A 55,213-nucleotide genomic window follows, 5' to 3' on the forward strand; every position below is an offset into this window, starting at 1 on the left:
CCCGGTCCTGGTCGGTCCGGGCCGAGCATCGCCGAGCGGGATACACGGGACGTACAAATGCGGCTTGACCTCACTCCAGCCACTCGGTGACGAACCGGTCGTTCTCGTGGATGTGCACGGCCTCGTACGGCTCGGGCCCGAGCGAAACGAACTTGTGCGGCGTGTCCGGCGGGGCGATGAGCACGTCCCCGGCGACGCCTTCGCGCTGCTCGGCGCCGATGGTGAACAACGCGCGGCCGCGCTGGATGACGAAGGTTTCGCGGTAGGGATGCCGGTGGAGGCGCGGTCCGGTGCCGGGCTCGGTGGCGTACTCGCGGATGACGGAGACGCTGGAGCCGACTTCGTAGCCCTCGACGTCCCGGGTTGCGGGTTCAGTCATGTCCGTGAACGTTAGCCGCAGGAGCGGTGGCTGGGGCGAAATCGGCGGGGTCCCGGTCAGGCGATGGTGCCGTTGGCTCGGGCGCGCCAGAGTGCCGTTCGCGCCTCGCGGGTGTCGAGTCGCGTCAGCCCGGCGACTGCCCAGTCGCGGAGCATTTCATCCTGGCTGTTGAGCTGGGCGGCGAGTACCGGCAGCGCTTCGGCGGATTCAGCCAGTCCGATCAGTTCGAGCAGCCAGCTGCGCAGTCCGCGGTCGGCTTGCTCGTTCTCGAACTCCTCGATCAACGCGGGCAGGTACTCGGCGGCTCGGTCGCGCAGCAAGCCGAAGCCGTCCTCGGCGCGTTGCGGATCTCGGCTGCGCATCATGCGCATCGCTGCTTCGAAGCCGTTCGCCATGGCGTCGAGCCTATCGAGAAATCGGAGGTGTCAGAGTTTCAAACCGAGCCACGCGGCGTAGCTCGTCAGCGTCTCCGATTGCCGCCGTGCGGAACGGACGAGCGACGAGACTGTTTCGCGGGTCATCGGGTGCCTCCGGGCTTGACCCGGCGCGACCATGCGTGCGCGTTGCAGCTGTTTCAGCGCTTTCTCCGGTTGATTCAACCAACGGTACGAGCGGGCCATGTCCAGATGGTGATGCCCGATCCGGGTGGGAAGCCAGCCGGTCGGGATCCGCAGCGCCCGGCCGGCTTCGACAGCCAGGCTGTGCTCCCCGAGGGCGCCGAAGGTCACCACGCGGTGGACTTGAACGTTTGCGGGTCCGAAGCCGAACCAGAAGGTTTCCGGCTCTTCCCCCGTCAGCGCGGCGATCCGGGCTGCTTCCTCGAGGTGACCCGTCATGGCGTCGCGGTCCCCGGTGCGAGCTGAGATCACCGACGCGCCGAGACGCAGCTGTCCTCGAGCCACCAGCGCTCCCGGAGCGTCCTCCGCGCCGTCCAGGAGCGCTGCGCCTGCGTTGTTCAACCGCCAACACGCCGCATAGTCCTCGTCGCGCAGGTATGCGGTCACCCGCAGGTATTCCCGGGCAGCGCGGAGGCCGGGCGCGCGACCTCCGGCCTGCCGCGCGGCCCAATCCATTTTGCCGAGCGCGTTCACGGACAGTGTGTTGTCTCCGACGGCGATCCCCGCCGAATGGCCGCAGCGAGTCGTCAGTGCGAGGAGCGCCCATGCGTCATGCCGGTCTTGCCCGGCACAGCTCTCGGCGGCGATGTGCAACTCGGCGACGAGGGAGGGCAGCAGCGCGATCATCGGCTCGTACTGCGCGGCCTGCGCGAGCCGGTTGAGATACCGGACATCGGCCTGAAGCACAGCGAGCGGGCGCGGCGCGATAGCCGAGTCCGGCTGGAGATCGAGCAGGTCCAACGCGGCACGGACAGGCGACAGCCGGGTGGCGAGTTCGTCGTCCTCGTGCCGCCACTCGAATCTGTTCCAGGCCAGCCTCTCGACGCGGACTCCGAGGGAGTCGGCGACCCGTCCGAGGAACTCGGGTGCGGGGATTTCCTCCCCGCGTTCCACCTTCGAGAGCATGCTCGTGCTGTAGCTGATCCTGCGTGCCAGAGCATGCTGCGTCAGGCCGGCCAGCTTCCGGGCCGCAGCGATCCGCCCACCGATTCCAGGGTCCACGAGAGCATCGTTCCGCAATTTCCCGATTCCTGGCGAGTGCTCTATTCGGGTTGTCATTTTATTGTCACTTCCCGGAGCGGGCGTGTCGTAACGTCGCGGCCGAGTGCAGGAAAGACGTCAGGGGCGATGACCTTGTGCCGTCTTGAAGCAGAGGGGAAGCAACATGACTGTCGCAGTAGGCGAACTCACCGGCAAGGGTCTTGTCACGGAAGCACTGTTCGCTCGTCTCGTCGCCCGGATCGCGAAAGAGAACACCTGGCCGTGCGAATATGCAGCGCGCGTCATGGATCAGGCGCTGGCTTTCCTCGCAGCCTGCGCGCGGACTTCCCGGCCGTTGGCTCCGAGCGAAATTGTCGATATCGGGTGGCACGCGTTCGTCCTTTATACCCGTGAATACGCGGATTTCTGCGAGCGGATCTCGGGAGGATTCATCCATCACGTACCTGATGACGAGGCCGAGGGCGGAGATGCGGCCCTCGCCGAGAAGGCGGATCGCACGACGTCCGCGATTCAGGCGGCAGGTTTCGCCGTGGATCCTGAGCTGTGGTTTACTTCGGCTGCCAAGTGCGCGAAGTGCTCACAGTGCAAGAACGGGTGCACCGACGATCCGCCGCCGTCGGCGTCGTGCTGACGCGAAGGGAAGGCAATGTCCAGCCGAGCCTGGGAGGACATTCCTGCCCCGGTGCGGCGGGCGGTCGAGAAGGAAACGGGAAAGGTTTCAAGCTCCGTTTCCCCGTCCGACGGACGGAACTCGGACTTCCTGGCGACGCTTCACTCCGAGCGGGGACGCTTCTTCGTCAAGGGGGTCCTGGCGGGTTCCCGCCGGGAGCGGATGCAGCGGATCGAGGCCAAGTCGAACCCGGTCCTGCCGCATTCTGTCGCTCCGCGCCTGCTCTGGGAAGCCGAGGCGGACGGATGGTCCTTGCTGGGCTTCGAACACGTCGCGGGACGGCATGCGAACCTCGAGCCGGGCTCGCCCGATCTCCCGCTGGTCGCGGACACCGCGGTGACGATGGCGCCAGCGCTGGCGCACTGTTCGCTCGACCTCCCGTCCGCCGCCGAGCAGTGGGCTTGGTCGAGCCCGTGGCGCCGGCTGTCGAAGCAGCCCGACGGCAAACTGGGCCTTTGGGATCGGCGGCATCTGGACGAACTCGTGGAGCGGGAGCGCCAAGGGATCGACTGGGTGCGCGGCGACAGCCTTGTGCACGGCGACCTTCATCCGCTGAACATCCTGGTAGCCGACCGGGCTCGGGTCGTCGACTGGGCCTGGTCGAGCCTCGGCGCGCCTTGGCTCGACGCGACGTCGCTGGTCCTGCGGCTCGTCGCGGACGGTCACACTCCGGAGCAGGCCGAGGAGTGGGCTCGGCGGATTCCGGCCTACCGCGACGCCCCGGACCGGGGAATCACCGCCTTCTCCGTCCTCGTCCTGGGCATGTGGACGTATCGAGGCGCTTTCCCCCGGCTGACCGAGGTCGCGCGGCGCTACGTCCGGCATCGCCTGGCCCGGTGACCGCCTTCCGGGCAACCTGTCGGATGTCTGTCCGCCCAAAACCGGCCAGATCTCTGTCATTCGGTTGACCTCCCGGCCCGCCAGCCGGAAAGGTCGGACAACACGAGGTCTGGGAGGCAGCGTGCGGTACTCAGTCGTGGCAGCGTTGGTGACGGCGGCGGTCGTCGGAGCGGGAACGGTCGCGGCGGCCGCGCCGCAGACCCCGCTCGTGAGCGACCCGGCGGCGTACGTCGATCCGCTCGTCGGCACCGGGCGCGGCGGGACTTCGGTCGGCGAGATCAACAACTTCCCGGGGCCGGCCGCGCCGTTCGGGATGATGCAGTTTTCGCCGGACACCGACGGGTCCTACGCCGGCTACCAGTACCACAGCGACAAGATCCGCGGCTTCAGCCTCGACCACGCGTCGGTCGGCTGCAACGCGTTCGGCGACGTTCCGATCCTGCCGGTCACCGGCGACGTCGGGGCCAAGCCGTGGGATCGCGTCGAACGGTTCACGCACGACGGCGAGCAGGCGGAACCCGGCTATTACGCGGTCGCTTTTCCCGATTCCGGCGTGCGTACCGAGTTGACGGCGACCACGCGCACGGGGCTGGCGGCGTTCACCTTCCCGGCGGGGCAGAACGCGCAGGTGCTCGTGAAGGGCGGCGCGAGTCTCGCGGGCAACTCCGCGGCCGGGCTCAGGATCACCGGCGACCGCGAGGTCAGCGGGCAGGCGACGACCGGCCACTTCTGCGGGAAATCGAACAAGTACACCGTCTACTACGACATCACCTTCGACCGTCCGTTCACCGCGCACGGCACCTGGGACGGCAAAACAGTCCAGCCGGGCAGCGACCAGGTCGACGCGCCGAAAGCCGGGGCGTACCTGACCTTCGGCGACGCGGGCACGGTGCACGCGAAGGTGTCGATGTCCTATGTGGACGTTCAAGGTGCGAAGAAGAACATGGAGCCCGGCTGGGACTTCTCCGCGATGCGCCAGAAGACGAAAGACGCCTGGCGCGACGCGCTCGGCCGGATTCGCGTGGCGGGCAAGGATTCCGCGCAGCTCAAGACGTTCTACACCGCCCTTTACCACAGCCTGATGCACCCGAACACGTTCAACGACGTCGACGGCCGCTACATCGGCTTCGACAACCAGATCCGTACCCTCCCGGCCGGGCACTCGCAGTATGCCAACTTCTCCGACTGGGACACCTACCGTTCGCTCGCGCCCTTGCACGGCATGCTGTTCCCGAAGGAAGCCAGCGACATGGCGCAGTCGCTGACCAACGACGCGGTCCAGGGCGGCTGGTGGCCGCGCTGGCCGATGGCCAACGGCTACACCGGGCAGATGACCGGCGACAGTTCGGTCGCGCTGCTGTCCAGCCTCTACGCCTTCGGCGCGCGCGACTTCGACGTCAAGACCGCGCTGAAGTACCTGGTCAAGGGCGCGACGTCGGTGGACGAGACGCCGGGCGTGTACCAGGAACGCCGGGGGATCGCGGACTACCTCGCCCGCGGCTACCTGCCGAACAACGACGCCTCCCGCGGCGACCACGCGCGCGTCGGGGCCTCGATCACGCTGGAATGGGCGATCGACGACTTCGCCATCGCGCAGTTCGCGGGCGCGATCGGCGACCGCGGCGTCGCCCGCGACTTCGCCAAACGCGGGCAGAACTGGCAGCACCTGTTCAACCCGGCCACCGGCTATCTCCAGCCGCGCGGCCAGGACGGCCGTTTCCCGGACGGCCCGGCGTACCAGCCGCCCGCGCCCGGCACCTTCGGCCAGGACGGTTTCGACGAGGGCAACGCCGCGCAGTACACCTGGCTCGTGCCGCAGGACACGGCCGGGCTGGTGACCGCGATGGGCGGCCCGGCGGCGGTGTCCGCGCGGCTCGACACGTTCTTCCAGAAGCTCAACGTCGGGCCGAACGAGCCGTACATGTGGGCGGGCAACGAGCCCGACTTCGGCGTGCCGTGGCTGTACAACCACGTCGGCCAGCCGTGGAAGACGCAGGAAGTCGTGCGCCGGATCGCGACCACGCTGTTCAGCGCGACGCCGGACGGCGAACCCGGCAACGACGACCTCGGCGCGCAATCGTCGTGGTACGTCTGGGCCGCGCTCGGGCTCTACCCGTCGACTCCGGGCACGCCGGATCTCACCGTGCACAGCCCGCTGTTCGAGCGCGCGGTGCTGACCCTGCCGGGCGGTCGCACCCTCGACATCCGCGCGCCGGGTGCGTCGACGACCACGCAGTACGTCCACGGCCTGGCCTTGAACGGGCACCGGTGGGATCGGACGTCGCTGCCGCAGGACCTCGCGCGGGGCGGCGGGCGGCTCGACTTCGCGCTGTCCGCGCAGCCGGACCGGAACTGGGCCGCGAACACGCAGCCACCGTCCTATCGGGACGGTGAGGAGCCGTACGTCGCCTCGGTGGGCAACCAGGTCGCCGTCGAACCGGGCGGTTCCGGCACCGTCGCGGTGAACGGCCAGCGGCTCGGCGGGCACCTGCGCTCGCTGAACATCACGACGTCGGCGCCGGCCGGGATCACAGTGTCCGGCCCGCGCTCGGTGTGGCTCGACGACCGCACCGGAAGCGGGAAAACGGATCTGACCGTTGCGGTCGCGGCGGGAACTCGCGCGGGTTACTACGAAGTGCCCGTGACGTTGCGCGGGGCGGGACATTCGGTTTCTTCCTCGATAATTGTGGTGGTCGCGCCGAAGGGAAGCCTGGCCGGAGCCTTCGGCAATGCCGGAATTTCCGATGACGGCGACGGCGGTTCAGCGAATTTCGACGGCGCCGGAAACAGCTATTCACGAAAAGCGCTCGCCGACGCCGGTCTCGCTCCGGGTTCGACCGGACACGCAGCGGGTACGACCTTTGTCTGGCCCGCCGCGCCGTCCGGCCGTCCGGACAACGCGGCGGCCTCCGGGCAGAAGCTTGAGCTAGGTGGAACTTCGGCCAGCCGCCTGCTTTTCGTCGGTTCGGCGACGAACGGAGACCATCGCGGGAGCGCGACCGTCGCGTTCACCGACGGCACGACCGCGACCGCCGATCTATCGTTCGGTGACTGGGTGTTGCCGGGCGGAAATACCGAACCAGTGTTCGGCAATACGCTCGTGGCCCGCACCGCGCACCGGAATCAGCCCGGCGGCCAGGGAATCGGCGCCTCGGTTTACGCCACGTCGCCGCTGGAAATCCCGGCCGGCAAGAAGATCGCGACGGTGACTTTCCCGGCCGATCCGGACCTCCACGTTTTCGCCCTCGGCCTGGGGTGAGTTTGTCAAGCCGGATTCCCAGGGTGTGATCTGTTCGCGGGTTCCGGAATTTCTCGGCCGTCTTCTTCGTAGGTGCCCAAGTGCTCACGACGAAGGGGAGTGGCGTGAACGAAACACGCGAAGCGCCGAACACGGGGAGCCAGCTGAAGCTGGTGCTCGTGCTCGGCGTTCTGGTGGCACTGGGGCCGCTGTCCATCGACATGTATCTGCCGGCGCTGCCGGACATCACCCGCGAACTGTCGACGACGGAGTCGACCATCCAGCTGACCCTCACCGGAACGGTGCTGGGGCTCGGGCTCGGCCAGCTGATCGCCGGCCCGCTTTCGGACGCGATGGGGCGGCGCATCCCGCTCGTCGCGGGAAGTTTGATCCACGTGGTCGCGTCGCTGCTGTGCCTGGTGGCTCCGACGGTGGAACTGCTGAGCGCGGCGCGCGTGCTGCAGGGGCTGGGCGCCTCGGCGGGCGCGGTGCTGGCGCTGGCCGTGGTGCGCGACCTCTACACCGATCGCGCCGCGGCGAAACTGCTGTCCAAGCTCATCCTGGTGATGGGCGTTTCCCCGGTGCTGGCCCCGACGCTCGGCAGCGCGCTGCTGGCGTGGACGCACTGGCGCGGGGTGTTCGTGGTGCTCGCCGCGATCGGGCTGGCGAGCGGGATCGCGGCGGCGCTCGCGCTGCCGGAGACATTGCCGCCCGCGCGGCGGCAGCCGTTCCAGCTCCGGGCGACCGTGCGGTCCTACCGGAGCCTGTTCACCGACCGCTCGTTCGTCGGGCTGGTGCTGGTGGCCGGGTTCGCGATGGCCGGGCTGTTCGCGTTCGTCAGCGGCGGGTCGTTCGTGTTCCAGCAGCAGTACGGGCTCGACCAGCAGCAGTTCGGCCTGATGTTCGGCGCGAGCGCGGTGTGGCTGATCGCCGCGACGCAGGTCAACGCCCGGCTGATGAACCGGTTTGAACCGCACCAGGTGCTGCTCGTGGCGAGCCTCGCCGCGGCGGCCTCGGCGGCGGTGCTGCTGGCGACCGCGCTGACCGGCTTCGGCGGCATGTTCGGCGTCGCGGTGCCGGTGTGGGCGGTGCTGTTCTTCGCCGGGCTGATCCTGCCGAACGCGCCCGCGGTCGCGCTCGACGCGCACGGCAACAACGCCGGGACGGCCGCGTCGCTGCTGGGCGCGGTGCAGTTCGGCGTCGGCGCGGCGGTCTCGCCAGTGGTCGGCCTGCTGGGCAACAACGCGGCCGCGATGGCCACGGTGATGTTCGGCGGACTGGTGGTGTCCGGGCTGGTGCTGTGGCTGATCGCGCGGCCGTGGCAGACCCGGCAAGCCGAGCCAGCCGAGCTGGCCGACACCCGGGTCCCGGTGGCGGTCGACTGACCCCTCGGGTCACCCGCAGTCCGTGAGGGGAACCCTGAGGGACTCTGAGTTCCTCAGGGTTCCCCTCACGGACCTTCGGGGTCACATGCTGCGGAGCACCGAGACGACCACGCCGAGCACCGCGGCCCGGTCGCCGTCGATCACGTCGTAGGCCGGGTTGCGGGGCTCGAGGTAGACGTGCCCGTCGCGGCGGCGGTAGACCTTCACCGTCGCCTCCTCGTCGATCATCGCGGCGACGATCTGCCCGGAATGCGCCTCGTGCTGCTGCTTCACCACCACGATGTCGCCGTCGCAGATCGCCGCGTCGATCATCGAATCGCCGCGCACGCGAAGCCCGAAAACGGTGCCGCGGCCGGTGAGCCCGCGCGGCAGCTGCAGGACGTCGTCCACGTGCTCCAGCGCGGAGATCGGCGTGCCCGCCGCGATGTCGCCGACCACCGGCACCGGCACGGAGTCGCCGCCGTCGCGCGAGGGGGCGTCGCCGAGGAAGGCGCGCACGTCGATCGGCCGCGACATCGTCGAGCTGCGGCGCAGGAATCCCTTGTCCTCCAGCGCGGCGAGATGCTTCGACACCGAGGACGTCGACCGCAGTCCGACCGCTTCGCCGATCTCGCGCGTGCTCGGCGAGTAGCCGTGCTGGCCCACCCAGTCCCGGATGGTGGCGAGGATGTGCTGCTGCCGTTCGGGCAGGGCCGAAGCGTCGAGGTGGTCGAAGACGTCGTCGTAGGCGGTCACGGGCCGATCGTAGAGGGCGTCCGGGCCGGTCGCGGGGGCCGGGGGCGTTGTTCCCGCGGTTGCTCCACTGTGGACTGCGGATGCGGTTGGTAGGCTTGTCCCTCCGGAGGGTGACGGAGGGGACCGGGGATGACTCAGCCGAGGGAACGGCCGAAGGTGACGGGGATCGGCATCGCGGTGGCGGTGTTGCTCGTGGTGCTGGAGATTTACGCGGTACGCGGGGGGATCTGGTCGGTCGGGGAAATCGTGAGCGGCGGAAGCCGCGTCAGCGCCTCCGATTACCTGTTCGCGTTGTCCCTGGTGCTGGCGATCGTGGTGCTCGTCGGCATAGGGATGATTTTCGCGCGACGGCAATCGGTCGGCCGGATTCTGCTGTGGGGCGCGCCGGTCCAGCTGCTGTGCTCGCTCGCCGGGGTGCTCCTTTCCCATTCCTGGTTGGACAGCGTCGCGTTCGGCGTGATGACTGTCCTGGCGGTGGTGCTGTGGCTGCCCGCGGTGTCGGCGAAGACGCCTCCGCCCGTGGGCTACGGGATGCCTTACGGGGCACCGGTTCCGGCGATGCCGCAGTATCCGCCGCAGTACGGCGCTCCGGGAATGCCGCAGCCGTACCCGCAGCGACCTCAGCAGCCGTATCCGCAGCAGCCGATGCCGGGCCAATGGCCTCCGCAGGGCCCGCCGCACCAGGGGTGGCCGGGCCAGTGATCACTGCCCGGCGAAATGCCGCTGCTGGTCGGTGACCTCGGCGAGCACCCGCTTGAACTCCGCGTACTCGCCCCGCCCGAGCCGCTGGGCGTGGCGGTCCTCGATCGCGGCCAGAACGCGGGTCGAGGCCCCGATCATGGCCGACCCGCGCTCAGTGGGGCAGACGAGTTTCGCGCGCCGGTCGGCCGGGTCGGGGCGGCGTTCGACGTAGCCGAGCGTTTCGAGTTCGTCGACCATCGTGCCGATGACCTGCTTGCGCCGTCCGGACAGCCGGGACAGCTCCGTCGCGCGCGCACCGTCCGGGCCGAGGTAGGCGAGTACCGCGCCGTGGCGCGGGCTCAGGTCGCCGAAGCCTTCGGCGGCCAGCGCGGTGAACAGTTCCCGCTGCACCGCGAACAGCAGCCGCCCGGCGAGCATCCCGAGGTCGGGTTGCGCGGGCACTCGGGAGTCGGGCACGGCGAAGATCGTAGCCCTCGGCCGGACGCGGGTCAGCACCGCCGGGGCAGCACGCAGAATTCGTTGTCCTCCGGGTCTTTCAGCACGATCCAGTGGTCGTTTTCCGGATCTTCCACGACTCTCGCACCGAGCATCACGAGGCGGGCCGCCTCGTCGCGCTGCTCGACTGTGTCCGGCGCGATGTCCAGGTGCAGCCGGTTCTTGCCGGTCTTCCCTTCGGGCACCGGCTGGAACAACAGCGACGGCCGGCCCGGCGCTTTCAGCTCGACGTAGGTGAGTCCATGGCTGTCCGGCCACCGCTCGGCCCTCGGATAGCCCAGCGCTTCCCGCCAGAATTCGGCGAGCGCGTCGGCGTCCCGGCAGTCGACGGTGACGGCGATCAGGTTGCTGCTCATGATCGATGGCTACCCGCGATCCGGCCCGGGTACTCGTCTGTCCATAGTGGACAATTAATGCGGGTGGGCGAGAAGGGCACCGAGACCGGGTCCGGCGGCCGGGCGGCCGAGCAGGGTGAGGCAGTGCCACAGCGTCACCTGTGTCGCGGTGAGCACGGGTTTTCCGGCGAGTTTCTCGAGCTCGGCGAGCAGCGGCGCGGTGTGCAGGGCCGTCTCCGGAAGCAGGACGGCCTGGGCGTCCGAAGAAGCCGCGGAATCGACCAGGTCGCGGATCTGGGCGCTGTCCCAGGTCGCCAGGTCGCGGTCCGAACCGGCGTCGGCCGACACGGCGTGCACGGTGGCGATGTCTTCCTCGGCAAGGAATGCCGCGAACGCGTCGGTGATTTCGGGCGCGTACACCGAGGCGAGCGCGATCCGCTCCAAACCGAGCCGATGCGCGGCCGCGAGGAACGCCAGCGACGTGCTGCTCGCTGGGATATCCAGCGCGTCCGTCAAGGCGTCGGTCTGCGTCTTGGCCACGGCGACGCCGTCGAGGAAACTGCAGCTCGTGCACGCCCAGCTGACCACGCGCGGCGACGTCGTGAACTTCGCCGCCGTCGCGACCAGCCGGTCCGGTTCGCTCAGCTCGCGCACGGCGTTCTGGACGTTTTCCCGCTCGACGACGCGCCGGGCCCAGGGCACGTAGGCGAATTCCACGCCTGGCCGGGCGTCCAGGCACCCGGCCAGGGCGGTGAAGTCGTCTTCGGCGCAATCGCGAGTGGGATACAGCAGACCGATCATCTCGGGCAGTGTCGCACTCGTTCGCCCGGCTGGCAGAACTTCAGGAGCCGGGGCCGGAGTAGATCTCCGCGGCGGGCGGGGCCTTGGCGGGGACGGGCTGGTCCCAGCCGCTGAACTCCATCGTGCCTTGCTTCGGGGACTCCAGCCGCAGCAAGCGGTGCGGTTCGACGGCCTCGATGAAGATCGTGGTGCTGTCGTTCTCGTACCGCAGCGCCAAGGTGCCTGCCACGTCGGCGGGCTGACCCGTCCCGAAGCCGGGCTGGTCGGTTTCGCTGGCCATGCCGCTGACGAAGACGTCGAAGTCCAGGAAGAGCTTGAGCCCCTCGCCGAATCCCTGAGCCATCGGGGAGTCCATCGACACCCACTTGTCGTCCAGCGGCGAGCGGGCCCCGGCGGGCCGCCCGGAGATCTTGGCCATCCCGCGGGTGAACTTGATCCAGACCTTGTCGCCGACGCGGACCAGCGGCACCGCCGCGCCGTCCTTCGAGATCGAGCCGCTCACGCTGTCCCTGTTGATTTGCATGTCGAACGTCGTGCCGCCGTCGCTGCCTTTGACGTGGACCGCGGTCGCCTTCTTCATCGCGGCCTTGATGGCCGCGGGGTCGAGCGGGTCGGCGGACGGCGAAGCGGGCGCGGCGGGCGAGCTCGCGGCCGCGGCGGCGGGCGGCCGGACGGCGTTTCCGCCGGAGCCGGAGCAGGCGGTGCACGCGAGCGCGGCGGCGGCCGCGACGGCGCCGTAGCGCAGGAGGAGACGGTTCGAGACCGGGCGAATCATGCGATTTCCGTTCGGGACAGGCTCGGGACACCCCCGGGCGCATCCGCTTATCGCCTGGTCCACCCGTCCGTTACGGCTTGTCCGCCGCTGTCATGGATCCGTGATCCGGATCCACAGTGGACGGCGGCCTCGCGTTCCCGAGCGGCGCGGGAACGCGAGGGGAGTCCGATCAGGAGCCGGGGCCGGAGTAGATCTCCGCGGCGGGCGGGGCCTGAGCCGGGACGGGCTGGTCCCAGCCGCTGAACTCCATCGTGCCTTCCGACGGGGACTCCAGCCGCAGCAACCGGTGCGAGCCGGCGGCCTCGAGGAAGATCGTCCGGCTGCCGTTCTTGTAGCGCAGCGCCGGGGCGCCCGCCACGTCGGCGGGCTCGGCCGCGGAGTAGCCGGGCTTGTCGGCGTCGTCGGCCATGGAACCGATGAAGACGTCGTAGTCCAGGAACAGCTTGAACGCCTCGCCGAGACCCTGGCCGAGCTGGGAGTCGAGCGAGACCCACTTGTCGTTCACCATCGCGGCGGCCTCGGCGGGCAGGCCGGCCTCCTTGGTCAGCGACTTGCTGAACCGCATCCAGACCTTGTCGCCGACGCGCCGCACCGGGACCTCGACGCCGTCCTTCTCGATCGAGCCGCTCACGCTGTCCTTGTTGAACTGCATGTCGACCTTCATCTTGCCGTCTTCGCTCTTCGAGCCCTTGACGTGGACCGCGGTCGATTTCTTCATCGCGGCCTTGACGGTTTCGCCGACGGTCGCGGCGTCGGGCGCGGCGGCGGCCGGCGCGGCCGAAGAGCTCGCGGCCGGGCTGGCGGCGGCGGGCGGCTGCGCGGCGTTTCCGCCGGAGCCGGAGCAGGCGGTGCACGCGAGCGCGGCGGCGGCCGCGACGGCGCCATAGCGCAGGAAGAGACGGTTCGAGACCGGGCGAATCATACGATTTCCGTTCGGGACAGACCCAGGACACCCCCGGGCACATCCGCTTATCGCCCGATGCGGAGGTTCGTTACGGCTTGCCCGGTTTCGTCACGTATCCGTGACTTCCGGGTCCACTGTGGACTAGTCAGCCTCAGCTGGCCGCGCGGGTCGTCGCGTAACCGGGGTGCGGCAGCCGTTGCGGGCGGCCGTTCGGGTGGTACTCGAAGTGCCACCATTCGTTGTCGTACACGCGATACAGGCCGAACCGTCCACCGTGGACTTCGAGCCACTGCGCGCCTTCGTAAGGCCGCACGTCGAGCGCGACGCCTTGCACGTGCTGCGATTGCGCGGGCGGGAGCGTGAGGTGCAGGGCGAGTTCGTGCGAACCGGCGCGCTGCACTTCGGCGTGGAACAGATCCGCTTGCGTGGCGGCGTCGCGGTGGCCGGACGTCAGGCCGAGCAGGATTCCGTGCCGCCACAAGGCTTCGGTGCGCGCCGCGGTGAACGCGGCGTACGTGTCAGGCGTGAGCCCGGCGAGGTTTTCGGCCGGGTAGCGGGCCCCCAGCGCCCACTGGCACGCGACGTGCCGAGCCCGGCCCCGCGCGACCACCCACGCGACGGGCACGAAAAGCACCGCGAGCACGTGGGTGATCACTCGGTAGATTCCGGTCACTGCAAGGCCTTCACGACCGCGGCAGCGGCCTGCGCGATCAGTTTGTCGTCGGTCTTGGCGTCTTTCCGCGGGCGGTCGGACAGCACGGCGAGCACGATCGGGGCCCGGTTCGGCGGCCATACCACGGCGATGTCGTTGCGCGTGGCGTAGTCGGCGGACCCGGTCTTGTCCGCGACCTGCCAGTCCGCGGGCACGCCGGCGCGGATCACGTTCGCGCCGGTGGTGTTGGCGCGCATGATCTTGGTGAGCACGGCCTGCTTGTCCGCCGGGAGTCCCGAGTCGAGCGCGACGGCGCGCAGGTCCTTGGCCCAGACTCGCGGGGTGGTCGTGTCCCGGACGTCACCAGGGCTCGTCTCGTTGAGAGCGGGCTCGATGCGGTCCACGTGGGTGACCGTATCCCCCAGCCTGCGGACCTCCGCGGCCAGCCCGGCGGGACCGCCGATTTCGCGGAACATGAGGTTATCCGCCGTGTTGTCGCTGTAACGCAGCGCAGCGTCGAGGACGCTCAGTAACGACATTTGCTCCCCGATGTGCTTCTCCGTAATCGGGGAGTTGGGCACGAGATCGCTTTGCCGAATCGTGACCGTCCGGTTCAGGTCGTCCCCGCGGTGCAGGATGGCTGCCGCGTTGAACACCTTGTGCGTTGATGCGTAGGCAAAGCGCTCGTCGGCGTGATAGGCGACCTCGCGGCCGTCGCCGGTGTCGACCGCGTAGACGCCGAGCCGGGCGTCGAAAGCCTTTTCCAGCGCGGCGAAATCCGGCTGGACGACGGTCTTGGCCGCGACCGGCGCGGCGGACTGTGCCGCGCTCGCCGGGGATTCCGGTGTTGCTGGTGTGGCACATGAGGCTAGCGCGACCAATGCGAACGCGGCCAGGGTCAGCCTGCGGAACACGGGGTTCTCCCTCCGAAGTCGATCAACTCCTCAAGAGCGTGCCCCCGGCCGGTTCATGCGGGCCAAGACACTTTTGTGCGAGATGATGCGAATCTGGCATAAGCTCTGGTCGTGGACTTGGTCGGCAGCTGCAAAGCGTTCGTGAGCGTGACCGAAGCGGGGAGCTTCACCGGCGGCGCGGCGGTCGCGCAGATCCCGCAGCCGGTGGCGAGCCGCCGGATCGCCGCGCTCGAGCGGCACCTGGGGGAGCGGCTGTTCGACCGGTCGACGCGGCGCGCGCGGCTCACGCCGTTCGGGCGGGATCTGCTGCCGTCCGCGCAACGTCTGGTCCGGCTTGCCGAGGCGATGGAACACGACGCTCAGCGCGCGCGTCGGCGGCCGTTGCGGCTGGCGGTCCCGGATACATCGACCACGCGTGATCTGGCCGAACTCGAGGCGCAGGCGCGGACGGTCGAGGTGTTCCTGGAGTTTCGCGTCGCCGGGCCGGCTGAGCGGGCGGAGCTGGTGCGGACGCAGGAAGTGCGGGCCGCGCTCGTCGCGGTGCCGCCGGAGGACGGGGTGTGGACGGTGCCGCTCGGGCTGGCCGGCGAGGCCGAGCCGGACGAAGCCGTGGTGCACCTGGAAACCCTGCGCGCGGGCCGGGCGGCCGGTGCGCGCCGCCGGGTGTGGGTGCAGCCGGAGGACGACGTGCCGCACGTCCGCGACCGGGTGTTCCGCGCACGGGACGCGGCCGGGCTGCTGCCCGCGCAGGTCGAGGTCGCGGCGACGCTGACGACGGCCGCGGCGAGCGTGATCGGGTCCGCGGATCTGCTGCTGTGCTCGGCTGACCAGGCGCGGGAACTGGGGCTGGCGTGGCGTCCGGTGGGCGGCGTCCGGCTCGCGCGCGGGTACGACGTGGCGGCCGGGCTCGGCGACGACGTCGACCGGGTGCGGGCGCCGTTGCGCGCCGCGATCGCCCGGTGTCTCGGCGCGAGCGTTGCGGCAGACTGACGCCGTGAACACTGAGGCGCTGCTGGCGCGGCTGCGGGACGAACTCGACGAAGGCGGGCTGCGCGGCTCGTTCCTCGTCCGGGACCTCGGGTCCGGCCGCGAGGTCGGGATCGAGCCCGACCTGGAGTTCGCGACCGCGTCGCTGGTCAAGGTCCCGCTCGTGGCGGTGACGCAGGACCGGATCCGGCGCGGCGAACTGGACGGCGCGCACCAGGTGGAGATCGAACCCGACCGCATCGACACGGCGGGGCCGACCGGGCTGTCGCGCTTCCGCCATCCGGCGCGGGTGGCGGTGGCCGACCTGATGTACCTGGCTTCCTCGATCAGCGACAGCGCCGCTGCTGACGAACTGTTCGCGCTCACCTCGCCCGCGGAGGTCACGCGGACGGTGCGCGACTGGGGCATCACCGGCATCTCGGTGCGGCATTCGGTGCGTGAGCTGAGCGATACGCCGGTGGAACGATTCGCCGCGGCCGACGTGCATCTCGCGCACTCGCTCGCCATCGGCGCGGTGACCGAGGGGCAGGGCCATCCGGTGCGGCAGCTGGATGTTTCGCGGGCGAGCTCCGGTTCGGCCCGTGCGTTCGCCGACCTGCTGACCGCGTTGTGGACGCCGTCGAAGATCGATCCGGACGTGTCGGCACGGGTGCGGGAGTTGATGGGCGACAACCTGCTGCGGCAACGGCTTGCGCCGGATTTCGCGTCGGATTCCGCGAAGTGGTCGTCGAAAACGGGGACTCTGGTGAACTTGCGGCACGAGATCGGGGTGGTGGAGCACTCGGACGGCCAGTCGTTCGCGGTCGCGGCGCTGACCGAATCCCGGGTGCCCGCGGCGATCCAGCCGGAGGCGGAGATCTTGATGGCGCGGGTCGCGCGGGCGTTGCGGGACCATCTGCGGGCTCGCGGCTGAGCGGGTGCCGGGGTCCGGCCGGATCCGCCCTCGCGGCGAATCCGGCCGGTTCTTCCGTCAGACCAGGCCCAGCAGCGTGAGGATGAGAACGATTCCGTGCGTCTGCATTTCCGCGCACCTCCCTCCCGGATCCAGGCACGGAAAATCCCCGCCGCGAAAGAGCGTCAATTCGCGGTTTTCCGGTTTTCCGTGATTCTCGGCGAACCGCCCGGAGCGAGCGGCGTGCACCCAGAATGCGATCCGGGAACGAGGGCGGACAAGGGGTTTCCTGTTTCCTCGAAAGGAGGAAACACCTGCCGCATAGATGTCCGTGAGGGGAACTCCGGGGGACTCTGATTCCCTCAGGGTTCCCCTCACGGACTTGAGCCGGGGAGTCAGCGCAGGGTCGGATTCCCCCAGGCCAGCGCTGCCGGGCGGGTCGCGGCGGCGGCCGGGCCCGCCGGGGAGACGCCCGCGGCGGGGCGGCGGATCTCCAGTCGCAGCCGTCGGATGCCGGTGACGTCGAGTTCGGTGTGCCGCGGGCTGCCGAACGCGGAATGGTCGAGGTGGCGGATTTCCCCGTCGAGCCGGACGCAGAACAGGCCGGTCTGGAAAGCCGCGTCCTCGGCGTCGTCGAGCACGCCGGCGACCGCGGTGAAATGCGCGTAGGAACCGCCGAGATCGATTTCGGCGAACGCCCACGCGCCGGAAGTCGGCCCGGCGGTGCGGAAAACGACACTGTGCTCGTAGCTGATCCCGTCGATCCGCGCTGTGCCCGCGGTGATGTCCGCGCTCTTCTCGCGCCACGGCAGCTCGGTCGCCAGAACCGGTCCGGCCGCGGAATCCGTTGCGCCGCGCCAAATCCCGCGCACCGGGCGTTCGTTCTGGCTGCGTCCGGTGATCGCGGACAGCAGTCCGGCGACGCAGTCGTCAGTGAATTCCGAAATCCGGAAATGCGTCGTGGAATACGGGGTGAGAAAGGACGGAATGTCCTCGACCGAAGCGCCCGGCAGCACCACCGGCAGGATGCGGCTGGTCTCGCGCTCCAGGTCGCGGGTGAGCGCGTCGCGCATGATCCGCGCCTCGAACTGGGAGCCGCGGCCCTCGTCGAAGGGCGCTTCCCCGTCCGCCCGCCGTTTGTAGTTCGGCGAGGCGACCACCAGCACGAAATCGGCGGCGAGGATGTTGCGGATCGCCCAGGCCGACCAGTCGAGCCGGGAGGCGTCGTCCCATTGGTCCAGCCGGACGTCGAGCCCGATCCGGGCGCGGAGGAAAGTGGCGAAGGTCCCGACCTGCCGGTAGTGCTCGGCGGCGGTGTCGTGGGCGTAGCTGATGAAGATCCGGGGTGCGGCGGGGGCGGACATCGGGCTCCTCGAATTCCGGCGGCAGCGGCCGGTCCAGTTTCGGGGCGCGCGCCGGACCCGGCGGGCGGGCGCGGGTTTTCGGCCACAAAGTGTCCAGAATCTGTCCCTTGTCGCGGCGCGCGCCAAAGGTATCGTCGGGGGCCGAGGTCGGATCGCCCGGACGCGGAAATCGACGGGGAGCGCTGCCCAGGTGTACCACTACGACGTTTTCATCAGTTACGAACGGCGAGCCGAAGCCATCTCCAAGTGGGTGCGCAACCATTTTCACCCGCGGTTGTGCGAACTGCTCGACGGAAACCTCGACCGGGACGTCCGGGTGTTCTTCGACGGGTCCGTGCGGGTCGGCGGGAAGTGGCCGGACGAGCTGCGTTCTGCCTTGCGGCACACCAGGGTTCTCGTCCCGGTGTGTTCCCCGAAGTACTTCTACAACGAGTGGCGCCTCGCCGAGTGGGCCTCGATGGCACGCCGCGAAGAACTGGCCGGAAGCGACCGTCCGGCCACCCTGATCTATCCGGTCATCTACTGCGATTCGAAAAACTTCCCGCCGTACGCGCATGAACGCCGGATGAGGAACCTGACCGAGTGGAATCACCCGTACGAGCAATTCCAGGTATCGGCCAAGTACATCGATTTCCACGACGAGATGAACGGAATCGCGACGGAGATCGAGGAACTGCTCAGCGCGGCTCCGGCGTGGCAGCCGGACTGGCCGGTGCTGACTTCTCGGCCGGACACCCCGCCCGCCTCCCGGTTTCCGAGGCTCTGAGCGATGGCGGGCGTCGTGATCACCTTCTATTCCTACAAGGGCGGCGTCGGCCGCAGCTTCACGCTGGCCAACATCGCGGTCCTGCTGGCCCGGTGGGGACATCGCGTCCTGTGCGTCGATTGGGATCTCGAAGCACCGGGGCTGCGCGAGTACTTCCGGCCGAAGCTGGACGGCGATCCGGAAGGCGGCGTGGTCGATCTCGTCGCGGACTTCCGGGCCGGCACGGTCCGGCCGAACCGGCACATCATCCCGGTCCGCCTGGACAACGTCCCCGGCGCGCTGGATTTCCTCCCCGCTGGCGGTGACGGCCCCGCATATCCGGGACAGGTGCAGGGAATCGACTGGGAAGGCCTGTACGACGAGGATTTCGGCGAGTACCTCGAACGCTGCCGCGAGGCGTGGACGTCGGACTACGACTACGTCCTGCTCGACAGCCGCACCGGAATCTCCGACGTCGGCAGCATCTGCACCGCGCACCTTCCGGACCGGCTGGTCGTCCTCTACACCGCGAACATGCAGAGCGTCCGCGGCGCGGTCGACGTCGCGCACCGAGCGAACGTCGCGCGGAACGCCCTGCCGTACGACCGTCCGCAACTCCCCGTGCTGCCCGTGCTCTCGCGGTTCGACACGCGCGAGGAGTACGACCGGTCGGAAAGCTGGCGGGAGATCTGCCTCAAGGAAACGCGGAGCCTGTTCGACAGCTGGCTGGACCAGGACGTTCCGCCCGAGGTGATCGCGCGCCACCTCACCTTGCCCTACGTCTCGTATTGGACCTTCGGCGAGCAATTGCCGGTGCTGCTGGAGAAAAGCCCGGGCGCGGACCAGATCGGGTTCGCGCTCGAGACCGTCGCCGCGGTGATCGCGCATTCCTGCGACCGGACCGAACTGCTGGCCGAAAACCGCGACGCCTACGTGGCGGCGGTGCGCACCCGCACGCAGAACTTCGCCTACGACATCCAGGTCAGCATGCCGCGGTCGAACCTCGAGGTCTCCCGGGACCTGGTGGCGGAGCTGGAGAATCTCGGCATCCGGGTGGGACGGTCGCTGTCGGGCGACCGGTCGTGGCTCGGCCGCGCGGAAACCGACGCCCGGCACCTGTGCCTGGTGATCGACGGCAAGGCGAGCCGGTGGCAGCTCGCGGAGGTCGAGTTGTTCCTGCACCGCACGCTCGGCCAGGACCGCAGGCTGATCCCGGTGCTCACCGAGGGGACCGACTCGCGCGAGCTGTCCGGTTACCTCGGCAACCTCCGGCACCTGCGCCTGGGCCCGGCGTCCGGTCCGGCGAAGGTCGCGCGCAGCCTCGCCGACGAAATCGGCGCCGGACGGGCCCTGGTCGACACCGGCCAGGCCGACCTGGTTTCCCTGCTGCGGCAAGCAGAACACGCCCGGCTGCGGCCGGAACTGTGGGACCTCGTTGGCGAGTTCGCCAGCGAACTGCCGGCCGCGGTCGGAGCCGGGGACAACGTGCGCGCGCAGGAACTCGGCGCGGACCTGGCCGTGTTGCTGCGCCCGCGCCGCGACGACACCGTTGCGGTACCGCCGCCACGAGAGGTCCGGAAAGCGCTGGCCTGGGCCCGGCAAGTGCTCGACGTGCGGGTCACCGGCAGCTAGCCCCCAGAACGCCCCGCCCGCGACCGCGGCCGGGATGCCCCGAGGAAGGACGGCGGATGCACGAAAGACTGAGCCACAAGCAGTCCGCGGCGATGATCGCGCTGATGGTGCACGGCCGGGAGATGTCGAACCCGCAGCTGCGCGAGCAGGCGGGCTTCGCGCTCGACGGGAGGGACCGGCTGAAGCTCAACGAGAAGTACGTCAGCAGCAGGAAATCCGGCCGCGCGTTCGTGCACCAGCTCACCGACGACGGCTGGGACTGGTGCGCGGGCGAACTGGCCGCGCTGGAGCCGCCGAAGCCGGTGCGGAGCACGTTGACCGTGGTGGCTTACCTGGCGCTGAACAAGTTCTTCGAGTACATGCGCTTGCACAACGTTTCGCTCAAGGAGGTGTTCACCGGCAGCGAAGCGCCGCAAGCGGCTGACCTGGAAGAAATGATCCGGCTGGCGTACCGGAAACTCGCCCGCTCTCCCCGGGACTGGGTCGGCCTGGCGGATCTGCGGCCGTTGCTGGGCGGTGCGGCTGTCGCCGAGGTCGACGCGGTGCTCAAACAGCTGAGCCGCACCGGGCAGGCGCATCTGGTGCCCGAGTCCAACCGCAAGGCCCTGACCGCCGAGGACAAGGAGGCGGCCGTGCGCATCGGCGGTGAGGACAATCATCTGCTTTCCATCGAGGCGTCATGATCGAACACCTGGCGGTATTGGCCACTCTGCGATTCGACTGGGCGGACACGCCTGACCACGTGTGGCGGGATTCGCCGTACCACGTCGACGGTCTGCACCCCGACGTGATGGCGGCGATCGACGTCGGCATCCGCGACGCCGCGGCGAGCGACGGGCCGAGCCCGATCGGATTGGTCATGCAGGGCATGAAGGGGGTCGGCAAAACCCATCTGCTCGGCATGGTCCGGCGAGCGGCGCACCGGGCAGGCGGCTACTTCTTCCTCGACGATCTCACCGCGGGCGACGCGTTCTGGGAGGACACCGCCGACGCCCTGCGGCGAGGCCTGCTGCGCTCGGACGACTCGGCGGAACCGCAGGTGCGCAGCTTCGTCCGCCGGGTGTGCGAGCGCGGCGACGTGCCGTGGGAAAGCACTTCGGCGCTGGTCAGCGGACGCGGACTGAGCCGGTCGCACGTCGACGCGTTCCTGATGGGACTGCGGAAACTGGACCGGCAGGTCGCGGTCGAGTGCGCGGACACCGCCCGCGCACTGGTGCTGTACGCCGCCGAAGACCTGACGCAGAACGAGGTCGGCGACGATTACCTCGGCCGCTTCGAGGAATCGAAATCCGGGGCCCGGCGCAAGTGGGGGATCAGGGCGAAGCCGAAGTCCGCCTCGGACCAGGTGCACGACATCACCCGGCTGCTCGCGCTCACCGGGCCGGTCGTGATCGGAGTCGACCAGCTCGACACGCTGCTGGCCGTTTCCGATCTGCAGGCGAAGGAAGTCGGCCACCGCGAGGACAACAACCTGCTCGTCGCCCAGATCGCCGACGGGCTGATGGAACTGCGCGAGATCACCCGGCGGACGCTCACCGTGCTTGCCTGCCTGCCCGCTACCTGGCAGCAGATCAAGGGGAAGGCCGCGGACACGGTGCCTGACCGGTTCCGGGAAACGCTCACGCTCGGCAGGGTGCTGGACGCCGAAGTCGGCAGGCAGCTGGTGGAGCGGCGGCTGGGATTCGCCTATGCGGCCATGGATTTCACCCCGCCGCACCAAACCTGGCCCGTCGCGGCCTCGGCCTTCGACGGGCCGTGGGAGGAGAACACGCCGCGGGAGATCCTCAAGCGGATCGGTGCGCACATCGACGCCTGCGTGCGAGCGGAACGGGTGCAGGAGCTGACCACGTTCAATCCGGACACGCCCTCGGCGCTGCCCGCGCGCCCGGAACCGAAGCCCGATCGCTTCGCCGAACTGGACGACTGGTTCGACCAGCTCCGCGCGGACGCGGACCCGTCGGCGCTGCTCGACCACAAGGTCGAGGACGAGGTGATGCCCCGGCTGCTGTCGGCGGCCTTGCGCGGCTGGATCACCGAGGTCGGCGACGACGAAATGGAATGGGACACCCGCGTCAGCGAGGACGAGCTGCACGCCTGGCTCACCCACACCCTCGACGAAGCCAAAGATCTCGAAGAACACTGGGCGTTCCGCGCGATCTCGGCGAAGAACCCGATCGCCGTGCTCAGCCGCTTCCGGAAGGCCCGTTCGGCGGCGGGATTGCGCGCCGGTGCGGGGAATCGGCATCTGGTGCTGATCCGGAACTCCTCGTGGTCCAAAGGAGAGAAAACCCAAGCCGAGCTCCGGGCGTTCGAAGCCGCCGGGGGGAAGCGGCTCAAGATGTCCGAAGCGGACGTCCGTACGTTCTGGGCGCTGGACGAGATGTTCGTCAAGGGCGGCCCGGACGTCCACGAGTGGCTCATCGACCGCAGGCCCGCCCGGCGTTCCCAGCTGCTGTCCGGCGTTCTGCCCGACGCCGCACCTCGTCCCGACGGCGCGGCGCAAGCGACCCGACCGCCGGAGGCCCCGCGGCCAGCGAACTCGCCGCCCGCGCCCCAACCGTCCCTCTTCCCCCAACCGACCCCCTCACCAGCGCAAACCCCGCGCTCCCACCGCACCGGAAACACCCAAGCCCCCCGTTCCGACGGAACCCACCCGCCCCCGGACGGCACCCTCGCCCTCGGCACCGAAACCGGCTCCGGCAAGCCCATTCGCATCGAGCTCTCCGCCCTCCGCAAGCACGCCGCCGTCTTCGCCGGTTCCGGATCAGGGAAAACCGTGCTCCTGCGCCGGATCATCGAGGAATGCGCCCTGCTCGGCGTGTCGTCCATCGTGCTGGACCCCAACAACGACCTAGCCCGCCTCGGCGACGCGTGGCCGAGCCCGCCGAGCGGCTGGGGACCCGACGACGCCCAGCTGGCCGAGCGATACCTCGAAGGCACCGACGTCGTCGTCTGGACACCGGGCCGCGCCACCGGGCGTCCGCTGGGGTTCGAGCCGCTGCCGGATTTCGCGGGCGTGCTCGACGACGAGGACGAGTTCTCCGCGGCGGTCGAGGTCGCAGTAGCCGCTCTCGCGCCGCAGGCCCGCCTCACCGGCAGCACCGCGAAGGCGGACATCGGCTTGGCCGTGCTGCGGCAGACGATCGTGCACCACGCCCGCACCGGGTCGCGAAGCCTGCCGGAGCTGATCGACGTCCTCGGCGATCTTCCCGAAGGCGTCACGAATCTCAACGGCGGCCGAAAAATCGCCGCTGAAGTCGCGGAGCTGCTCAAGGCCGCGATGGTGAACGATCCGCTGTTCGCCGGGACCGGAACACCGGTGGATCCGGCGTTGCTGCTCACCCCGGCGGACGGCAAGCGCGCCCGGATCTCGGTGATCAGTTTCGCCGGGCTGCCGTCCGAAGCGCAGCGGCAGAGTTTCGTGAACCAGCTGCAGATGGAGCTGTTCGCGTGGATCAAGCGGAATCCGGCGGGGGACCGGCCGCTCGGCGCGCTGTTCGTGATGGACGAGGCGCAGACGCTCGCGGCGTCGGGTTCGCTCACCGCGAGCACGCGCAGCACGATCGTGCTGGCCGCGCAGGCCCGGAAGTACGGGCTGGGGCTGCTGTTCGCGACGCAGGCGCCGAAGGGCCTGCACAACCAGATCGCCGGCAACGCGACGACGCAGTTCTTCGGGCGGCTCAACAGCCCGGCGCAGATCGCCGCGGCGAACGAGATGGCGCGGGCGAAGGGGAGCCCGGTGGCGGACATCTCGCGGCTGGAGCGGGCCCAGTTCTACGTGTCCGGCGAGGCGTTCGGCTTCCGGCGGGTGTCGACGCCGCTGTGCCTGAGCCACCACCCGGCGAGCCCGCTGCGCCTCGAGGAGGTGCTCGCGCGGGCAAGGACGGGGGAGGGAAAAGGGGAGGGATGAGGAAAGCGGCCCGGACCCGGGGATCCGTCCGGGTCCGGGCCGCCGCTGGTCACACGCCCGCGACCGACTGGATCCAGTCGCGGTACTGGGTGACGTTGATGTAGGCGGTGTAGGACTGGCGGTCGCTGGTGGAGGCGACGCCGACCTGCTTGCCGTTCGCGTACATCGGGCCGCCGGAGTCGCCGCCCGCGGTGATGCCGTCGCCGCGGTTCGCGCACACCGACACGCCGGCCGCGCCGTCCGGGCAGTTGACCGAGGTGACCGAGACGTTCGCCACCTTCAGCACCTGCGACTGGCAGTTGATCTCGGGCTGGTCGGTGCAGGTCGCGCCCCAGCCGTAGACCTGGGCGGTGTCGCCGACGTTGACGTCGCTCGCGATGCCGAGCGGCGCGTACTCGGTCTGCACCTTCTGGTCGATCTGGACCAGCGAGATGTCGGCGTCGGGGGAGTCGTGCACCGACGTCGCGGAGACCTCGGTGCCCTGGGTCTGGTCGAGGCTGCCGATGTGGAAGGTGATCTGCTTGCCGCCCGCGCCCTGGGTGCAGTGGCGGGCGGTGAGGATCCAGTCGGGCGCGACGATCGTGGCGGAACAGAGTTCCTGGCCGCCGGCGAACATGCGGGCGGCGGAGTGCAGGGAGTCGGCGGTGCTGCCGTCGATGATGGCGGGCTGGGCGGGAGCGGCCACGGCCGGGGAGGCCGCGGCGACGGCGGCGAAAGCCAGGCCGGACAGGACTGCGGCGGTACGCGCGATTCGCACGGGTGATCATCTCCGGTGGGTACGGGGAGTGAGCGGTCAGGTACTGACCCACCGTCGTGAATGTCGGTAAATGACGGAACCCGCCGAAGGTCGGGCTGACACAGTTCCCGACTTTCGTCGTAGGGCAAGCGGAGCAGCCCCCGGTCGCGGTGTGCGGAGGCGGACTGTGAGCGCGGTCACCGTGCCTCCAGGTCCAGAATGGTGTCGGGTGGACGAGCGGGCGCGACGGGCCCCGCCTGGACAGGGAGCGCAGCACGCGGATGGAAGCCGGCTCACAGGGATCGGCACGGCTGAAGTCGTCGTACCGCTACGACGACCTCGACGTGCTCACGCTGCTGCTGGCGGGGGAACTCGACGCCGGCACCGCGCTGGTGGTGGTGCGCGCGGTGACGTTCGCGCTGGCCAAGCGCCCGATGGCGCTGGTGCTGGACCTGACCGGGCTGACACAGTTGAGCGACGCGGGCGTCCACGTCCTGCGGGCCGCCCAGGACCGCGCGGCCGCCGAGGGCGTGGTGCTGCGGCTGCTCGCGCACCCCTCCGGCGAGGCGGGCCGCCGGCTGGCCGAGACCGGCATGACCGGGGTGTTCGACATCTATCCGGACCGCACGGCGGTCCGCGTGGAGACTGATCGGATCGCGTTCCTGCGCCGGATGAAACGGCGGCTCGACGCGGGCTGAGCCGGTTCGGATCCGGGCGTTTCGGGCCTGCCCGAAGCGGCGAGGTGGCCCGAGCGGGTGAACTTCCCGGACTTTTTTCGCGAGTGGTCCATACCAGTTCGGCGATGTTGCGAGTTCACGCGAGCAGCGCTTCGGCGAGTCCCTGCTCCTGGATCGACTCGCGCAGCTTCGCCAGCGCGCGGCATTGCGTCACCCGGACGTTGCCCGGCGAGATCCCCAGCGCCTTCGCCGTTTCGGCCGACGTCAGGCCGACGACGACCCGCAGCGTCAGGATTTCCTGTTGCAGCTTCGGCATCCCGGCCAGCAGCCTGCCCAGCGACGCGCCGAGGTCGGCGGTCAGCGTGTGCGATTCCGGGCCCTCGCGCAGATCCGGGTTCTCCGGGACGTCGGACACCGGACGCGAACGGTCCCGCGACACCGCGCGGAAGGCGTCGGCCACCTTGTTCGCCGCGATCGCGCGCACCAGGTGCAGGAACGATCCGCCGCGGTCCTCGTAGCCCGGAACCGCCTGCAGGACCGCGATGCACACTTCCTGCGCGACGTCGTCGGCCGACAGGTACGACAGGTCGCGTCCGCCGATGCGGGCCCGGCAGTAGCGCGCGATCACCGGTTTCAGCAGCGCCAGCAGTTCCGGAGCCGCGCCGGGGACGCCGTCGCGGGCGGCGCGGACCACGGTTTCCAGGCGCTGCGCCAACTCGGACGGGCGCGGCAGCGCGGCGAGCGGGACGTAGCCTTCGACCGGTTCGGGCACGGTGGCGGTGGGCATAGGGGTCGGTCCTTTCGTACGGGCGGCCGCGGTGGTCTCGCCCGCTCGATCCGGGAGTCGGCCGTCCGGCCCCGGATGTTGCGCCCGCGCGGGTGTTGTCCAGCTTCTGTCCGTTGCGCGGCAACGAGTTTCGCGCGGACCTGGACAGATCTTGGACAGCTTCGTCGCGGCGGTAGCGCGTCCGGGCGCGACGGCGATCCCGGTGCGGTCGGAGAGCTGTCCCGATCGGGAAGGGGAATCGCGATGATCACGCACTGACTTCAGCCGGGGCCCGGCCGGCGAGGTTCAGCCGGCCGGGTTCCACCGGATGCCGTAGGCGAATCCGGGCGCGAGATGGTCGAAGCGCAAGTGCACCTCGCCCGAGCCGTCCGGGCTCACCACGTCGCCGCGTGCGCCCGGATCGCGTGCGTCGTCTTGAAAAACGCGGTCCAGCCGCACGATTTCGGCCGGCGGCGCGGCCGGGAAGCGCACGTGCAGATCGAACCGGTCGACCGGATGGCGCGGCACGCACACGTAGTGCGGGTGCCGGAATTCCGCGCGGAACCGCAGCGCGAGGTCGTGCGTTTTCCCGCGCGACAGGGGATCGGCCAGCTGCAGCGCCAGCCCGACCCGGTCGTTCGACTCCATCGCGCGGCGGACGAGCGTGCCGCCGTGGAAGACGTCGACGTCCAGATCGCTTTCCCGCACCGGCCCGGCGGTCGCGGCCGTGGTGGTGAGGGTGAGCGCGAGGTCCAGTTCGGCGATCTCGTCGGCGTCGGCGACGATCCGCCGGAACTCGAACACCTCGGGCCGATCTTGGTCCAGGGCAAGGGAGACGCGCAGCAGTTCGGTGTGCCAGCTGCTGCTGTCGGGCGCGGGCCGGGCGCCGCCCTCGCGCGGGCCGGCGAGCGCGAGGTGCGCCACGTGCTCGATGCCCTCGTCGATGCGCCGCCGGATCGTGCGGTCGTCGCGGTCCAGCTCGCGCGCGGCCCAGTGCACCCGTTCCTGGTAGAACGGCTTGCGCGCCGGTTCGTGCATCGCGAACGCCGCGAGCACGGCGATCCGGAGGTCGTCCGGGAGCGTTTTGGCCAGCGGCTCCAGCACGTGCGCGAGCCGGTCGCGGATCTCGACGTTTTCCGCGTTGTCGGGAATCCCGCAGACCTCGCGCAGGACCGGGCCGACCCGAATCCCGAGCGGAGTGGTGAATACGCCGCGCCCCTTCCGGAGAACTTTCAATTCCGCGACCAAGTCCGCCGCGTTCGGTTCCACCCGTTCCTCCCTCGCGTCTCCCCGCCCGCAGCCACTGTTCCTCAATGCGGCCGGGGATGTCCAGCCTTGCCCGGCATCGGCGCACGGACTGTGACCGGAATGATTTCCCATTCCCGCGTCCGGCTGGTACGGCCGGGTTTATCGGCACCGGAAATTCGCTCGGATGGCGCCTTCCCGGAACGGCGGGTGACTGCTCCCTAGTGGCGGCTGGCGGTTCGTCCGGGCTGCTGGCGGGCGGTCAGCCGGCGCGGCTTTCGATCTCGTAAGCTGCGCGGGCGGCCGTCCGGGGTCTACTGTGCTGGCTGGCTCCCGGCTCGCCGAAGCCGAATATGCCCTTTCGCCCCAGCCCTCGGCGACGCGGCTTGCAGGTGGTAATGCGACGCCCGTGTTGCCTCCTGTTCCCCGTTCACGCGATTAAGGCGGAAACAGGAAACTCCTTCCCCGAATGCCGCAGGGTCCCGCATTCTCGGGACAAGCCGCCGATCAGGCGGGCGGAAATCCGCTGAAGGAGCTGCCGTGAAGGTCATCTGTTCGTTTTCTCTGCTGGTGCGGGCCGCGTTGTGGCTGGCCGGGGTCGCGCTCGTGTCCGGGGTCGCGCTCGGCCAGCCGGGCGGGCCCGCGCCGGTCGCGCCGCCGGTCTCGGTGCGGACCGCGCCGTGACGAAACCGCGGCCCGGCGTGTGCCGGATCGTCATACTGGGAGCGAGAAGAGGGTGGAGGCGGATGACAGCGCGCGCGACGTTCGGGGCGGAACTGCGCCGGCTGCGCACCGCGGCCGGACTGTCGCTCGCCGACCTGGCCGCACGGGTGCATTACAGCAAGGGATACCTGAGCAAAGTCGAAACCGGTCTTGCCGCGCCGAATTCCGCACTCGCAACCTTATGTGAATCCGAATTCGGCACTCCAGGAGCCCTTACTTCGCTGGTTCCCGCGGAAACCGGAAAACGTCGCACCCGGCCGGACGTCCGCCCGTCCGGCCTCCCGCCGGTGACCGCCGACTTCACCGGCCGCGACGAGGAATCCCGGGCCGTACGCGAGATTCTCGAGTCCGACGGCGGCGTTTGCGTCATTTCGGGGATGGGCGGGGCGGGGAAAACGGCGCTGGCGGTGCGCTGCGCGTACCGGCTCGAACCGTCCTTCGCCGACGGCAGCCTCTTTCTGGACCTGCGCGGCACCTCCGACGATCCGGTCACGCCCGCCGACGCGCACGACCGGCTGCTGCGGATCCTGGAGGTGCCCGCCGAACGGATCCCGGCCGATCCCGACGACCGCGCCGCGCTCTTCCGGACCTGCCTGCGCGGCCGGAGTTTCCTGCTGGTGCTGGACAACGCGGGCAGCACCGGGCAAGTCCGCCCGCTGCTGCCCGCCGAGCCGAAATGCCGCGTCGTGATCACCAGCCGCTCCCGGCTGCCCGCATTGGACGAAGCGAAGCACGTCTCGCTCGGTGTCCTCCCCACCGCATCCGCCACCACGTTGGTCACAGCTTTGACCGGCGCGACCCCCGACGCCGCACTGCGGATCGCCGACCGCTGCGGCCGTCTCCCGCTGGCGATCCGGATCGCCGCCGCTCGCCTGCGCGCCCACCCCGCGTGGGACGTCGCGGAACTGGAACGCCGCCTGGCCGACGAGACCCGCAGGCTGGGCGAACTGGACGACGGCGAACGAAGCCTGGCCGCCGCGTTCCGGTTGTCCGTACGCCAATTGGACCAGCCGGAAGCGCGGCTGTTCAGCCTGCTCGCCCTGCACCCCGGCCCGGACTTCGACGTCACCGCCGCGCAGGCGCTGGGCTCCCTGGATCCGGTGGAGGCGGAACGGCTGCTGGACCGCCTGCACCAGGCGTACCTGCTCACCCAGCCGGAACTGGGCCGGTTCGGTTTCCACGACCTGGTAAGGGTTTTCGCCGCCTCCGGGGCCGCCGACGAGGACGCTTTCCGCCGCCTGGCCGATTTCTCCGTCGCCACCGCCGAACGCGCCGACCGGGCGATGAGCGGCCCGCGGTACCGCCTGGAGGTGGTCTATCCGCCCGGGCTGCCGGAGGTGGAGTTCCCGGACCAGGACAGCGCGATCGCCTGGTTCCGCGCGGAATGGCCCAACCTGGTCGCGCTCTGCCGCCGGGCCGGGGAGACGGACCGATGCTGGCAATTGGCGTTTTTCCTGCGCGGCTTCTTCTACCTGACCAAATTGTGGGACCCGTGGGTCGCGACGCACCGCTGGGCGCGCGCCGCTGCTGAGTCCGTCGGCAACCGCTGGGCCGCCGCCACGACCACGGCGAACCTGGGCATCGCGTACGTCGACCGCGGCGATCTGGACGAGGCTTCCCGTTGCTACAGCCAGGCTTTGGCGGAGTACCGGCAACTCGGCGACCGCCACGGCGAAGCGACCGCGCTGGCGCATTCCGCCTGGGCGGAGCACTACCGGGGCAACCACGAACAAGCTCTGCGGGACTTGCGCTCGGCGGCCGATTTCTACGAACTGACCGGCAACCGACGCAGCGGCGCCATCACGACGCGGGGTGTCGCGCTGGTCCTCACCGCACTGAATCGCCCCGCCGAAGCCGCGCGGGTGGTTGAGGAAACCTTGGCGGTGTTTGAGGAACTGGGCTTGGAACTGGACGTCGTGATGGGGTTGAACTGCCTGGGCTGGGCGAGATTCCGCTCTGGGGATCACCCAGGCGCCGAGTCGGCTTACCGGGAAGCCGCGGCCCGCGCGGAGTGCTGCGGAAGCACCCATGAGGCAGCGCGGGCTTACCTGGGCTTGGGGAATGTCGCGGCCGCGCGGGGAATCGCGAGGGAGGCCGCTTCTTTGTGGGAGCGGGCTGAGGCCGCGCATCCTGCGCTCGACCCAGTGACCGTGGGCGAGGCGGCTGCGCGCGCCGAGTATCCGTAGCGCGTGAGATTCCCGGACGGCGCGTGTCCTCCTGACGACCGGTTCATCCGACGAGGGAGTGACGATGCCTGACCCGACTGCGCTACCGAAGCTCGGACTCGCCACCGACCAGGGCCAGACCGCGATCGCGGACGTCGTGGTCCAGAAGATCGCCGGGCTGGCCGCCCGCGAAGTCCCCGGAGTCCACGCCCTCGGCGGCGGCGCCGCACGCGCGTTCTCGGCAATCCGGGAACGCGTCCCCGGCGCGACGGCCTCCGCGGGCCAGGGCGTGTCGGTCGAGGTGGGGGAGAAGCAGGCAGCCGTCGACCTGCAGGTAGTGGTCGAATACGGAGCCTCGATCGCCGACGTGTCCCGCTTGATCCGCCGCGGCGTGATCACCGGGGTGGAACACATGACCGGGTTGGAGGTGGTGGAGGTGAACGTCGCGGTGACGGACCTGCACTTGCCGGAGGACGGGGAGGACGGTGCGGCGGAGTCCGGACGGGTGGAGTGAGCTGGGTGGCGTTGCCCGCGTGACTGTGGCGGGCTGTGGAGCAGCGTCTGAATGCCGAGCACGAGCAGAAAGACCGCTCCGGATCCGGTGGTCGCGTGCGGCAACTCGGCTTCGATCTCCGCCGCCCGCGACCCCGCCATCTCTGCGGGCAGCGGCATTTCCCGGTGTTGCGAGGACGAACGTTCAGGCTTCGGCGGGCGGCTCCAGTCGCTGAGTCGGCAGTTGCCCGGGCACTTCCCGTTTTCGCAGGGGCGAACGTTCAGGCTTTGGCGGCCGACTCGAGTCGCTGAGTCGGCAGTTGCCCGGGCATTCGAGTGCGGGCCTGACCCGGTTCGCGCCTGGAGTGTGCCGGCCGTCTCCAGGTGGCGTGGCCGGGGTTTCGGGGCGGGTGGCGGCGTGTTGGGATGGGCGGATGGGATCGTCGCCCGAGCCGGTTGAGTAGTTGCCTCGTGTGGCGGGGTTTCGGGCGCTGATGTTCGCCCTGCCGCCGGTCGGGCGGCGATGGTCGGCTGGGTTGCGGGCCGCGGCGGCGGTGGCTGTTCCCGGGATCGCCCTGGTGTTGGCGGGGGCGTCGGCCTCGGCGTTGTTTGTCACGCTCGGGACGTTCGCGGTCTTGTACGGCGAGGGTCGGCCCTATCGGGTTCGGGCGGGCGTCGTGGCTACTGCTGGTGCCGGGTTGCTCGCGGCGGCGGCGTTGGGTGCTTCGGTGGGGACGGTGGTTCCGCCTGGGCCGGTCTCGGTGCTGGTGGTTTCAACGGTCGCGGTGCTGGCGACGTACGTCGTCGACGCGTTGCGGCTCGGGCCGCCGGGGCCGTTGTTTTTCGCGCTCGTTTGTGCGGGTGCGCAGGCGGCGGTCGAGGCGGGAGCCCAGCCGTGGGTGGTGCTGGGGTGCGCCGCGGCGGGGGTCGGGTCGTCGGTCGTGGTGTCGATGGCCGGGTGCTGGCTGACCGGACCAAGCCGGAACGCAGCGCTGTCGAACGTGCGGTGCGGGCGGTCGACGTGTTCCTCTCGGCGGAGCGGAAGACGGCGGAAACTCGGCACGCTGCCGGTGCTGCGGTGTCGGCAGCGTGGACTGCGCTGCATGACGCGGGACATCCGCGTCGGGGCACGCAGCCGGATCTCGTGGCGATGTTGCTTGCCGCCCACCGGAGGTTTGCGGACGCTTCGCCGGGCGAGTCCGTCGAGTTGCCGCCCGGGAAACTGCCGTTGCCGCGACCGAGCGTCGGATATCGGTTGCGGCGGGCGGTTCCGTTGCGTTCGCATGCCGCGCTGACAGCGTTGCGCGTCGGCGCGGGTTGCGTGGTCGCTGGGGAACTGGCGGTGGCAGTCGGGTTTGGACGGCCGCATTGGGCGGTGCTGAGTGCGTTGGTGGTGCTGCAGCAGGGATTGGACCGGCGGCGGGCGAATGTGCGTGCGCTGCACCGGTTCGTCGGGACCGCGGCCGGGCTGGTGCTGTTCGGATTGGTGATGACCGTCGGCCCGTCCGGGGTCGTGCTGATCTTGATCCTGGCGGTGCTGCAGTTCTGTGTGGAGCTGGTGGTGCCGCGGAATTACGCCGTGGCGACGGTGGTCATCACCCCGCTCGCGCTGCTGGCCGCCGGAGTGGCGAGCCTGCCGGGTCCGGTGTGGCCCGCGGTGGCGGACCGTTTCGCCCAGACGGCGATCGGGGTCGCGGTGGCGGTGGTCGTGCAGTACGCGGTGGCGCCGCGAGCGCATCGGAAGACGTTGGCCTGGACCGGATCCCGCGTTCGTGCCGCTGCCCGCGCGGTGCTGGCCGGTGCGCCGGTCCCGCGTGCGGCCGCGCGCCGGGACCTCCAGTTCGAACTGGAAGGCGCGACCCGCGCGGGGGTGGATTCGGTCCACAACGAACCCGGCTGGGCCGCCGAGCGCTGGCCCGCCCACGCGGCCCTGGTCCACGACGGTTACGACCTGCTCCAAGCCTGCTGGTCCGCGCCGGACGGCGGGTTGCGGGACGTGGAGCGGTGGAACAGCGCGTTCGGCCGGTGAGGCTGGGACGCCTGGCTGTGGCTCGGGATTGCGGTGTTGAGCGAAAGCGCCCGTGCCTGCCTCGCGAACGGTGGACACTCGCCTGCCTCGGAGGATGTCCAGCGAGTTCGGCCAGTGGACGTGCCTTGCGGATTTGTCCGCGATGGTGGGCATAGTCCACGGCGGCGCGAATGTTTGGCGGGCGTCCTGAGGCTGGCTGAAGTCTGGCGGATCGGCTCGGAAGGTGGCGGAGTTCTTGCCCGCGGAGCGTCCTCGGCCGTGGCCCGGCGATTCCGCCGGTGGCTGGTCGCTAACCGCGAGTGCAGACCCGCCTTGGCGCACTGGCCCGCGGATTCAGCCGTCTCTGCCGAACTGCGTCGAGCAACCGCCTTCGAAGCGAGCGCCTCGAGGCCTGCCGCGCGCAGCGGTCATCAACGCAGACTCCGAGCCGCCCGCTTCAGCGCAACTCCAGCACCCCCCGGCTACCTAGGACGCAGAGCCGCCTCGATCTCGTCCCGGTCCGCGTCGCCAGGAGTGATCGTCAGCGGGCCCGCGACGTCCAGCAACCCCGGATGCCGGACCGTCCAGCGCAGCACCGGCAGCGAATCCTTCGTCAGGTCGTGCGCGGACGTCACAGTGACCCCGGGCGTCGGGCCGCACGTGACCACGTCCGCGGACGGGCCGCGGCCGTCGGTGTGGCAGAAGGCGGCTCGGCCGTCGGAGGACAGCGCCAGCAACGCCGGGGTGCCGTCGGCAGTGGCGGTGGGCAGGACGTGGTCGTAGCCGGCCAGCCAGTGCGTCACTAACCGGTGCACGCGTCGGCCTCGGATGCTGGTCATCGACGCGGTGTAGGTGCGGGCGACGGCGTCCAGCCGTTCTGGGTCCACTGGGTGTCAGGCCTCCGTCTCCGCTGGCTCCGGGCGGGTTGACCGGACGAACCACGCCCCGGCCACTGCGACCAGTCCGATGCAGCCGGCGACGACGAAGGCCGTCTGCAGGCCGTTGGCATCGGGACCGACGGCGGCGGGATCGGCGCTGGTGACGGTCGCGACGCTGACGAACACCGCGGTGCCCAGCGCGCCGGCGACCTGCTGGAGCGTGGACAGGATCGCGCTGCCGTGCGAGTAGAGGTGGTCGGGCAGTACCGCCAGCGACTCGGTCATCAGCGGCGTCATCATCAGGCCGAGGCCGGCCATCAGGACGATGTGGATGCCGATCACCGCGATCAGCGGCGAATCCGGGCTCAGCAACGAGAAAAGCCACATCGAGACCGTCATCGCGAGCGCGCCCGGCAGCACCAGCGGACGCGCGCCGACGCGGTCGAACAGCGCGCCGACCGGACGGCCGAGCAAGCCCAGCACCAGACCGCCGGGCAGGACGGCCAGTCCGCTGACGAACGTGGACTTGTGCAGGACGGTCTGCAGATACAGCGGCAGCAGGATCGCGCCCACGCCGATCAGGCACATGAACAGCAACGCGCTGAGCGCCAGCGCGACGACGAAACTGCGATGGGTGAACGGCCGCAGATCGAGCAGCGCGCGGTCGCGTCGCTGCAGGCGGAGCTGCCGCCAGCCGAACGCCGCCAGCGAGACCGCGCCGACGACGATCGGCAGCCACGGCGGCACCAGCGCTGTCTCGGCGGATTCGCCCGCTGACGACAGGCCGTACAGCACTCCGCCGAAACCGACGGCGGACAGGATCACGGAGAGGACGTCGAGCGGAACCGGGCGGGTTTCGCTGTCGATCCGCAGCTGCAGCATTCCGGTGACCAGCGCGGCCAGCGACAGCGGCAGCACGATGAAGAACATCCACCGCCAGCCGAGCGACGACAGGACCGCGCCGCCGATCGTCGGGCCGATCGCGGGCGCGACCGCGATGACGATGCTGATCGTGCCCATCGTCGCGCCGCGGCGCTGCGCGGGCACGAGCCGCATGACGGTGGTCATCAGCAGCGGGATCATCACCGCGGTGCCGCACGCCTGCACGACCCGGCCGGTCATCAGCAAGCCGAACCCCGGCGAGACGCCGCACAGCAGCGTGCCGAGGCTGAATGAGGCGAGCGAGAAGACGAACACCTGCCGCGGCGTGAACCGTTCGAGCAGGAACCCGGTCGTCGGGATCACCACTGCCATGGTGAGCAGGAACCCGCTGGTGAGCCACTGGATCGTGGTGGTCGGCACGGAGAGGTCGACGGTGAGGTCGCGCAGCGCGATGCTCAGGATGGTCTCGTTGAGGATCATCACGAACGCCGACAGCACGAGGACGCCGATCAGCAGCCCGGGCTTGGCGGGCGGCCGCGCGGGGGCCTCCGGGGTGGGGGACGAGACGCCGCTCATGGGCGCACCTCGCGGGCGGAGGCGCGGACGAATGCACGGGTCGCGAGCCGGGCGGAGTCGCCTCGGGCGCTCGCGAAAGCGACGGACGCGAGGTCGGCCGCGCGGACGGAGCGGGCATCGGCCGACGAACGGCCGGGGACTGTCGGGCGGCTGCCGGGGGAAGCTCTTCGCGCGGCTTCACCGGCCGCTGCGGACGGAGTAGGGGACTGCTGGATCTTCACCCGGCCAGGATACGGATGAGCACCGACAAAACCGGCGTCCTTTCCTCCCGCGGCCCGCGGCAGCGCGGGGAACCGCGCTGCGGTCGGCGGCGGAAAAAGCTGTCCGACCAGCGGCCGGACGGCCGCTCGCGCGGCCAGGAAAAGAATCTCGTTCGCGGGCTAGGCGCACTCGGCTCGGAGTCGCCGGGGCAGCCGCCAGACCGGAGTCGGAAGAATCGTGCCTGCCGGGAAACACCGTCAGCACACCCGTCGCCAGTCCGGAATCAGGAGAGCTGGGCCCGTCGGGAAACACCGCCGTCACATCCGTCGCCAGACAGGAGCCAGGAGAACCGTGCCCGCCCGGGCACCATCGCCAGCACACCCGTCGCCAGACCGGAATCAGGAGAGCCGGGCACCGCCGTCAGCACACCCGCCGCCGGACGGCGACCTCACGGATTCATCGCCAGCACCAGGAATCCCGCCAGCAACACCAGATGCACCCCGCCCTGAAGCCGAGTAGCCCGTCCGGGCACCACCGTCAGCACACTGACCACCACGGTGAGCGCGAGCAGCACGATGTGCGTCGGCCCGAGACCCAGCAGCAGCGGGCCCTTCAGCCACACCGAGGCGAGCGCGATGACCGGGATCGTCAGGCCGATGCTGGCGATCGCGGACCCGTACGCGAGGTTGAGGCTGATCTGCATCCGGTCGCGCCGGGCCGCGCGGACCGCCGCGAGCGTTTCCGGGGCCAGGATCAGCAGCGCGATCACCACGCCCACAAAGGACTGCGGCAGCCCGGCCGCCCGCACGCCGGCCTCGATCGCCGGGGATTCGACCTTCGCCAGCCCGACCACGGTGACCAGCGCGACCAGCAGCAGGCCGACGCTCACCCAAGTCTTCTGCAGGCTCGGCGGTTCCGCGTGCTCTTCCTCGCGGGTCTCGCCCTCGGAGTCGACGGGGAGGAAGAAGTCGCGGTGGCGGACGGTCTGTGTCGCCACGAACGTGGCGTACAGGACCAGCGACGCACCGGCCGCGAAAGCCAGCTGCGGTGCGGAGAACCCCGGACCTGGGGTGCTTGTGGTGAAGGTCGGCAGCACGAGGCTCAGCGTCGCCAGCGTGCCGACCGTCGCCAGCGCCGCGCCGCTGCCCTCGGGATTGAACCGGGTTTCCCCGTACCGGCGCGCGCCCACGAACAGCGACAGCCCGACGATGCCGTTGGTGGTGATCATCACGGCGGCGAACACCGTGTCGCGCGCCAGCGTGTCGGCGTTGTCGCCGCCGGAAGCCATCATCGTGACGATCAGCGCGACCTCGATCACCGTCACCGCGACCGCGAGCACCAGCGAGCCGTACGGTTCGCCGACCCGGTGCGCGACCACCTCGGCGTGGTGCACGGCCGCGAGAACCGTGCCCGCCAGCGCGATCGCCACCAGCGCGACCGGCACCGGACCGAGCGTGCGGCCCCACGTGAGCGCCAGCAGGACCAGGGAGATCAACGGCAGCAAAGTGGTCCAGGACAACAGATAACCGCGGACGCTCGCCATGCGCACACCCTGGCATATCGGACCCTCAGCCGCCTGGCATGCCGTCCTTGCGGGGGAGTGTCGCGTCCGAAATGGACACTGCCGGTCGCGCCGCACCGCGCGAAATTCACTCGTTCGGCGTAGTACCTGCAGGGTTCCGCAGGTCGGCGGCGGGGTACGCGCGGCGCACAGGGGAGTTCGGTGCGGAAAGGAGCCGAGATGACCCGCGAAATGAAGACGGCCGACCGCGCGTTGCCGGCAGGCGGCGACGGTGCGGAGTATTCGTTCTGGCGCGAGCACACGCACATCAACCTGAGCCCGGTGGCCGCACCGTCGATCCTGGGCCTCGCCGGGTTAGCGGTGTCGACGTTCATGGTCGCGGCGAACCTGGCCGGCTGGTTCGGCGACGAGACGACGACGCCCCTGCTGCTGGCCCCGTTCGCGTTCGCCTTCGGCGGCGTCGCGCAGTTCCTCGCCGGGATGTGGTCCTACCGCGCCCGCGACGCGCTCGCCACGGTCGTGCACGGCGCGTGGGGCGCGTTCTGGCTCGGCTACGGCGTTTACCAGCTGTTCGTCGGCCTCGGCGGACTGCCCTCGACGGCGGCGAGCCCGGTCGCGGCGGCCGCGATCGGGTTCTGGTTCATCGGGCTCGCGGCGATCACCTGGACCGGCGCGCTCGCCGCGCTGGCGGAAAGCCTGGTGCTCTGCACGCTGCTCGCGGTTCTCGCCGCCGGGGCGAGCATGCTGGCCATCGGCCTGATCGGCGACGTCGGCGTGGTGCGCACGATCGCCGCGTACTTCCTGCTCGCGGCCGCGGTGCTGGCCTGGTACGCGTGCAGCGCGATGGTGCTCGAAGCGGCGCACCACCGGGTGGTCCTGCCGATGGGCGTGCGCGCGCCCCGGCCCGTCCGCACCACGACGGTGCCGTTGCACCAGGCGATCCAGTTCGACCACGGCGAGCCGGGAATCAAGGCCGGGCAGTAGCCCGGCGAGGAGGTGACCACGGATGAAGATGAGCACGGCGCTCACCGCGTTGGCGCCGCAGGACCGGAAGCTGCGGGAAAGCAGGCTGCCGCTTACCGCCGAGTTCCTGGCCGGGGCGTGGCTGGTGTTCGCGGCTTTCGCGTACAGCTACTCGTTCACGCTGTCCGCGACGGCCGGGTTCTGGAACAGCCTGGCGTGCGGGATCGCCGTGGCGGCGGTCGCGCTGGTCCGGTTCGGCCTGCCGGAACGGGCGCGCTGGCTGGGACTGGTCAACGTCGCGATCGGGTTCTGGCTCATCGCCGCGCCGTTCGCGTTCGGCTACCCGGTCGACGGGCATCGCGACGCGATCCGCACGAATTCGCTGATCGTCGGCGTGCTGCTGGCGATTTTCGCCGTCATCTCGGTGACTGTCGCCTATCGCAGGCACAGCGGCGAATTCCGGGAGTGAGGAGATGTACTGGCCAGTGCTGACGGTGCTGGCGATCGGCGTGCTCGCCTTGGGCGGCGCGGGGTTGCGCGCGCTCAAGGCGGCGGCACCGGTCCGTAAGGAGGCACTCGTCGGCGCCTGGCTGGTGTCCGCTTCGGGCGTGGTGTGGTGGGCGTCCGAACCCGCTGCGGGGGCGGTGTTTCTCGTGATCGGCGCGGCGGTCGTGTTCGGTGCCGCGCTGCCGAGCGGGCAATTGCCGTCCCGCTGAGAAAAAGGGGTTTGCCGCGGGCGGCGGCCGGTTACCCGGCCCGCGTGAGGCCGGGCTGCTTTCGGCTGCCCGGCGATCGCCGGGTGCGGGAGGTCGGTCATGACGCAGCTGAAGCCGCGGCCAGTGGTGATCGCCGAGGCGCGCCGACGAGGCAAAAAGGGCTCGGTGCTGCTGGGCATCCTGCGCACCACCGACCACAAGCAGATCGGGCTGCTCTACCTCGGCACGTCGTTCGCCTTCTTCCTCGTCGGCGGCGCGATGGCGCTGCTGATGCGCGGAGAACTGGCCCAGCCGGGGCTGCAATTCCTGTCGCAGGAGCAGTACAACCAGCTGTTCACCATGCACGGCACGATCATGCTGCTGCTGTACGCGACGCCGAATGTGTTCGGATTCGCCAATTTCGTGCTGCCGCTGCAGATCGGTTCGCCGGACGTGGCGTTTCCCCGGCTGAACGCGTTTTCCTACTGGCTGTACCTTTTCGGCGGATTGATCGTGCTGAGCGCGTTCCTCACGCCGGCCGGGGCCCCGGACTTCGGCTGGACCGCCTACACGCCGTTGTCGGATGCCGTGCACAGCCCCGGCACCGGCGGCGATCTGTGGATCATGGGTCTCATCGTGTCCGGTCTCGGCACCATTCTCGGCGCGGTCAACATGACCACCACGATCCTGTGCCTGCGCGCGCCGGGAATGACCATGTTCCGGATGCCGCTTTTCACCTGGAACATCCTGTTCACCGGGATCCTGGTGCTGATCGCGTTCCCAATCCTCACCGCCGCGCTGTTCGCGCTGGAGGCCGACCGCAGGCTCGGCGCGCACGTTTTCGACCCCGCCAACGGCGGCGCGATCCTCTGGCAGCACCTGTTCTGGTTCTTCGGCCATCCCGAGGTGTACATCGTCGCGCTGCCGTATTTCGGCATCGTCACCGAGATCATTCCAGTGTTCAGCCGCAAACCGCTCTACGGCTACCGGCTGATGGTGTTCGCGACGATCGGCATCACCGGCCTGTCCGCGACGGTCTGGGCGCACCACATGTACGCGACCGGGTCGGTGCTGCTTCCGTTCTTCTCGATCATGACGTTCCTGATCGCCGTGCCGACCGGGCTGAAGTTTTTCAACTGGATCGGCACGATGTGGAAAGGGACGCTTTCGTTCGAATCGCCGATGCTGTGGTCGGTCGGATTCCTGGTCACGTTCCTGCTCGGCGGGCTGACCGGCGTGCTGCTGGCCGCGCCCGCGCTGGACTTCCACATCACCGACACGTATTTCGTGGTCGCGCACTTCCATTACGTGCTGTTCGGCACGATCGTGTTCGCCACGTTCGCCGGGATTTATTTCTGGTTCCCGAAGATGACCGGCCGGATGCTCGACGAATCGCTCGCGAAATGGCACTTCTGGACCACGTTCATCGGCTTCCACACGACGTTCCTGGTGCAGCACTGGCTCGGCGCGCAAGGGATGCCGCGGCGGTACGCGGACTACCTGCGCAGCGACGGATTCACCTTGCTGAACACGATTTCCACGATCGGCGCGTTCATTCTCGGCGCCTCGGTGCTGCCGTTCGTCTGGAATGTGGTGAAGAGCTACCGGTACGGCGAGCGGGTCGACGTGGACGACCCGTGGGGCTTCGGCAATTCCCTGGAATGGGCCACGTCGTGCCCGCCGCCGCGGCACAATTTCACCGAGCTGCCGCGCATCCGCTCCGAACGGCCCGCTTTCGAATTGCACTATCCGGACGCGGTGGAACGGATGCGGGACGAGCAGCACGTCCGCTGGGGACGCCGGTCGCGGGAGAAATCCGACGCCTGATCAGGGCGCTTCTGAGCCCTGTTGGCGACGGAATTCGTCCAGCACCCGGCGTTCCCGCTTCGTCGGGCGGCCCGCGCCGCGCTCGCGGCGGGCGACCGGGATCGCCGCTTCCGGCGGCGGCTTCGGGGTGCGGTCGACGAGGCAGGTGGCCGCTACCGCCGCGCCGACGCGTTTCTGGATCACCTGCACGACCTCGACCACACGGGTCGTCGTCCCGATCCGGGCGCGGACCTCGTCGCCGGGAACGACCGTCGTCGCGGGTTTCGCCGGGCGGTCGTTCACGCGCACGTGCCCGCCGCGGCAGGCAGCGGCGGCGTCGGCGCGCGTCTTGGTCAGCCGGACCGCCCAGAGCCAGCGGTCGATCCGCGTCGATTCCATGGGTCCATCATGGCGCGTCCCAGTGCCAGCGCAGGCCGAGGATCCCCGGAGTGACCGCGGCGGACACGACGTGCGCCGGAAGGCCCTGGGTGATCGGCAGTTCGGCGACGGTCGTCTCCGGTCCGGCGGGGGAGTCGAGCCGGTAGGCGTGGCAGGCCCGCGGTTCGAAACCGGGCGCGAAATGCAGTTCCAGCACGTGCTCGTGCACGGCGTTGCGGAACCGGCGCTCGTACGAGAGGTCCGGGCGGTCGTCGGTGAACTCGAATTCGTACTCGGCGATGGCGGTTTCGCCCCGGTCCAGTCCGCGGCCGAGGACGAGTTCGGCCACCGTGAACCCCTCCTCGGCCAGGGTTTCCGTGCGTCCGGGCGAGCAGTAGCGGGTGCGCACCAGCTTCGGCGGGCAGCCGGGGCCGACGCCGTGCGCGGTGACCAGCCGGATGTGCGTGTCGTCCTCCGTCGCGCGGAGCACCTCGCGGACTTCCAGCCGGTGCAGCCGCCGGTCCGGGCCCACGTGCACGGCCTCGTGCAGGCTGACGACGACTAGCGACGTCCGGTACGCCGTCTCGAACGAGTTCAGCACCCGAAGCACCGCGTTCCGCCGTCCCCACAGCCGTTCCCAGCGCACGACGGGAACCGGCGGCGGCTCCGGATCGCGCTCGATCAGCCCGGTCAGCGAGCCCGGCGGCAGGTCGAGCACGCCCTCGAGAATCCGCACCGCGACGCGCGAGCGGGCGCGGGCGGGCACGGTGCGGCCGGTCCGCCAGTAGCTGAGCGTGGTGGTGCTGACCGCCGCGCCCGCCGCGGCGAGCCGGTCGCGCAGCCGGTCGAGGCCGAGCCCGCTGCGGTCGATGGCCAGCGTGAGGGCGCGGCTGAACGGCCCGTCCGCCAGCGCGTCGGCGAGCCGGTCCGGCTGGGTGCCGGGACCTGTCGAGAACACCTGCGTCCTCCTCGGGTCGTCCCCACCCATTCGCCTCTTCAGCGGGCGGCGGCGCAACCGTCGAAGGTCGGGTCTTGGCCGGTCAGCGCGGTTGCCCGACGAAGGGCTCGCGGAGTTCGGCGACCCATTCGCGCTCGTCGCCGGAGGTGTGGAGGTAGACCTCGCACGGGAAGCCGTCCGCGCGGAAGCCGTGCTCGTCGGTCCACCGGGCGAGCTCCTGGTAGCCGGCGAGGAACCCGCTCGCCGGGCCGCGCTGGACCAGCGTCGCGGCACGGGAAGCGGGCAGTTCGGCCACCTCGAGCCCGTTCGGCGCGGCGACTGCGCCGGAGACCGGGAGCGCGGCGTGGACGACGACCGGATCGTCTTCGGCGGCGGGTTTTTCGTAGTAGCAGATCAGCGGTCCGGCCGGGACGGCGTCGGATCCTTCGAGCCGCTGGCCGAGTTCCGCGCACAGCGGGCGCAGGACCGGGCTGATCGCCTCGGGGGAGAAGCTTTCGACGGTCGCGGTGAGCCTTACGACGCGCGTCGCGGGGATGTCCTTGACGACGATTTCGGTGTCCGGCATGGCGTGCTCGCTTTCCAGCGTGCGGAGTCTCGCCTCGACCTCGGCCAGCCGGAGCCGGTCGGCCGCGACCCGTTCGGCCAGCTCGGCCCGGCGCAGCGTCAGCATGCCGCGGACCTGCTCGGGCGTGACCTGCTCGGCCAGCAGCGCGGCGACCTCGCCGAGCCCGAAGCCGAGGTCTTTGAGCGCGACGATCCGGTTCAGCGCGGCCAGCTGCCCGGCGGTGTAGCGCCGGTAGCCGGTGTGCGGGTCGACCTCGGCGGGCCGGAGCAGGCCGAGCGTGTCGTAGTGGCGCAGCATGCGGACCGAAACCCGGCCGTGGCGGGCGAATTCTCCGATGGTGAACATGACCTCCCCAGCACACGCTCTGACACGGTGTGAGAGTCAAGTGTCCCCGCCGGACCGGGAGCGGGCCGGCCCCCTGCGCCGACCCGCTCCCGATGGCCCCCTCGTCCCCCGACGAACGAGGGGACCGCGCCGGTCCGCCGCCCTCCACAGCACGGACCGGAGCCGGTTGCGGCTCCCGCGAACGGAACAGCGGAGGCCCGCCCTCGTGACGGCGGTCGTCCGCAAAGCCACCCGATCGGGTGAGGAAGCGCTGGTCAGTAGGCTGGCCGGGTGAATCGCACGGACCGGCTGTACGCGCTTGTCGAGGAGCTCCGGGCGGTCGCGCCGCGCACCCGGACCGCGGCGTGGCTCGCGGCCCGGTTCGAGGTCAGCGTGCGCACGATCGAGCGCGACCTCGGCGCTTTGCGCGAGACGGGCGTCCCGATCTTGACCGAGACCGGGCGGACCGGCGGCTACGGTCTCGACCGCGAGCGGACCTTGCCGCCGCTCACCCTCACGCCGGAGGAAGCCATCGCGATCACCGTCGCGCTGCGCTCCGCCGCTGGTTCGCCGTTCGCGGGCGCGGCGGAGTCGGCGGCCCGCAAGGTGCTCGCGCGGCTGCCGTCCGACGTCCGCGATGCCGAACAGCACCTCGCCGCGCGGCTGCACCGGGTCGGCGAGCCCGAACCGCCTGCTGTCCACAGCGGACTGATCCTCACCGCGCTCGCGGCACGGCGCGTCCTCCGGTTGTCCTATGTGGACGCGAAAGGCCAGGAGACGGAACGCGACGTCGAGCCGCTGGGACTGCTGTGGGGTCCGGCGGGCTGGTACGTGCTCGGCTGGTGCCGCCTGCGCGACGCGGTCCGCGGTTTCCTGCTGGACCGGACCCGCGCCATCGAGCTCACCGGCGACCGCGTCGAGCGCCGCGAGGTCGACCTCGACGCCGAACTCGCGCGGATCTCCGCCCGTCCGCTCGGCGAGTGACCTGCGCCACGCGGCGCGGAAACACCGACAGGACGGTGTCGCCGGCGCCCGCGATCGTCGTCGCATGACGAAAGAACTGAACCCCGAAGAAATCCCCGCCCTCTGGTGTCGCATGTGGAACGAGGACGCCTCGCTCGCGCACCGGCTGCTCACCGCCGACGGCCGCCAGTGGTCCGGCACCAAACCCGGCCTCGACCCGCTGATCGGCCCCGCGGACGCCGAGGCGTTCATCGCGAAGTACCAGCGCGAGGTCGGGAATGTGTTCGTCCCGCGCACTTTCGTGATCGACGGAACCGAACGGCTCGCTTTCACCTGGGACGTCACCCGCCGCGACGGCGTGGTCATCACCGGAGCCGACCTGTGCGTCCTCTCCGGCGGGAAAGTCGCGCGGAACTGGACAATTCCCTCGCCGGACGGCCGGTCGGCGCTGCCGGACGGACCGGGCGAAGGCGACCTCGACCGGGACGGATTGCGTGCCCTGGCAACGGATGCGCACCCGTGGCACGGCGAGCTCGTGCTCGACCCGGCGCGGCAGACCATGGCCGGTACCTGGTCGGACGGCGCGCGCGGCGGGCTGGCGGTGCTGGTCGCGGTCGACGGCCAGGTGGATCGCGAATGGGTGGTGCCGGGGACGCGTCCGCTCCCGTGATCGCGGGCGCCGGAGAGGCATGATGGCGGCATGGCGAACCGCGTTCTGCTGGCGGACGACGACCGGGCGATCCGGGAATCGCTGGTCCGCGCGCTCGAACTGGAGGGCTACCGGGTCAGCGAGGTCGCCGACGGCGTCGAGGCGCTCGCGATCGCGCGGAGCGAGGAGTTCGACGTCCTGATCGTCGACGTGATGATGCCCGGCGTCGACGGGCTCGGCGTGTGCCGCGTGCTGCGCGCGGGCGGCGACCGCACTCCGGTGCTCATGCTGACCGCGCGGGTCGAGACCGCGGACCGCGTCGCCGGATTGGACGCGGGAGCCGACGACTACCTGCCGAAACCGTTCGAACTGGACGAACTGCTCGCCCGGTTGCGCGCACTGCTGCGGCGCAGCGCGGATCCGGGCGAGCAGGCCCAGCGCGTGGTGCGGCTGGGCGGGCTGGCGGTCGACGCCGGCGCGCGCCGGGTGTGGTGGCACGACACCGAGGTCGTGTTGTCGAAGACCGAGTTCGACCTGCTGGAGCTGCTGGTGCGCAATGCCGGGATCGTGCTCGGCCGCGACACGATCCACCAGCGGATCTGGGGGTACGAATTCGGTCCGGAGTCGAAGAATCTGGCGGTCTACATCGGATACCTGCGGCGGAAGCTGGAGACCGCGGGCGCGGACGAGCTGATCCACACCGTGCGCGGCGTCGGCTACGTGGTGCGGCCGGCATGAATCTGCGCGGGAAGCTGGCGATCGCGTTCGCCGCGGTCGGCGGCGGCGCGGCGATTCTCGTGGGCGTGCTCGGCTATCACACGGCTTCCCAGCGGATCAGCGCGGAACTCGACCGTTCGCTGCTGAGCACGGCGTCGCAGGTGTCGGCGGGCGCGGTGCAGCTGCTCGCGCCGAGCCCGCTCACGCGCGGTCCGGGGGACGACGACCACGACGAAGCGCAGCCGATGGTCGCGCAGTCGATCGCGCCGGACGGGACCGTGCATCGTGTCGGCGGACGGCCGGTCACGCTGCCGGTCACTGCTGCGGACCGGGAGCTTGTTGTCGGCACTCGCTATGCGGACGCGACTGTCGGTCCGGACGACTACCGCGTGCTCACCGTCGCGCTCGGCTCCGGGCGCGGGGCGCTGCAGCTCGGCATCGACGTGGACGAAACCCGGCACGTCCTCGGCGATCTCGCCGAGCGGATGACCTGGGTCAGCCTCGCGGTGCTGGCCGGGGCGGCGCTGGCGGGCTGGCTCCTCGCGCGGCAGATCACCCGGCGGCTGGTCCGGCTGACCCGGCTGACCGAGGAGGTGAGCGCGGGCAGCAGGCCAGGGCTCGGCGTCCCGGACCGCGGCCGCGACGAGGTCGGCAGGCTGTCCGGCTCGTTCGCCGGGATGCTCGAGCGGCTCGCGCGGGCCCGCGACGACCAGGAACGGCTGGTCCAGGACGCCGCGCACGAGCTGCGCACGCCGTTGACCAGCCTGCGCACCAACGCGAGCGTGTTGCGGCGGTTCGAGGAATTGTCGCCGGACGCGCGGAACCGGCTGCTCGCGGACGTCGACGGCGAGACGCGCGAGCTGACTCACCTGGTCACGGAGCTGGTGGAATTGGCCACGGGACAGTACGACGACGAGCCGCTGCTGCCGGTCGAACTGCGCGATCCGGCGGAGCGAGCTGCCGCGCGAGTGCGTCGGCGGTCCGGTCGTGCGATTGCTGTGGACGCCGATGACACGACGTTCTCCGGCCGGCCGAAGGCCTTGGAACGGGCGATGACGAATCTGCTGGAGAACGCGGTGAAGTTCAGCTCCGGACCGGTGGAGTTGCGCGTGCGGGACGGACGGGTCGAGGTGCTGGACCGCGGGCCGGGGATCGAGGACGCTGACCGGGTTTTCGACCGGTTCTATCGCGCGGCGGCCGCGCGGTCCTTGCCCGGGTCGGGGCTGGGGCTGTCGATCGTGCGGGAAGTCGCGCTCTCGCACGGCGGCGAGGCGTTCGCCGGACCGCGGGACGGCGGCGGCGCGGTAGTCGGCTTCACGGTGGCTCTTACCTGATTCACACCTTGATCTTGCCCGGGGCTAACGGGACTCGGCCAGAGTTGTGGCTGGTTGTGGTTCGTGGATGGGAAAGGCTGCATGACGACGGTCAACGGGTTGCCCGCTCATATTCTGCTCGTGCACGCGATTGTCGTGCTGCTGCCGTTGTCAGCGCTGGTCTTGGTGCTGACCGCTTGCCTGCCTTCGGTGCGCAGGCGGCTGGCCGGCGCGAACGCGATTTTGTCGGTGCTGGTGGTTATCCTGGTGCCCATAACGACGAATGCGGGCGAGTGGCTGGAACGGCGCGTGGCGCGGACGCCGCTGGTCCGGGCGCACACGGAACTCGGCGACACGGCGATCTGGGCGGCGATCCCGGTGGCGGTGCTGGCTTTGGCGCTGTGGTGGCGGCAGCGAGAGGCTGGTGCGTCTGGTGCGGCTGCGGTGAACGCGGGTGCTGCGGCGGTGAGTGCAGGCGCTGCTGCGGCGACGGGTGGCGCTGCCGCTGCGGTGGCTGGCGGTGCCGCGGCGACGGTGCCCGTAGCGGGAGCGGCTGCGGTGGCTGGTGGTGCGGCGGCGGTGCCCGAGGCCGCTACGTCTCGGGCGGCTGAGGCGGGTGCGCGTCAGACGGACCCAGCCGCGGGCGGGGCTTCCGCGAACCGCCGTCGCGTGTTTCTCGCGCCTGCCTCGAAGGCGGTCGGCGTGACGTTGATCGTGCTGTCGGTCCTGGCTGCCGGGGCGGCGGTTTACGACATCGTGCGGATCGGCGACACCGGTGCCCAAGCCAGCTGGCAGGGGCAGTTCCAGCAGAACCCGGCACCGCGCGGGCACTAGCGGAGTCCTTGCGGCGAAGGGACTTCGCGCCCAAGAGCAGGCAAGGCCGCTGCGTCCGAAAAGACTGTCCGTGAGGGGAACCCTGAGGGAATCAGAGTCCCCCCACGGACAGCTGATCAAGCCCCGATCCGGCGTTCGAAGCCCTCCGGGACGATCAGGTCGTCGCGGCTCAGGTCGTGCACGCTGCGATGCCCCAACGCGAGCAGCGTCGAGTCGATGCCGTTGCGCAGCACGTCCAGCACGTTCTCCACCCCGGCCTGCCCGCCCGCCGCGAGGCCCCACAGGTACGCGCGCCCGATCAGGACTGCGCGTGCCCCTAGCGCGAGTGCCTTCACGACATCGCTCCCGCGCCGGATTCCGCCGTCCAGCAGCACTTCCACCTCGTTGCCCACCGCTTCGGCGACCGCGGGCAGTGCGCGGATCGTGGCGGGAGTGCCGTCGAGGTTGTTGCCGCCGTGGTTGGACACCGAGATCGCGCTGACCCCGGCGTCCACCGCGCGGCGTGCCTCGTCGACGCGGTACACGCCCTTCAGCAGGAACGGCCCGTCCCACTGCTTCCGCAGCCAGCTCACGTCTTCCCAGCTCGGCGGCGCGGTCTGCATCCACTGGCCGTACGCGCCGAAGAACGACGGCACCGGCGTCCCGGGCTCGGCCATGTTCGGGACGCTGAGGTCGGGCAGCTTCTTGGTGCGCGCGTACGCGAGCAGCCACCGCGGATGCATCATGCCCTCGGGCGCGAAGCGGATCAGTTCGCGCAGCGTCAGCTTGTCCGGGATGTGCGGGCTGCCCCAGTCGCGGCTGTGCGAGAACGACCAGTCGAGCGTGAGGATGATCCCGACCGCCCCCGCCGACCGGGCCCGGTCCAGCCGTTGGAGGATGTCGTCGCGGCTGCCGGTCCAGTAGACCTGGAAGTACGTATTGGGGTTGGCCGCCACCACCTCCTCGACGGGCTTGCTGGCGAACGACGACAGCCCCATCGACGTCCCGCGAGCGGCGGCCGCACGGGCGACCGCGACCTCGCCGTCGGGATGCACGGCCTGCACGCCGGTCGGCGAAATCAGCACGGGCAGCGCGACGTCACGGCCGAGGACGCTCGTGCTCAGATCGCGTTCGCCGGGCAGTCCGGCGGTGCGCGGCGCGAAGCGCAGTTCGTCGTACGCGGCCAGATTGTCTTGCAGCGTCAGCCCTTTTTCCGAACCGGCGATCAGCGCCGAGTAGACGGACGCGGGCAGGCGCTTCTTCGCCCGCCGCTGTGCTTCGGCGATCGATTCGAACCAGGTGATGCTCATCGTTTTCCCTTCGGGTCGACGCGCAGAGGGCGCCAGGTGATGCGCGGCCGCAGCGGGACCGCGGTCCGGTGGTCGAGGCAGCCCGCCCACACCCCGGTGCCGTACGCGAGGTCGTCGGCGATCGCGCCGGTGGTGTAGCGGAGCGGGCCGAGGTCGGGTCGTTGCCGGAGCCAGGCGGTCAGCGGCGGTCCGGCGAGCAGCGACGCGATCGCAGCCCGTCGTCCCCAGCGCTTTCGACCGCCCGGCAACAAAAGCGTGGCGAGCAGGGGAGCGGCGAATTGTGTGCTGTACCGGCCGAAACCGAGCCAGGTTTGGCCAACCGCGGTGCCCATCGCGCGCACGACACCGTGTGTCGGCACGTCACTTCGGCGCAGCACGCGGGCCATGGTCAGCACTGCGCCCGTGAAGGCGGCGGCGGCCGGAAGCGGACGGCGGGCCAGAAGCGCGGCGACGGTCAGCGTTGGCCACGGGTGCAAGACGAGCGGGGCCATCGCGGCCGGTCGGCGGATGGCCAACGGTGCGGCGGACGTGCCGTAACTGGCGCGACGGCGGAGCAACGCGCGCCAGGTGGTCGGCTCGTGGTGGTCGACGTGTGCGGACGGGTCGTAGCGGATTCGGAAGCCAGCGTCGTGGAGTCGCCAGCCGAGGTCGACGTCCTCGCCGACGCGCATTGCCGGGTCGAAAACCGCACCGTCACGGGCGACGGATTTCACTGCGGTCCGGCGAACGAGCAGAGCGGCAGTGGGCACATAGGACAGTCGCGTGCCGGGTGCGACGCGGGCGGCGGCGGTGCCGAGGTCGAGGCTGCTGGCGGCGCGGGTATAGCGGCCAGCCCACGTGCCGGGAGCGAGCGGACGCACGCGCGGCGCGACGGCGGCGACGAGCGGGTCGGCGAAATGCCCGGCCAGCTGGTCGATCCAGTCCGGCGACGGGACGCAATCGCTGTCCAGGAAGGCGATCAGATCGGTGGAAACGTGCTCCAGGGCGGTGTTTCGAGCCACGCCCGGGCCGCCGTTGATGTCGCGCCGGACGAGTTTCGCGCCATGCGCGGAGGCTGCTGCGGCAATGGCGGCGGGGTCGGCGGATCCGTCGTCGACGACCAGCGCGGGGTATCGGCCGTCGAGACCGGCGAGGCAGCGGCCGAGCAGTCCGGCGCGGTCGCGGACTGGAATCACAACGGTCGCGTCGGCGGTTTTGGCTGGTGGCAACGGGTGCGCGAACCCGGCGTCGGTGAGCAGCCGGGCGAGGACGCCTTCCGCGGACGTCTCGACTGGGTTGTCCGCCAAGCAAGCCCACGCCGTTCGCCCGGCCTTCGTCAGGCGTAGCACGCGGGCGGGGGAGCCGCCGAAAAGGAGGCCGTCGGGGAGTTGTTTGACGCTCGGGTCGACGGCGAGGCGGAATCCGGCGGGCAGCGGGGTGGTCACAGTGCCAGCCCTCCGTCCACCGGGACGACCGCGCCGGTCATCGCGCTGCTTTCCGGCCCGGCGAGGAAGGCCAGGACGGCGGCGACTTCGGCGGGATCGAGCAGCCGCTGCTGAGGTTGTTGCGCGGCAAACGTTTGCGTCGCCGGAAGGTCGTACAGCCGGGCGCTCTCTGCGAGGATCGGCGTGTCGGTCGAGCCCGGGCTGACGGCGTTCGCGGTGACGCCGGAGTCGCCCAATTCCGTGCCCAGCGCGCGAATCAGCCCGGCGACCCCCGCTTTCGCCGCGCAGTACGCGGCGAGTGTCGGCAGCCCGCGCGTCGCGGCGGCGGACGCGACGGCAAGGAACCGTCCGGCGCGCGGTTTCGGACACCGCAGCATCGCGGGAATCGCCACGTGGGCGAGGTTGAGGACACCGCGAAGGTTGACGTCGAGCACAGCGTCTTCCTGCTCCGGCGGCATTTCCCACAGCGGCACTCCGCCCGCGATCACTCCTGCCGCCGCGATGGCCGCGTCGAGCCCGCCCCAGCGTTGTTCTGCTTCCGCGACTGCTGCGGCCAGTTGCGCACGGTCGCGGACGTCCGCACGGAATTCCTCCGCCGTACCGCCGTCTTCCCGGATCATGTCGACCACTGTGGACAGTTCTTCGGCGGTGCCCATCGGGTAGGGGAGGACGGGGTTGTCTTCGGCGGCGTCGACCGCGAGCACTGCCCAGCCCTGTTCGGCCAGCTTTGCCGCGGTGGCTGCGCCGATGCCGCGCGCCGCGCCGGTCACGAGGGCGACTTTCACGGCGTCACCACGGAGGTCCAGTCGTGAACGTGCGCTCGCAACTGCGCGGCGAGGACGTCGAGGAGATCCCGGCCTTCGTCCGCGGTGGCTCCGGTGGGATCGCCGAGGATTCCGGTTTCGGTCACGGCCAGCACGCCGCCGTTGCGCAGAACCGGGAGCAACTCGCCCAGCGGACGATTATCGCCCGGTACCGCTTTCGCCATCTGCACCGCATCCGGACGAAGTGCCAGCTGCAGAGCGGTTTCCGGCCGTCCGGCGTGCGGATCGCCCTGCCAGCGAGGCTCGAACATCGAGACGTCCCGCGATTCGGTGCGCAAGATCGCGACCGCGCGAGTCACCGACGCCGCGTTTCCTCCGTGCGCGGACACGAAAAGCAGCCGCCGGAACGTTTCGCAGGCCGACCGGCCCAGTTCCACGAGCAGGAGTTCCGTGGCCGCTTGCCCGATCGAGAGCGTCCCGGCGAACCCGGCGTGTTCGCCGCTCGATCCGTACGGCACGGCCGGCGCGACCAGCACGTCCGGTCGTTCCGCGGCGAGCCGGTCGCACAACGCCGTCGCGATGTCGGTGTCCGTGCTCAGCGGCAGGTGCGGGCCGTGCTGCTCGGTGGCGCCGAGCGGCACGGCGAGGATCGCGCCGGACGCCGCGTGTTCGGCGACGTCCGGCGACGACAGGTCAGCCAAGCGCATCTCAGCGGCCCGGCCCCGGTGCGAAACCGGCGAGCGGATTTTCGTCGCAGGCCCGGTCCGGCGGACGGCGCATGCCGATGGTCACCGGCACGGGTTCGCGCTTGCGTGTGCGGTGCGAATGGTCCAGCGACGGTTTCGGCACGCTGCCCGCGGCGACCCCGGCCAGCGCGCGTTCGCCGTGGCCGCGCACGCATTCCGGGTCCGGACCGTCGAGCGGCAGCCCGGTGAAGAACTTCGCCGCCATGCACCCGCCGCGGCAGGCGTCGAACGCCGAACACGACGTGCAGGCCCCGCCGCTCTGCGGGCTGCGCAGTTCGGCGAACAGCTCGGATTCCCGCCACACCCGGGTGAATCCGCCTTCGCCGCGGGTGTTTCCGGCGAGGAAGGTGTCGTGGATGGCGAACGGGCACGCGTAGACGTCGCCGACCGGGTCGACCAGGCACACCACCCGGCCCGCCCCGCACAGGTTGAGCCCGGGCAGTCCGCCGTCGCCGTAGCCCGCCAGGTGGAAGAACGAATCGCCGGTGAGCACGTTTTCACCATGCTTCACCAGCCACTCGTACAGTTCCCGTTGCTGGGCGGCGGTGGGGTGCAGCTCGTCCCAGACGTCCGCGCCGCGGCCGGACGGGCGGAGCCGGGTGAGCCGCAGCTGGGCGCCGTAGCGGTCGGCAATGGCTTTGAAGTCGTCGAGCTGCCCCGCATTCTGCCGGGTCACCACGACAGAAATCTTGAAGTTCCCGAACCCCGCGGCGGAAAGGTTCTCCATCGCCCGGACGGCGGTGCGGTAGGAGCCGGGGCCGCGGACGTGGTCGTTGACCTCCTCGGTGGCGCCGTCGAGGGAGATCTGGACGTCGACGTAGTCGCTGCCGGCGAGCCGTTTCGCGACGTCCTCGGTGATCTTGATGCCGTTGGTGGAGAACTTGACGCCGACGTGGTGCTCGGTCGCGTAGTCGACCAGCTCCCAGAAATCGGGCCGGACGGTCGGTTCGCCGCCGCCGATGTTCACGTAGAACACCTGCATGCGCTCGAACTCGTCGATCAGCGCCTTGCACTCGGCGGTGCTCAGCTCGCGCGGGTCGCGGCGGCCGGACGAGGAAAGGCAGTGCACGCAGGAGAGATTGCAGGCGTAGGTGAGTTCCCAGGTGAGGCAGATCGGCGCGTCGAGCCCGAACTGGAATTCGTCGACAAGCGGCATCACACGCTCCTCGGATGGATCATGTCCGACGCCGCGAGCGCGGCGAGGGCGGCGCGGTAGCGGGGCAGTTCCGCCTGCGCGACCCCGGCCCGTGCGCAGGCGGCGCGGGCGGAGGGGTGGTCGGTCAGCGCCTGGACCGCGGCGAGCATGGTGCGGCTCTTGAGAAAGGACAGCCGGCGGGTGCCGAAGTGGTACAGCAGCGCGCCGAACCGCTCCGGCCGGATGGAGACCCGGCTGTCCAGTTCCCAAGCACCGTCCAGATCGAACGCCGCGGCGTCGCGGTCAGTAGACACCGCACATTCCGTCGATCGAGACCTCCTCGACGAGCAATTCGTCGGCTACGACCTCTTCGGCCCGCGTCTCGGCTGCGGCTGTCGTCTCGCTCATCGTGACTCCCTTGTCCCGCTCGGCGATATTTGACACTTGGTGTCGAATGTGACGGCGACAATACTGTCACCCAGTGTCAGAAGCAATGGCCCGCCCGCGCGAGACACCCGATCGGGCGTTCTCCCCGGCCGGGAACCGACTGCCCCGTTCGCCCGACTCCTCAGGAGGCGGACCACGCGAAGGGAGCAGGATGGCCATCGGCACAGACGACGCGCCACGCACCGAACGAGAACCGGCGACCGGATGGGCGGCGCTGCGTCCGCTCGTGTTGCGGCTGCACTTCTACGCCGGAGTGTTCGTCGGACCGTTCCTGCTGGTCGCTGCGCTGACCGGGATCGCGTACGTGTGGACGCCGCAGCTGGAGCAGGCTGTCTACTCGCGGGAGTTGCACGTCCCGGACGCCGCTGGCGCGGTCTCGCTGGACCAACAGGTTCTCGTCGCGCGCGGGCAGGTGCCGGACGGAAAGGTCATCGGCGTCCGCCCGGCACCGTCCGCGACTGACACCACCCAGGTGATCTTCGACCGTCCGGGTCTTGCGCCGAGTTATCGGTACACCGTGTTCGTCAATCCGCATGACGGCGCGGTTCGCGGCGCGCTGGAAACCTACGGTTCCGGGCAGGCGATGCCGGTGCGGGGCTGGATCGACACTCTCCACCGCAGCCTGCATCTCGGCGATTTCGGCCGGTTGTACAGCGAGCTGGCGGCGAGTTGGCTGTGGGTGATCACCCTCGCCGGGTTGGCTTTGTGGCTGGGCCGTCGTCGACGTTTGCGTGCTGTGCTGCTGCCTTCCGGCGGCAAGCCTGGACGGCGTCGGCTGCGTTCTTGGCATGGCTCGGCAGGGCTGTGGATCGCTGCGGGGCTGTTGTTCCTCTCCGCCACCGGGTTGACGTGGTCCCTTCATGCGGGCGCGAACATCACCGACCTGCGGTCCTCTTTGGACTGGACTACGCCGTCGGTTTCGTCTGCTTCTCGGTCTCCCGGCGACGTCGGCTGGCAGGCGGTTCGCGACGCGACCGTGCGGGCCGGATTGTCCGACCCGGTGGAGATCCGGCCGCCTTCCGCGGGTGGCTACGTGGTGCAGCAGATCGGGCGGGGCTGGCCGTCCAAACAGGACTCGATGGCTGTTGATCCCGGTACGGGCGTTGTTGCTGGGACGCTGAGGTTCGCTGATTATCCGCTCGCCGCGAAGCTGAGCCGATGGGGGATTGACGCGCACATGGGGCTGCTGTTCGGGGTCGCGAACCAGATTGTGCTGACCGTGCTGGGGGCGGCGTTGGTTTGTGTTGTGGGGTGGGGGTACCGGATGTGGTGGCTGCGGGGCCGCTCCGGGCGATCGGCGGCGGGCGGCTGGTTGCGCGGTGGGGGACGTTCCGGCGAGTCGGGCGGCTTGGACCGATCGCCGAAGGATTACGGGTGGCGGCGTGGCCGGGCTCGATTCGGCCGGTTGCCGATGCGCGGCGCGTGGCGGCGGATCCCCGGGCGAGTGCTGGCTCCGGTGCTGGTCGTGGTGGCGGTCGTGGGGTGGTTCCTGCCGGTGTTCGGGGTGTCGCTGGTGGGATTCCTGGCCGTGGACTGCCTGCTGGGCTTGCGCCGGGAGGTCGCGCGATGATCGCCGAAGCGGGTTTGCGCTGGATCCTCACGCTGCTGTTCGCGGCGGCCGGGGCGTTCTGCCTGTACCGATGCGCGCGGCGTCCCGGCGTCAGCGGACGAGTGGCGGACGCGCTGCACGCGGCGATGTGCGTCGGGATGGTGACGATGGCTTGGCCCGCGACGATGACTTTCGCCCGAATGCCGCAGGTCGTGCTGTTCGCGGCGGCGGCCGGATGGTTCGCGGTGAGCGCGGCGCTGGGCATGGGGCACGGACGGCTGCCGGGAGCGCACCACGCGCTGATGATGGCCGGGATGGCGTGGATGGCGTTCGTGATGCCGTCGGCGATGGCGGGAATGACGATGTCCGCGACGGCGATGGGCGGCGAGCACGCCGGGATGGACATGGGCGACGCGGGCATGACGATGACTGGACACGCGCCCGCGCACGTGGTGGCGGTCGCGGCTGTGCTGGCGGTGGTCTTTCTGGTGGCCGGGGTCGCGTGGCTGGCCCGGGCGATCGATCGCGCCCGGACGGTTGCCCGGCCTGGACGGCGGGAGGTCGGGCTGGCGATGGAGGGCGTGATGAGCTTGGGCATGGCGGTGATGGCGGTCGCGATGATCTGAGCCGTGAGCCGTGAGCCGTGAGCCGTGAGCCGTGAGCCGTGAGCCGTGAGCCGTGAGCCGCGAACCGTGAGCCGCAGGCCGCGAGCCGCGGGCTGCGAACCGCGAGCCGCGGGCTGCGAACCGCGAACCGCGAACCGCGAACCGCGGGCCGCGGGCCGCGTCGGCTGGGTGTCGCGAACGAGCAATCGTCCGCCCGGGCGCTGCTGGCGTGCGGTTCGCGTCG

General features: G+C 70.3%; 56 protein-coding genes. 27 read left to right on the top strand and 29 right to left on the bottom strand.

What is annotated here, in order from left to right:
- Nucleotides 1-70: 70 nt before the first annotated feature.
- From ACFORO_RS06630 to ACFORO_RS06640, 3 genes are read right to left on the bottom strand one after another with little or no spacing between them, the layout of a single operon-like run.
- Nucleotides 71-379, bottom strand: coding sequence for a cupin domain-containing protein (locus ACFORO_RS06630; protein WP_377870467.1), 309 nt, complete (start codon nucleotides 377-379; stop codon nucleotides 71-73).
- A gap of 56 nt (nucleotides 380-435) precedes the next feature.
- On the bottom strand, nucleotides 436-774 hold the full coding sequence (locus ACFORO_RS06635; RefSeq protein WP_377870468.1) for a hypothetical protein: 339 nt from the start codon (nucleotides 772-774) through the stop codon (nucleotides 436-438).
- A 30-nt stretch (nucleotides 775-804) separates the two neighbouring features.
- Nucleotides 805-2,055, bottom strand: coding sequence for a helix-turn-helix domain-containing protein (locus ACFORO_RS06640; RefSeq protein ID WP_377870469.1), 1,251 nt, complete (start codon nucleotides 2,053-2,055; stop codon nucleotides 805-807).
- Between the two features lie 106 nt (nucleotides 2,056-2,161).
- Between ACFORO_RS06640 and ACFORO_RS06645 the strand changes: the two genes are divergently transcribed.
- The 4 genes from ACFORO_RS06645 to ACFORO_RS06660 all read left to right on the top strand — a co-directional run bounded on the left by ACFORO_RS06645 (nucleotide 2,162) and on the right by ACFORO_RS06660 (nucleotide 8,131).
- Nucleotides 2,162-2,629, top strand: a complete 468-nt coding sequence (locus ACFORO_RS06645) for a glycine-rich domain-containing protein (protein ID WP_377870470.1) — start codon at nucleotides 2,162-2,164, stop codon at nucleotides 2,627-2,629.
- A 15-nt stretch (nucleotides 2,630-2,644) separates the two neighbouring features.
- A complete protein-coding gene (locus tag ACFORO_RS06650) occupies nucleotides 2,645-3,508 on the top strand; it encodes a phosphotransferase (protein WP_377870471.1) in 864 nt (287 codons plus the stop codon).
- Between the two features lie 121 nt (nucleotides 3,509-3,629).
- Nucleotides 3,630-6,767, top strand: a complete 3,138-nt coding sequence (locus tag ACFORO_RS06655; protein ID WP_377870472.1) for a GH92 family glycosyl hydrolase — start codon at nucleotides 3,630-3,632, stop codon at nucleotides 6,765-6,767.
- A 104-nt stretch (nucleotides 6,768-6,871) separates the two neighbouring features.
- Complete coding sequence (locus ACFORO_RS06660) at nucleotides 6,872-8,131, top strand: Bcr/CflA family multidrug efflux MFS transporter (protein ID WP_377870473.1); 1,260 nt, start codon at nucleotides 6,872-6,874, stop codon at nucleotides 8,129-8,131.
- A gap of 81 nt (nucleotides 8,132-8,212) precedes the next feature.
- Here ACFORO_RS06660 and lexA read toward each other — a convergent pair whose 3' ends face one another.
- Complete coding sequence (gene lexA / locus ACFORO_RS06665; RefSeq protein ID WP_377870474.1) at nucleotides 8,213-8,866, bottom strand: transcriptional repressor LexA; 654 nt, start codon at nucleotides 8,864-8,866, stop codon at nucleotides 8,213-8,215.
- A 129-nt stretch (nucleotides 8,867-8,995) separates the two neighbouring features.
- Between lexA and ACFORO_RS06670 the strand changes: the two genes are divergently transcribed.
- Nucleotides 8,996-9,568, top strand: coding sequence for a hypothetical protein (locus ACFORO_RS06670; RefSeq protein WP_377870475.1), 573 nt, complete (start codon nucleotides 8,996-8,998; stop codon nucleotides 9,566-9,568).
- Here the strand turns inward: ACFORO_RS06670 and ACFORO_RS06675 are convergent, their stop codons facing one another.
- The 7 genes from ACFORO_RS06675 to bla all read right to left on the bottom strand — a co-directional run bounded on the left by ACFORO_RS06675 (nucleotide 9,569) and on the right by bla (nucleotide 14,444).
- Nucleotides 9,569-10,024 carry a MarR family winged helix-turn-helix transcriptional regulator gene (locus tag ACFORO_RS06675; RefSeq protein WP_377870476.1) on the bottom strand — a complete coding sequence of 152 codons (456 nt, stop codon included), beginning with the start codon at nucleotides 10,022-10,024 and terminating at the stop codon, nucleotides 9,569-9,571.
- 32 nt (nucleotides 10,025-10,056) lie between these two features.
- Nucleotides 10,057-10,419, bottom strand: a complete 363-nt coding sequence (locus ACFORO_RS06680) for a VOC family protein (RefSeq protein ID WP_377870477.1) — start codon at nucleotides 10,417-10,419, stop codon at nucleotides 10,057-10,059.
- A 54-nt stretch (nucleotides 10,420-10,473) separates the two neighbouring features.
- Nucleotides 10,474-11,199, bottom strand: a complete 726-nt coding sequence (locus ACFORO_RS06685) for a maleate cis-trans isomerase family protein (protein ID WP_377870478.1) — start codon at nucleotides 11,197-11,199, stop codon at nucleotides 10,474-10,476.
- Between the two features lie 40 nt (nucleotides 11,200-11,239).
- Nucleotides 11,240-11,974 (bottom strand): hypothetical protein, encoded by a 735-nt coding sequence (locus tag ACFORO_RS06690; protein ID WP_377870479.1) that lies wholly within the window; start codon nucleotides 11,972-11,974, stop codon nucleotides 11,240-11,242.
- 169 nt (nucleotides 11,975-12,143) lie between these two features.
- Entirely contained in the window at nucleotides 12,144-12,896 is a 753-nt protein-coding gene (locus ACFORO_RS06695) for a hypothetical protein (protein ID WP_377870480.1), read from the bottom strand.
- 133 nt (nucleotides 12,897-13,029) lie between these two features.
- A complete protein-coding gene (locus tag ACFORO_RS06700; protein WP_354743390.1) occupies nucleotides 13,030-13,551 on the bottom strand; it encodes a D-alanyl-D-alanine carboxypeptidase family protein in 522 nt (173 codons plus the stop codon).
- Nucleotides 13,548-14,444, bottom strand: coding sequence for a class A beta-lactamase (gene bla, locus ACFORO_RS06705; protein WP_377870481.1), 897 nt, complete (start codon nucleotides 14,442-14,444; stop codon nucleotides 13,548-13,550). The genes ACFORO_RS06700 and bla overlap by 4 nt, the downstream gene beginning before the upstream one ends.
- A gap of 105 nt (nucleotides 14,445-14,549) precedes the next feature.
- Between bla and ACFORO_RS06710 the strand changes: the two genes are divergently transcribed.
- Both ACFORO_RS06710 and ACFORO_RS06715 read left to right on the top strand, forming a co-directional pair.
- Nucleotides 14,550-15,434 (top strand): LysR family transcriptional regulator, encoded by an 885-nt coding sequence (locus tag ACFORO_RS06710; protein WP_446681601.1) that lies wholly within the window; start codon nucleotides 14,550-14,552, stop codon nucleotides 15,432-15,434.
- A 4-nt stretch (nucleotides 15,435-15,438) separates the two neighbouring features.
- Nucleotides 15,439-16,344, top strand: coding sequence for a serine hydrolase (locus tag ACFORO_RS06715; protein WP_377870483.1), 906 nt, complete (start codon nucleotides 15,439-15,441; stop codon nucleotides 16,342-16,344).
- Nucleotides 16,345-16,718: 374 nt separating this feature from the next.
- On the opposite strand, the gene ACFORO_RS06720 is transcribed toward ACFORO_RS06715, so the two are convergent.
- Entirely contained in the window at nucleotides 16,719-17,687 is a 969-nt protein-coding gene (locus ACFORO_RS06720) for an SEFIR domain-containing protein (protein WP_377870484.1), read from the bottom strand.
- Nucleotides 17,688-17,877: 190 nt separating this feature from the next.
- On the opposite strand from ACFORO_RS06720, the gene ACFORO_RS06725 reads away from it, so the two are divergent.
- From ACFORO_RS06725 to ACFORO_RS06740, 4 genes are read left to right on the top strand one after another with little or no spacing between them, the layout of a single operon-like run.
- Complete coding sequence (locus tag ACFORO_RS06725; protein WP_377870485.1) at nucleotides 17,878-18,453, top strand: TIR domain-containing protein; 576 nt, start codon at nucleotides 17,878-17,880, stop codon at nucleotides 18,451-18,453.
- A 3-nt stretch (nucleotides 18,454-18,456) separates the two neighbouring features.
- Nucleotides 18,457-20,064, top strand: a complete 1,608-nt coding sequence (locus ACFORO_RS06730) for a KGGVGR-motif variant AAA ATPase (protein WP_377870486.1) — start codon at nucleotides 18,457-18,459, stop codon at nucleotides 20,062-20,064.
- Between the two features lie 56 nt (nucleotides 20,065-20,120).
- A complete protein-coding gene (locus tag ACFORO_RS06735; RefSeq protein WP_377870487.1) occupies nucleotides 20,121-20,747 on the top strand; it encodes a hypothetical protein in 627 nt (208 codons plus the stop codon).
- Nucleotides 20,744-23,974 (top strand): ATP-binding protein, encoded by a 3,231-nt coding sequence (locus ACFORO_RS06740; protein WP_377870488.1) that lies wholly within the window; start codon nucleotides 20,744-20,746, stop codon nucleotides 23,972-23,974. Before ACFORO_RS06735 ends, ACFORO_RS06740 begins: the two co-directional genes overlap by 4 nt.
- 49 nt (nucleotides 23,975-24,023) lie before the next feature.
- On the opposite strand, the gene ACFORO_RS06745 is transcribed toward ACFORO_RS06740, so the two are convergent.
- Nucleotides 24,024-24,731 (bottom strand): S1 family peptidase, encoded by a 708-nt coding sequence (locus tag ACFORO_RS06745; RefSeq protein WP_377870489.1) that lies wholly within the window; start codon nucleotides 24,729-24,731, stop codon nucleotides 24,024-24,026.
- Nucleotides 24,732-24,991: 260 nt separating this feature from the next.
- Between ACFORO_RS06745 and ACFORO_RS06750 the strand changes: the two genes are divergently transcribed.
- The gene (locus tag ACFORO_RS06750) at nucleotides 24,992-25,408 is read left to right on the top strand and encodes an STAS domain-containing protein (protein ID WP_344279432.1); all 417 of its coding nucleotides are present in this window, start codon (nucleotides 24,992-24,994) and stop codon (nucleotides 25,406-25,408) included.
- A gap of 115 nt (nucleotides 25,409-25,523) precedes the next feature.
- Here ACFORO_RS06750 and shbA read toward each other — a convergent pair whose 3' ends face one another.
- Both shbA and ACFORO_RS06760 read right to left on the bottom strand, forming a co-directional pair.
- A complete protein-coding gene (shbA, locus tag ACFORO_RS06755; protein WP_377870490.1) occupies nucleotides 25,524-26,174 on the bottom strand; it encodes an RNA polymerase sigma factor ShbA in 651 nt (216 codons plus the stop codon).
- A 285-nt stretch (nucleotides 26,175-26,459) separates the two neighbouring features.
- Entirely contained in the window at nucleotides 26,460-27,422 is a 963-nt protein-coding gene (locus tag ACFORO_RS06760) for a hypothetical protein (protein ID WP_377870491.1), read from the bottom strand.
- A gap of 516 nt (nucleotides 27,423-27,938) precedes the next feature.
- Here ACFORO_RS06760 and ACFORO_RS06765 point away from each other — a divergent pair.
- From ACFORO_RS06765 to ACFORO_RS06775, 3 genes are all read left to right on the top strand, one after another.
- Nucleotides 27,939-28,082, top strand: coding sequence for a hypothetical protein (locus ACFORO_RS06765; RefSeq protein ID WP_377870492.1), 144 nt, complete (start codon nucleotides 27,939-27,941; stop codon nucleotides 28,080-28,082).
- Nucleotides 28,083-28,144: 62 nt separating this feature from the next.
- Nucleotides 28,145-30,307 carry an ATP-binding protein gene (locus ACFORO_RS06770; RefSeq protein WP_377870493.1) on the top strand — a complete coding sequence of 721 codons (2,163 nt, stop codon included), beginning with the start codon at nucleotides 28,145-28,147 and terminating at the stop codon, nucleotides 30,305-30,307.
- Nucleotides 30,308-30,371: 64 nt separating this feature from the next.
- Nucleotides 30,372-30,800, top strand: a complete 429-nt coding sequence (locus ACFORO_RS06775) for an Asp23/Gls24 family envelope stress response protein (RefSeq protein ID WP_377870494.1) — start codon at nucleotides 30,372-30,374, stop codon at nucleotides 30,798-30,800.
- A 633-nt stretch (nucleotides 30,801-31,433) separates the two neighbouring features.
- Here ACFORO_RS06775 and ACFORO_RS06780 read toward each other — a convergent pair.
- Nucleotides 31,434-31,841: a hypothetical protein gene (locus ACFORO_RS06780; protein WP_377870495.1), complete on the bottom strand. Its 408-nt coding sequence runs from the start codon at nucleotides 31,839-31,841 to the stop codon at nucleotides 31,434-31,436.
- Nucleotides 31,842-31,856: 15 nt separating this feature from the next.
- Here ACFORO_RS06780 and ACFORO_RS06785 point away from each other — a divergent pair, with 15 nt between their 5' ends.
- Nucleotides 31,857-32,807, top strand: a complete 951-nt coding sequence (locus tag ACFORO_RS06785; protein ID WP_377870496.1) for an FUSC family protein — start codon at nucleotides 31,857-31,859, stop codon at nucleotides 32,805-32,807.
- Between the two features lie 461 nt (nucleotides 32,808-33,268).
- On the opposite strand, the gene ACFORO_RS06790 is transcribed toward ACFORO_RS06785, so the two are convergent.
- The 3 genes from ACFORO_RS06790 to ACFORO_RS06800 form a co-directional block, all read right to left on the bottom strand.
- Entirely contained in the window at nucleotides 33,269-33,673 is a 405-nt protein-coding gene (locus tag ACFORO_RS06790; protein WP_377870497.1) for a hypothetical protein, read from the bottom strand.
- 6 nt (nucleotides 33,674-33,679) lie between these two features.
- Nucleotides 33,680-35,122, bottom strand: a complete 1,443-nt coding sequence (locus ACFORO_RS06795) for an MDR family MFS transporter (RefSeq protein ID WP_377870498.1) — start codon at nucleotides 35,120-35,122, stop codon at nucleotides 33,680-33,682.
- Between the two features lie 649 nt (nucleotides 35,123-35,771).
- Entirely contained in the window at nucleotides 35,772-36,866 is a 1,095-nt protein-coding gene (locus ACFORO_RS06800) for a calcium:proton antiporter (RefSeq protein WP_344279455.1), read from the bottom strand.
- A gap of 198 nt (nucleotides 36,867-37,064) precedes the next feature.
- On the opposite strand from ACFORO_RS06800, the gene ACFORO_RS06805 reads away from it, so the two are divergent.
- The 4 genes from ACFORO_RS06805 (at nucleotide 37,065) to ctaD (ending at nucleotide 40,330) form a co-directional block, all read left to right on the top strand.
- A complete protein-coding gene (locus ACFORO_RS06805) occupies nucleotides 37,065-37,829 on the top strand; it encodes an acetate uptake transporter family protein (protein WP_377870499.1) in 765 nt (254 codons plus the stop codon).
- 22 nt (nucleotides 37,830-37,851) lie between these two features.
- On the top strand, nucleotides 37,852-38,277 hold the full coding sequence (locus tag ACFORO_RS06810; protein ID WP_377870500.1) for an SPW repeat domain-containing protein: 426 nt from the start codon (nucleotides 37,852-37,854) through the stop codon (nucleotides 38,275-38,277).
- A gap of 4 nt (nucleotides 38,278-38,281) precedes the next feature.
- On the top strand, nucleotides 38,282-38,524 hold the full coding sequence (locus ACFORO_RS06815) for a hypothetical protein (protein WP_354743349.1): 243 nt from the start codon (nucleotides 38,282-38,284) through the stop codon (nucleotides 38,522-38,524).
- Between the two features lie 99 nt (nucleotides 38,525-38,623).
- Complete coding sequence (gene ctaD, locus ACFORO_RS06820) at nucleotides 38,624-40,330, top strand: aa3-type cytochrome oxidase subunit I (protein WP_377870501.1); 1,707 nt, start codon at nucleotides 38,624-38,626, stop codon at nucleotides 40,328-40,330.
- Here the strand turns inward: ctaD and ACFORO_RS06825 are convergent, their stop codons facing one another.
- From ACFORO_RS06825 to ACFORO_RS06835, 3 genes are all read right to left on the bottom strand, one after another.
- Nucleotides 40,331-40,708: an RNA-binding S4 domain-containing protein gene (locus ACFORO_RS06825; protein ID WP_354743345.1), complete on the bottom strand. Its 378-nt coding sequence runs from the start codon at nucleotides 40,706-40,708 to the stop codon at nucleotides 40,331-40,333.
- Nucleotides 40,709-40,715: 7 nt separating this feature from the next.
- Nucleotides 40,716-41,645: a hypothetical protein gene (locus tag ACFORO_RS06830; RefSeq protein ID WP_354743343.1), complete on the bottom strand. Its 930-nt coding sequence runs from the start codon at nucleotides 41,643-41,645 to the stop codon at nucleotides 40,716-40,718.
- Between the two features lie 82 nt (nucleotides 41,646-41,727).
- Nucleotides 41,728-42,555, bottom strand: a complete 828-nt coding sequence (locus ACFORO_RS06835) for a MerR family transcriptional regulator (RefSeq protein ID WP_377870502.1) — start codon at nucleotides 42,553-42,555, stop codon at nucleotides 41,728-41,730.
- Between the two features lie 270 nt (nucleotides 42,556-42,825).
- Here ACFORO_RS06835 and ACFORO_RS06840 point away from each other — a divergent pair, with 270 nt between their 5' ends.
- The 5 genes from ACFORO_RS06840 to ACFORO_RS06860 all read left to right on the top strand — a co-directional run bounded on the left by ACFORO_RS06840 (nucleotide 42,826) and on the right by ACFORO_RS06860 (nucleotide 47,010).
- Nucleotides 42,826-43,518: a helix-turn-helix transcriptional regulator gene (locus ACFORO_RS06840; protein WP_377870503.1), complete on the top strand. Its 693-nt coding sequence runs from the start codon at nucleotides 42,826-42,828 to the stop codon at nucleotides 43,516-43,518.
- 64 nt (nucleotides 43,519-43,582) lie between these two features.
- A complete protein-coding gene (locus ACFORO_RS06845; RefSeq protein WP_354743337.1) occupies nucleotides 43,583-44,167 on the top strand; it encodes a nuclear transport factor 2 family protein in 585 nt (194 codons plus the stop codon).
- Nucleotides 44,168-44,197: 30 nt separating this feature from the next.
- Entirely contained in the window at nucleotides 44,198-44,884 is a 687-nt protein-coding gene (locus tag ACFORO_RS06850; protein ID WP_354743336.1) for a response regulator transcription factor, read from the top strand.
- Nucleotides 44,881-46,197 carry a HAMP domain-containing sensor histidine kinase gene (locus ACFORO_RS06855; RefSeq protein WP_377870504.1) on the top strand — a complete coding sequence of 439 codons (1,317 nt, stop codon included), beginning with the start codon at nucleotides 44,881-44,883 and terminating at the stop codon, nucleotides 46,195-46,197. Before ACFORO_RS06850 ends, ACFORO_RS06855 begins: the two co-directional genes overlap by 4 nt.
- An 81-nt stretch (nucleotides 46,198-46,278) precedes the next feature.
- On the top strand, nucleotides 46,279-47,010 hold the full coding sequence (locus ACFORO_RS06860) for a hypothetical protein (RefSeq protein WP_377870505.1): 732 nt from the start codon (nucleotides 46,279-46,281) through the stop codon (nucleotides 47,008-47,010).
- A 116-nt stretch (nucleotides 47,011-47,126) separates the two neighbouring features.
- Here the strand turns inward: ACFORO_RS06860 and mftD are convergent, their stop codons facing one another.
- Genes mftD through mftA form a run of 7 tightly spaced genes read right to left on the bottom strand, consistent with a single transcriptional unit; the run spans nucleotide 47,127 to nucleotide 52,776 of the window.
- The gene (mftD, locus tag ACFORO_RS06865; RefSeq protein WP_377870506.1) at nucleotides 47,127-48,299 is read right to left on the bottom strand and encodes a pre-mycofactocin synthase MftD; all 1,173 of its coding nucleotides are present in this window, start codon (nucleotides 48,297-48,299) and stop codon (nucleotides 47,127-47,129) included.
- A complete protein-coding gene (gene mftF / locus ACFORO_RS06870) occupies nucleotides 48,296-49,723 on the bottom strand; it encodes a mycofactocin biosynthesis glycosyltransferase MftF (protein WP_377870507.1) in 1,428 nt (475 codons plus the stop codon). The genes mftD and mftF overlap by 4 nt, the downstream gene beginning before the upstream one ends.
- Nucleotides 49,720-50,508, bottom strand: coding sequence for a mycofactocin-coupled SDR family oxidoreductase (locus ACFORO_RS06875; protein ID WP_377870508.1), 789 nt, complete (start codon nucleotides 50,506-50,508; stop codon nucleotides 49,720-49,722). Before ACFORO_RS06875 ends, mftF begins: the two co-directional genes overlap by 4 nt.
- Complete coding sequence (mftE, locus tag ACFORO_RS06880; RefSeq protein WP_377870509.1) at nucleotides 50,505-51,194, bottom strand: mycofactocin biosynthesis peptidyl-dipeptidase MftE; 690 nt, start codon at nucleotides 51,192-51,194, stop codon at nucleotides 50,505-50,507. Before mftE ends, ACFORO_RS06875 begins: the two co-directional genes overlap by 4 nt.
- A 1-nt stretch (nucleotide 51,195) precedes the next feature.
- Nucleotides 51,196-52,389 (bottom strand): mycofactocin radical SAM maturase, encoded by a 1,194-nt coding sequence (gene mftC / locus ACFORO_RS06885; RefSeq protein ID WP_377870510.1) that lies wholly within the window; start codon nucleotides 52,387-52,389, stop codon nucleotides 51,196-51,198.
- Entirely contained in the window at nucleotides 52,389-52,682 is a 294-nt protein-coding gene (gene mftB, locus ACFORO_RS06890; protein ID WP_354743320.1) for a mycofactocin biosynthesis chaperone MftB, read from the bottom strand. Before mftB ends, mftC begins: the two co-directional genes overlap by 1 nt.
- Nucleotides 52,672-52,776: a mycofactocin precursor MftA gene (gene mftA, locus ACFORO_RS06895; RefSeq protein WP_377870511.1), complete on the bottom strand. Its 105-nt coding sequence runs from the start codon at nucleotides 52,774-52,776 to the stop codon at nucleotides 52,672-52,674. The genes mftB and mftA overlap by 11 nt, the downstream gene beginning before the upstream one ends.
- A 190-nt stretch (nucleotides 52,777-52,966) precedes the next feature.
- Here mftA and ACFORO_RS06900 point away from each other — a divergent pair, with 190 nt between their 5' ends.
- Nucleotides 52,967-54,385: a PepSY-associated TM helix domain-containing protein gene (locus tag ACFORO_RS06900; RefSeq protein ID WP_377870512.1), complete on the top strand. Its 1,419-nt coding sequence runs from the start codon at nucleotides 52,967-52,969 to the stop codon at nucleotides 54,383-54,385.
- Nucleotides 54,382-54,990, top strand: coding sequence for a DUF5134 domain-containing protein (locus ACFORO_RS06905; protein WP_377870513.1), 609 nt, complete (start codon nucleotides 54,382-54,384; stop codon nucleotides 54,988-54,990). The genes ACFORO_RS06900 and ACFORO_RS06905 overlap by 4 nt, the downstream gene beginning before the upstream one ends.
- Nucleotides 54,991-55,213: the final 223 nt, after the last annotated feature.

The organism is Amycolatopsis halotolerans, assembly GCF_042647905.1.
Lineage (GTDB): Bacteria > Actinomycetota > Actinomycetes > Mycobacteriales > Pseudonocardiaceae > Amycolatopsis > Amycolatopsis halotolerans.

What these genes read in the sequence shown, in the direction of transcription:
- ACFORO_RS06640 (WP_377870469.1), bottom strand. Translation starts at nt 2,055, where the DNA reads ATGACAACCCGAATAGAGCACTCGCCAGGAATCGGGAAATTGCGGAAC.
- ACFORO_RS06720 (WP_377870484.1), bottom strand. Translation starts at nt 17,687, where the DNA reads ATGTCCGCCCCCGCCGCACCCCGGATCTTCATCAGCTACGCCCACGAC.
- ACFORO_RS06795 (WP_377870498.1), bottom strand. Translation starts at nt 35,122, where the DNA reads ATGAGCGGCGTCTCGTCCCCCACCCCGGAGGCCCCCGCGCGGCCGCCC.
- ACFORO_RS06825 (WP_354743345.1), bottom strand. Translation starts at nt 40,708, where the DNA reads ATGGAATCGACGCGGATCGACCGCTGGCTCTGGGCGGTCCGGCTGACC.
- shbA (WP_377870490.1), bottom strand. Translation starts at nt 26,174, where the DNA reads ATGCCCACCGCCACCGTGCCCGAACCGGTCGAAGGCTACGTCCCGCTC.
- ACFORO_RS06845 (WP_354743337.1), top strand. Translation starts at nt 43,583, where the DNA reads ATGACGAAAGAACTGAACCCCGAAGAAATCCCCGCCCTCTGGTGTCGC.
- ctaD (WP_377870501.1), top strand. Translation starts at nt 38,624, where the DNA reads ATGACGCAGCTGAAGCCGCGGCCAGTGGTGATCGCCGAGGCGCGCCGA.
- mftE (WP_377870509.1), bottom strand. Translation starts at nt 51,194, where the DNA reads ATGCGCTTGGCTGACCTGTCGTCGCCGGACGTCGCCGAACACGCGGCG.
- ACFORO_RS06770 (WP_377870493.1), top strand. Translation starts at nt 28,145, where the DNA reads ATGACAGCGCGCGCGACGTTCGGGGCGGAACTGCGCCGGCTGCGCACC.
- ACFORO_RS06815 (WP_354743349.1), top strand. Translation starts at nt 38,282, where the DNA reads ATGTACTGGCCAGTGCTGACGGTGCTGGCGATCGGCGTGCTCGCCTTG.
- mftC (WP_377870510.1), bottom strand. Translation starts at nt 52,389, where the DNA reads ATGCCGCTTGTCGACGAATTCCAGTTCGGGCTCGACGCGCCGATCTGC.
- ACFORO_RS06835 (WP_377870502.1), bottom strand. Translation starts at nt 42,555, where the DNA reads ATGTTCACCATCGGAGAATTCGCCCGCCACGGCCGGGTTTCGGTCCGC.
- ACFORO_RS06690 (WP_377870479.1), bottom strand. Translation starts at nt 11,974, where the DNA reads ATGATTCGCCCGGTCTCGAACCGTCTCCTCCTGCGCTACGGCGCCGTC.
- ACFORO_RS06810 (WP_377870500.1), top strand. Translation starts at nt 37,852, where the DNA reads ATGAAGATGAGCACGGCGCTCACCGCGTTGGCGCCGCAGGACCGGAAG.
- ACFORO_RS06860 (WP_377870505.1), top strand. Translation starts at nt 46,279, where the DNA reads ATGACGACGGTCAACGGGTTGCCCGCTCATATTCTGCTCGTGCACGCG.
- ACFORO_RS06645 (WP_377870470.1), top strand. Translation starts at nt 2,162, where the DNA reads ATGACTGTCGCAGTAGGCGAACTCACCGGCAAGGGTCTTGTCACGGAA.
- ACFORO_RS06735 (WP_377870487.1), top strand. Translation starts at nt 20,121, where the DNA reads ATGCACGAAAGACTGAGCCACAAGCAGTCCGCGGCGATGATCGCGCTG.
- ACFORO_RS06680 (WP_377870477.1), bottom strand. Translation starts at nt 10,419, where the DNA reads ATGAGCAGCAACCTGATCGCCGTCACCGTCGACTGCCGGGACGCCGAC.
- ACFORO_RS06900 (WP_377870512.1), top strand. Translation starts at nt 52,967, where the DNA reads ATGGCCATCGGCACAGACGACGCGCCACGCACCGAACGAGAACCGGCG.
- ACFORO_RS06650 (WP_377870471.1), top strand. Translation starts at nt 2,645, where the DNA reads ATGTCCAGCCGAGCCTGGGAGGACATTCCTGCCCCGGTGCGGCGGGCG.
- mftD (WP_377870506.1), bottom strand. Translation starts at nt 48,299, where the DNA reads ATGAGCATCACCTGGTTCGAATCGATCGCCGAAGCACAGCGGCGGGCG.
- ACFORO_RS06855 (WP_377870504.1), top strand. Translation starts at nt 44,881, where the DNA reads ATGAATCTGCGCGGGAAGCTGGCGATCGCGTTCGCCGCGGTCGGCGGC.
- ACFORO_RS06775 (WP_377870494.1), top strand. Translation starts at nt 30,372, where the DNA reads ATGCCTGACCCGACTGCGCTACCGAAGCTCGGACTCGCCACCGACCAG.
- ACFORO_RS06685 (WP_377870478.1), bottom strand. Translation starts at nt 11,199, where the DNA reads ATGATCGGTCTGCTGTATCCCACTCGCGATTGCGCCGAAGACGACTTC.
- ACFORO_RS06905 (WP_377870513.1), top strand. Translation starts at nt 54,382, where the DNA reads ATGATCGCCGAAGCGGGTTTGCGCTGGATCCTCACGCTGCTGTTCGCG.
- ACFORO_RS06730 (WP_377870486.1), top strand. Translation starts at nt 18,457, where the DNA reads ATGGCGGGCGTCGTGATCACCTTCTATTCCTACAAGGGCGGCGTCGGC.
- ACFORO_RS06740 (WP_377870488.1), top strand. Translation starts at nt 20,744, where the DNA reads ATGATCGAACACCTGGCGGTATTGGCCACTCTGCGATTCGACTGGGCG.
- ACFORO_RS06695 (WP_377870480.1), bottom strand. Translation starts at nt 12,896, where the DNA reads ATGATTCGCCCGGTCTCGAACCGTCTCTTCCTGCGCTATGGCGCCGTC.
- ACFORO_RS06805 (WP_377870499.1), top strand. Translation starts at nt 37,065, where the DNA reads ATGACCCGCGAAATGAAGACGGCCGACCGCGCGTTGCCGGCAGGCGGC.
- ACFORO_RS06750 (WP_344279432.1), top strand. Translation starts at nt 24,992, where the DNA reads ATGGAAGCCGGCTCACAGGGATCGGCACGGCTGAAGTCGTCGTACCGC.
- ACFORO_RS06800 (WP_344279455.1), bottom strand. Translation starts at nt 36,866, where the DNA reads ATGGCGAGCGTCCGCGGTTATCTGTTGTCCTGGACCACTTTGCTGCCG.
- ACFORO_RS06850 (WP_354743336.1), top strand. Translation starts at nt 44,198, where the DNA reads ATGGCGAACCGCGTTCTGCTGGCGGACGACGACCGGGCGATCCGGGAA.
- ACFORO_RS06630 (WP_377870467.1), bottom strand. Translation starts at nt 379, where the DNA reads ATGACTGAACCCGCAACCCGGGACGTCGAGGGCTACGAAGTCGGCTCC.
- mftA (WP_377870511.1), bottom strand. Translation starts at nt 52,776, where the DNA reads ATGAGCGAGACGACAGCCGCAGCCGAGACGCGGGCCGAAGAGGTCGTA.
- ACFORO_RS06635 (WP_377870468.1), bottom strand. Translation starts at nt 774, where the DNA reads ATGGCGAACGGCTTCGAAGCAGCGATGCGCATGATGCGCAGCCGAGAT.
- ACFORO_RS06670 (WP_377870475.1), top strand. Translation starts at nt 8,996, where the DNA reads ATGACTCAGCCGAGGGAACGGCCGAAGGTGACGGGGATCGGCATCGCG.